The sequence below is a fragment of the Clostridium lentum genome (assembly GCF_014287815.1).
Classification (GTDB): Bacteria; Bacillota; Clostridia; order Clostridiales; family Clostridiaceae; genus Clostridium; species Clostridium lentum.
Window position 1 is genome coordinate 57,672 of record NZ_JACOOQ010000007.1, and the last position, 57,671, is coordinate 115,342.

The following is a 57,671-nucleotide window of genomic DNA, read 5'->3' on the forward strand; positions in this document are numbered from 1 at the left end:
CACATACACCTGAAGCCAAAGCTATTACATTCTTTATAGCTCCACCTATTTCAACACCAATAATATCATCATTAGTATATACTCTAAATTCTGTAGTCATAAATAAATCTTGTACTTCTTCGGCATATTTCATATCATGTGATGTAGTTAATACTGTTGTTGGAATTCCAAAAGCTACTTCTTCAGCATGACTTGGACCTGAAAGGATAACTACTGGATTTGATAGTTCTTCTTCAATAACTTCCGCTAAAGTTTTATTTGTTCCTTCCTCTATTCCTTTTGCTATACATATTACAGGAACAGATTCTGGTATCTTTCCCTTAAGGCTATTTGATACCACTCTTATAACATGAGAAGGAACAGCTAAAACTACATATTCACATCCATTTAATGCAGCATCTTCATCATTATAAGCAATGACATTTTTAGGTATCTTTAAACCTTTAATATATTTATCGTTTTTCCCACTATTTATATCATTTACAACATTAATATCTCTATCAAAAATAGAAACATCATTTCCTTTGTTTGCTAATAAAATAGCTAGGGCAGTTCCAAAACTACCTCCACCTAAAAAAGCCACTTTACTCATAATTATTTATCCTTTCTTTCTCTATATTCAATTTGAATTCCAGTTCCACTGAAATCAAAGCTATCTCTTAATCTATTTTCTAAATATCTTTCATAAGAGAAGTGTCTTGCATTTACATCGTTAACAAAGAATACAAACTTTGGTGGCTTTGTAGCTACTTGTGTAGCATAATAAACCTTAAGTCTCTTTAATGCAACTACCGGAGGCTCTTTCATTAAGATTGCCTTACTTACTACATCGTTTAATATACCAGTTCCTATTCTCTTATTGTAGTTATCGTAACATTCTTTAGCTACTTCTAATACCTTATGTGTTCTTTGACCAGTTTTAGCTGATATAAATAAGTATTTTGCATAGCTTAAGAATTTTAAACTACTTGCAAGGTCTTTCTTGTAGATATCCATAGTTTTATCATCTTTTTCAATAAGATCCCACTTATTTACTATAACCATTATTGCTTTTCCTAACTCATGAGCATAACCAATTATCTTTTCATCTTGCTCTGTAACACCTTCAGTTGCATCTATCATAAGTATACATACATCTGCTCTTTCTATGGCAGCATAAGTTCTAATAACTGAATATCTTTCAATTTCTTCTTTAACTTTGCTCTTTCTTCTAAGACCAGCAGTATCAATAAGAGTAAATTTACCAAATTCAGTTTCAAGCTTACTGTCTATGGCATCTCTTGTTGTGCCAGCAACATCTGAAACTATTAACCTTTCTTCACCTAATAATTTATTAATAAGAGAAGATTTTCCAACATTTGGTTTACCTATCATAGCAATTTTTATATCTTCTTCTTCCTCTTCACCAGTTGATTCCTCTTCAAAATTTTCAACTACTCTATCAAGCATATCTCCAAGTCCTAATCCTTGAGATGCTGATATAGTTATTGGATCACCTATACCTAAATTATAGAATTCCCATGCATTATCTTCCTCTTTCAAAGAATCAACTTTATTAACAACAAGAACTATCGGCTTCTTGCTTTTTCTAAGCATTGTTGCAACTTCATGATCTGCTGCTGTAAGCCCTTCTTTACCATCAACTATAAATACTATTACATCAGCTGTTTCAATGGCTATATTTGCCTGCCTTCTCATTTGAGTTAAGATGATATCTTGATTTTCTGGTTCAATCCCACCAGTATCAATCATTGTAAATGTATGACTTAGCCATTCTGCTTCTGCATACACTCTATCTCTTGTAACACCTGGTGTATCTTGTACTATTGAAATTCTCTTTCCTGCTAATTTATTAAATAATGTAGATTTACCTACATTAGGTCTACCTACTATAGCTACTATTTGTTTTGCCACTATTTTTCCTCCTGACAAGCTTTATTTATTATATCAACTAAATCTTCACCTGTATGATCACATACAAGAACTTTTACATTTAGCGCTTTTTCAATTTCTTCTAATCTAGTATCATCAAGCATTATAAAGTCAGCTGGCGCTAGTTCATATCCTTTTCTAAACATGTTACTAGACATTATTAAATAATCGCTGCTTATTTTATCTTTAATTTGGTTAATAATATCTCTACCAGTTAAAAGTCCTGTTACTGTAATAGATTCGCCAAAAAAATTATTAGTTATTTTATATGTATCTATCTTGATATTATTATTAGCTTCCATAATTTTTGCAACTCCACTAGAAACTTCATTGTAAGCTAGCTTTCCTGTTGCTATACTAAAAGTTCCCTTTATATCCTTCTTTAAGTGTCCTATACTGTTATTGATTGATTCTCTAAAGCATCTAATCATACCTATTCCATCTTCAATTTGAGCGTACCCCTTATAGAATTCTTCATCTGGTACATCTATTCCTGCAACCAAATAGAATTCATCAGAAAATCTTACAAAAGGATCACCTATATCCTCCATAAACTTTTCTTGGAATTCCATAACCATTTCTAGTTCCTTTTTGGCTGTTTCCTCTGTAAAAGTCTTAACCTGCACTAATCCTTCTCTGTATTTAGTTACACCTATAGGTACTACTGCAATATTTTCTACTGCCGGATATAACTTATATAAGTCTTCTATTGTCTTTCTAAGCTCTTCACCATTATTTACTTCTGGAATAAGTACTATCTGACAATGCATTTCAATACCAGCATCACTTAGACGTTTAAGTCTTTCATAAACTCGCCCTGCAAACCTATTTCCAAGCATCTTAACCCTTAGTTCTGGATTTGTTGTATGTACAGAAATATTTATAGGACTGATTCTATATCTTATTATTCTCTCTATATCTTCATCCTTCATATTTGTTAATGTAACAAAGTTACCTTGTAAGAATGAAAGACGTGAATCATCATCCTTAAAATATATACTTTCTCTCATTCCCTTTGGATTTTGATCTATGAAACAGAACATGCATTTATTACTACATCTTTTGGCTTTATCCATTATTCCTCCGCCAAATTCTAATCCTATTTCTTCACCATAATCTTTTTCTATCTCATATTCCCAAACTTCTCCATCTGGTTTTTGAATTTCTAAAACTATCTCTTCATCTGCAGTTAAAAACCTGTAGTCAATAATATCAACTATCTTTTCTCCATTAATTGATAATAGAATATCATTTACTTCAATGCCGACTTCTTCAGCAATACTATCAGGCATTACACTAGTTACTACATTTTTCATATATTTCACTCCTATAATTACCTTTCTACTCTATGATATATTAACTCAATTATTATATTCAGTCAACAAACAACTTATTTTATCATATATTTCTACTATCTTTACTGTATTTTTATGTTGAATATTAATATAAATAATAAGAGAAGAGGTTTTCCCCTTCTCTTATTATTTACTCATTTAAATCAACATAATCGCCTTCTTTTGAAAAAATAATCCACTCACATATATTAGTTATGTGATCTCCCATTCTTTCTAAATACTTTGAGGCAAAAAGTATCTGTGTTCCTTTATTAATGAGATTTTCATCCTTGCTCATCTTCTTAATGACATCATTAAATAATTTACGGTAAATTACATCCACTTCATCATCAAGCTTACAAATTCTATAAGCCTCTTCTACATCACTATTAACAAAAGCTTCCACAGACATATTAATCATCTTGCTCAATATTTCAACCATGTTCCATAAGGGAATTTCAGCTTCTCCTAACGGATCTATTTCTATTCTTTTATTAATCTTGCATATATCTACTGCATAATCTGCTATTCTCTCTAAATCCGTTACAATTTTTGAAGCTGCAAACATCTTTCTTAAATCAGATGCCATTGGTGATTGTGTTGCCATATATATTAAACATTTTTCTTCAATTCTCTTGTTTAATGCATCAACCTTATCATCATTTTTAATAACCTTTTCTGATAATTCTACATCATGATTTTTTAAAGCATTTATAGAATCATAAATCTGCTTTTCAACAAGACTTCCCATTTCAGCAAGTTCTGATATTAAGCTTTTAAGGCGCTTATCTAAAATATTTCTTGTCATATAGCATATCCTCCTAATATTTTATCCAAATCTTCCTGTTATATAATCTTCCGTTCTCTTATCCTTTGGTTTATAGAAGATATCGCTAGTATCTCCATACTCTACTACCTCTCCACTTAAGAAAAATGCTGTCTTATCAGCAATTCTTCCAGCTTGTTGCATATTATGAGTAACAATGACAACTGTATATTCTTTTTTAAGCTCATACATCAACTCTTCCATCTTTATAGTTGATATTGGATCTAAAGCTGATGTTGGTTCATCCATTAGTATTATTTCTGGTGAAACAGCAATAGTTCTTGCTATGCATAATCTTTGTTGCTGACCACCTGATAATCCTAATGCACTTTTCTTTAATCTGTCCTTAACTTCCTCCCAAAGTGCAGCACCCATTAAACTTTTTTCTACAATTTCATCTAAAGTCTCCTTATCTTTAACACCATGAATTCTTGACCCATAAGCTACATTATCATAAATTGACATTGGAAATGGATTTGGTTTTTGAAAGACCATACCAACCTTTTTTCTTAAATCTATTTCATCAATGTCTTTATATATATTTTTACCACCAATAATTATTTCACCAGTAATCTTAACATTATCAATTAAATCATTCATTCTATTTAAAGTTCTTAAAAATGTTGATTTTCCACATCCTGATGGTCCAATCAAAGCTGTAACTTTTTTTGATTCTATATCTAAATTTATATTTTTAAGAGCTTTATTATCTCCATAAAATAATTCTAAATTTTTTACCTGTATTTCAGGCACTTTACCACTTGTCATACTTTCACCTCTAAAAACTACTAATAATTAGCCTGGTTAAACTTCTTTGTTATAATCTTAGCTATACTATTTAACAATAATATAATAACAATTAATACAATTCCTACTGCTGCAGCTTCTGCAATATCTCCAGCTTCTTGTTCTACTAAAAATGAGTGGACAGTAAGAGTTCTTCCACTTGAAAAAATTCCTTTAGGCATTTTCGCAACACTTCCTGCTGTAAGTAATATAGCTGCTGATTCTCCAACTACACGCCCTATGGAAAGTATTATCCCTGATAATATCCCAGGAATAGCACTTGGAAGAATTACTTTGTAAAGTGTTTGAAATTTTGTAGCTCCAAGTCCTAGCGAAGCTTCTCTATACGATGTTGATACTACTTTTAAAGCCTCTTCTGTAGTACGTATTATTACAGGTAAAATAATAATTGAAACAGTAAGTGCACCTGATAATAATGAATAACCAAATTTTAAAAAACCTACAAAAAATATTGCTCCAAAAAGGCCATATACTATTGAAGGTATTCCTGAAAGCGATTCTGTACAGAATCTTATTATTTTAACCACTTTTCCTTGTTTTGCATACTCTTGTAAATAAACTGCTGCTAGTACTCCAATTGGTGTTGCTACTAAAATTGATATTCCAACTACATATAATGTGGAAACTATCATCGGCATGATTCCTCCATCACCGGAAGCAGAATATTCACTTAAAATAAATGTAGGAGTAATTTCCTTATATCCTTTAATAAAGATAAAACCTAATATAAACACTAAAATTCCAACTGTAAAAATAGCTGATAAATATAATAATATTTTTAATATATTTTCTTTAAATTTCCTCATAGTTATTTACCTTCCTTATTAGAAAGCTTTGCTATTACTAAGTTTAATATCAAGATAAATATAAATAACACAACTCCTGTAGCAAAAAGCATTTCTTGATGTGTTCCATAAGCATATCCCATCTCTAAAGCTATATTACTTGTTAAAGGCCTTACTCCGTCAAATATTGACGTTGGAATATTAGCTGAATTTCCTGCCACTAAAATTATTGCCATTGTTTCTCCTACAGCTCTACCAACCCCTAGGATAACCGCTGCTAAAATACCTGATTTAGCTGCTGGAACTACAACCTTAAATGTAGTTTCAATATGTGATGCTCCTAAAGCTAATGATCCTTCCTTATAGCTTTTTGGTACAGCTCTTATAGCTGTAGTAGCCACTGAAATTATTGTAGGTAACATCATTATTGCTAAAACAATTATTACTGCTAATAAACTCTGACCTTTAGGTAAGTTAAATGTATTCTTAATCCAAGGTACAATTATTGCAAGTCCAAAAACTCCATACAATACTGAAGGTATTCCAGCTAATAATTCTACAGCTGGTACAATTATACTAGCTACTTTCTTAGGTGCAATTTCAGAAATAAAAATTGATGTTAATAAACCAATAGGTACACCAATAAGCAAAGCTCCTATTGTTCCTAATATAGTTGCAATAATCATTGGTAATATGCCAAATTTACTGGAACTTGGATACCAATCTATTCCTGTAATAAATCCAACAAAGGAATACCCTTCTGCAAAAAATGGTCTTAACCCTTTGTAAAATACAAATCCCATTATTAACAGCAAACTAAATACCGCAATTAACGCACTTAGTAAAAATATCCACTTTGAACCTTTGTCAACAGCTTTTTTCATATTAAAAGTTTTAACAGATTCAACTTTTCTATCTACTATATATTCTTCACTATTCTTTTTATTTATATTTTGCATTTTACTCCTCCAAAGCTAGTGGCTAAAAACAAAATTAAGTCACCTAGGATTTATTTTTTCTAATAAAGATGCTTATCTTAAGCATCTTTATTTACATCCCCATTTTAGTTATTATTAATCAATTGTTATTAATTTGTTATCTTCAACGATTTGTTGCCCTTCTTCACTAGTAATATAATCTATTAATTTTTGAGAATCTTCTGTAATATACTGCTCATTTGTGACAGCTAGGAAAGGTCTTGATAGTGCATATGAACCTGCTTTAACATTTGCTGCCGTTGGCTCTATCCCATTAACATTTATTGATGATATTGCGTCATCTACGTATTCAAATGAAACAAATCCAATGGCATTTTCGTTAGTAGAAACAGTTGTCTTAACGTCACCATTTCCTTTAGATATAATAGCATCTTTTACTAGTTCTTCTTCGCTATATTCAACACCTTCTTCAAATGCTGTTCTAGTTCCTGAACCTGCTTCTCTTGAAACTACAACTATTGGTGCATTGCTTCCTCCTACTTCGCTCCAATTAGTAATCTTCCCTGTAAATATATCTCTTATTTGACCTATAGTTAATTCTTTTACTGAATTACCAGTGTTAGTAATTACAGCAACTCCATCATATGCTAACACTGTAGCTTTAACCTTTGCAGCTTCTTCATCTTTTAAATCTCTTGAAGACATCCCTATTTGAGAAATTCCATCCATAGCATCCTTAATACCAGCAGATGATCCTGTTTGATTAATCTCAATTGATATGTTGGAATTTTCTTCTTCGTATTTTTCTGCTATTTTTTCCATTAGTGGCCCCACTGAAGTTGATCCTGAAACTGTAATTGTAACTGTTCCGTCATTTGAAGTTGAATTATTTCCACAACCTGTGAAAACCGCTCCTATCATTGCTATTATCATTGCTCCTGCTAATAATTTAATCTTTTTTCTTTTCATCTCTATATCCTCCATAAATACAAGTTATATATATTATTGATTTCTTTCCTTGAATTACTTTATACATTAATATTATTATTTAAAAGTTAACTCAATATTATGCAATTGTTAAAAGAACATCTTATTTTGTTAAAAACATATTAAATTTAATAAAAAAGGAATATTGAAAATATTCAAGATTCCTTTTTTATTTATTCACAATATACATTTTTACTAATCACTGTAAATTTGCTTCCTTTACCAACTTCTGATTCAACAAATATTTCACCATTAAATAATTTAACAATATGTTTTACTATAGCTAGTCCTAAACCTGTACTCTTTGATGTTCTAGATTTATCAACAATATAAAATCTTTCAAATATTCTAGGTAGGTCTTCTTTAGGTATTCCAATCCCATCATCCTTAACCATTAAAACAAATTTATCCTTACTTTTATTAGTAAATATTTTTACATTTCCATTTTCATTAGAATACTTTATACTGTTAGTTGTTAAATTTAACACCACTTGATAAAACTTATCTTTATCTCCCACAAGTAATCCATTAAACTTTTTTTCAACCTCAATAGATATATTCTTCTTAGCAGCTTCTTTCTTTATCATGTTTATAACATCCTCAACCACTTCATTAGGATTGAATTTTTCATTAGAAAGCTTATTCATATTTTCAATATTAGATAAAATTAATATATCATCAATCAGCAGTGTCAATCTATCAGTTTCTTTATCTATTATATCTAAGAATTTATTTTTAGTATTTTCGTCATCAACTATCCTCAGTGTCTCTGAAAATCCCTTAATAGATGTAAGAGGTGTTTTTAACTCATGTGATACATTTGCTACAAATTGACTTCTCATATTTTCTAGCCTCTTTATATCAGTAATATCTTGTATGGAAATAACAATACCAATTTCACTTCCTCGTTGACCAATAATTGGTGCCTTCTTCACCTTTATTTCTCTTTCAAATGGATGGAATAACTTAATTTCCTTTGCATCAATATCCATTACATCTCTTATAAAGCTTAAAAAATCATGATCAATAATATAATTAGAAATATTTTTACCAATAATATCTTCACCAATACCGAAAAGACTCTTTGCATATGGATTAATTAGCATAACTTTACCAGCTGCCGTAATGGCTATAACACCACTTTCCATACTTTCAAGTATAGCTTCTAATTTATTTTGTTTATCTAAAGAATCACTAATCTTAATCTCTAACATATCAGCCATTTCATTAAAGGTCTTAGCCAGTGAACCTATTTCGTCATTATAATATATGACAGCTCGCTTATTTAAATCTCCATTAGCTATCTTTTGGGTTACTTCCTCCAGTTCCCTAACAGGTTGTACAATTATCTTCACCAGTTTTTCACAAAGTACTATTGATATAACTACTACTCCTATGATAATAAGAAGAAAATACTTACTACTTTTACTTGTAATTAATTTGGTATCGCTCATTTGTGCCGAAGTCCTTATAACCGTATTATCATCAATCCTAGTAGCGTAATAGACCAAATCCTTACCTACCGTATCACTAAACCTTACTAATGAGCTTACCCCTTTATCAAATGCTTCTACTACCTCTTCTCTATTAACATGATTATCTATTATTTCACCAAGGCTGTCATATAGTACCTGTCCTTCTTTATCTATGATACTTACTCTTATTTCTTGGTTATTTATTTTATATTCACTAAAATCATCATTTCCTTTTTGCAAATCATAGGTTATAAGCTTATTATAAAGTGATAAAATCTCCTTTGTTCTATCCACTTCCTTAATATTAACTACTGCAAAAAAAACACTACTTAATATGGCAATTGCAAATACTACTGTTATTAAAATAGATGCTATTATCCTCTTCTTCATTGTTATACATGAGGGTTAAATCTATACCCAACCCCCCTTATAGTCTCAATAAATTTTGGATTTTTATCATCTTTTTCAACCTTCTTACGCAAATACCTTATATGAACATCTACCGTCCTGCTTTCTCCAATGTATTCGTATCCCCATATCTTATCTAATAGCATTTCTCTAGTTAATATCTTCCCTCTATTTTTAACTAATACTTCTAAGAGTTCAAATTCCTTTAATGTCAATTCTATTTTTTCACCAGCACATATTACCGAGTGATTTTCAAAATCTGCTTCAATATCACCAAAAACAAACTTTTCACTGCTCTCATCACTCTTTGTATATCTACGCAGTACAGCTTTTACTCTTGCCATTAGCTCTCTAACAGAAAAAGGTTTTGTTATATAATCATCTGCTCCCAACTCTAACCCTAATATTTTGTCTATTTCTTCACTTTTAGCCGTAAGCATAATTATAGGTACTGCTTTAGTCTTGCCATTACTCCTTAGATCTCTGCAAACATCATAACCATCCTTACCAGGAAGCATCAAATCAAGCAAAATTAAATCTGGCACTTCATTAATTGCATTCTTTACTGCATCATCACCATCACTTGCTTCTATAACATCATATCCTGCTGCATCAAGGTTATATCTAATAAGCTCTAATATATGCTCTTCATCATCTACCACTAATATTTTCCCCTTAGCCATCTCTCTTCCCTCACTTACTCTTTAATATATACAAATGAAAACAGTCGTCCATAAGCTCCATTGCTTTTCCTATAAGAGTGTAGCTTGATTTCTTTTTCACAGTTTGTACAAATTCCTAGCGAATTTATATTTTCTTCTAATACTCCACTATTTATTAAATCATTATTAATACATTCTTCCAAACTTAAATTTCTTCCATCAAAGAGTTTACCATCTTCTATACCAAACCTCTCACTAAACTGTTCTTTTAGTTCTTCTGATACTTCATAACAGCACTTTCTAATATGAGGTCCTATATATACAACTAATTTTTCTACTTTACTATTATACTCTTCTTTCATTCTTAAAATAGTTTCACTTACTATAGATAAAAATGTACCTTTCCACCCACTGTGAATAGCTGCAATAGCCTTATTTTCTTCATCTACAAGTATTATAGGCACACAATCAGCTGTAAATACCCCTATGATTGTTTTTTCTTCATTAGTAATAAGTGCATCACCTTCATTTTCTTTAAAGTCCTTATCTCCTTTTCTATATGTATATACCTTATTACTATGAATTTGTTTTAAGTATTCTACATTTTCACTATGAAACTTAGCAATTAGTGATTCTAATTCCCTTACACCATCTTCTGTATTCCTATTAAAGTTTTTATTATTTTCTGCTGTAGAAAATACTATTTCAATTTTTCCTTGCTGGAACTTTATAAAATCATTTCCTTTTTCAAAGTAATTTAAATGCAAATAATTCATTGTACACCTCATGCTTAATACTAATTTTATTAACTAATAGTATAATTTTAAACTTATCATTACAATCCTACAACTTATTTTAACTTTACACAGCAAAAAATTGCCTTAAAAAAACCAAAGGCAACTTCTAAATATATATTTATTTTATCATAAGCCTAGTTATCTCTTCTAAGAAAGTATTTATATCTTTAAACTGCCTGTAAACTGATGCGAATCTTACATACGATATCTCATCAATTTCTTTCAATCTCTTCATAACCATTTCGCCAATCTTTTCTGATTCTATTTCAGTTAACATATTATTTGATATCTTCTTTTCAATTTCTTCAGCAATTTCTTCAATTTGCTTTCTTGAAACTGGTCTTTTCTGGCATGCAATAATAAGACCATTAACTATCTTTTCCTTATTGAAGTTTTCCCTTGTTAAATCTCTCTTAACAACTAATATAGGAATATCCTCTATCTTTTCATATGTAGTATACCTTTTGTTACATTTAGTACACTCTCTTCTTCTTCTTATTGTTGTATTATCATCTGTTGATCTGGAATCTACTACTTTGCTTTCATCATTAAAACAAAAAGGACACTTCATATTCTCTCCGCCTTTCACTTTTGTAATATACTCTCTTAATTATATAATTTTTCACAGCAATTTACTAGACATTATTTTCTTTAAACTCTTCTATGATACTCGATGCATCTACTATTAATACATCTACTCCAATCTTCACAATCTTATCCCATGCAAGCTCTATATCATCTGTTTTATTGAACCATGATTTCACAGGTGATGGTAAAAAAATAGAAACTATCTTTTTAGTGTTTATATCAACTTTAAAATCCTTAACATAACCAATTTTACTGCCTGTACTTATATCAATTACCTCCATATTTCTAATGGCATTTAAAGAATATAATACTTCATCTTCCAAAATCTAATACACACCCCTTTTACAATCTATATATTTAATTAATATGTATATTTACTATTTAATATACTTGATAGAGGTTCTTTGCTACAAATTTGCTTTTTTTCATAAAAAAAGGACTCTTACGAGTCCTAAACATATTTACGCATGTGCTTTAGAGCTGTTTTCTCCAATCTTGAAACTTGTGCTTGTGAAATACCTATTTCATCTGCTACTTCCATCTGAGTCTTGCCATTAAAAAAACGTAAGGTTAAAATTAATTTTTCCCTATTATTTAACTTTTTCATTGCCTCTCTTATGGATATATTCTCTAGCCAGCTATCATCACTATTCTTAGAATCACTAATTTGATCCATTACATATATAGCATCTCCACCATCATGATAAATAGGTTCAAACAAAGATACTGGATCTTGAATTGCATCTAATGCAAAAACAACTTCCTCTCTAGGAATATTGAGCTCCTTAGCAATTTGCGACATAGTAGGTTCTTGATTATTATCCTTCACTAAACGATCTCTTACTAATAATGCTTTATAAGCAATATCTCTTAATGATCTGCTTACTCTTATAGCATTATTATCTCTAAGATATCTTCTGATTTCACCTATTATCATTGGAACTGCATATGTAGAAAATTTTACATTTTGCTCTAAATCAAAATTATCTATAGCCTTCATTAAGCCTATACATCCCACTTGAAATAAGTCATCTACATTTTCTCCCCTGTTATTAAATCTTTGAATAACACTTAATACTAATCGTAGGTTTCCTTGGATAAAAGTTTCTCTTGCCTTTTTGTCGCCTTCTCTCATCTTAATAATTAACTCTTTTTTTTCCTTTATTACAGGTAATTTTGAAGTATTAACTCCACAAATTTCGACTTTGTTAATGATCAAAATCATCAACTCCTTATGAAGTAATAACATACTGCATTTAAAATTATTCCCTGCATAAAGTTCTTTTATACTAAATTTATTTTAAATCATCTTATTTATTTCTTTTTTAAGTCTACTTATTATCTTTTTTTCTAATCTAGAAATATATGATTGAGAAATACCTAACATATCCGCCACTTCTTTTTGTGTCTTTTCTCGCTTGCCATTAAGTCCAAATCTTAAGCGAACAATTTCCTTTTCTCTCTCATTTAAATTTTTAAGAGCTAAAAATAATAACTGCTTATCTACTTCATCTTCAATTAAATTGTATACAGTATCATTATCTGTTCCTAATATATCTGATAATAATAGTTCATTACCATCCCAATCTATATTTAAAGGTTCATAAAATGATACCTCAGCTTTAATTTTACTATTTCTTCTTAAATACATCAAAATTTCATTTTCAATACATCTTGAAGCATATGTGGCAAGCTTTATCTTTTTTTCAGGATTAAAGGTATTTACAGCCTTTATTAGTCCAATTGTTCCTACAGAAATTAAATCCTCCACGCCAACTCCTGTATTTTCAAACTTTCTAGCTATATATACTACAAGTCTAAGATTTCTTTCTATAAGTATATCTCTTACACCTTCTTTTCCATTTATAAGTTCCTGTACTAATTCTTCTTCCTCGTCCTTTTTTAATGGTGGAGGTAAGGAATCATTTCCTCCTACATAATATACCTTCTTTGAAAATATATTCAACTTAGCAAATATCCTATTTATAAATAAAATCAGTTTTCTCATAAACCCTCCTAAATAATTCCTCTTGATAGTAATACTTGATAATCATTTTCTTTACTTAATGTAGTTTTACAACCACAAACTATCGCATCTATTTCTCTCCAAGCAGAATCATCTTTTCCCTTAATCTTGATAAAGTCACTTCTAAATCCATGTAAGATATCACTACTATCTATGGTCTTATATCTTATAAAATACTCATCTTCTTTCTTTAATTCAAGCTGTAATAAGTATTCATCTTCAATTAAAATGCATGGTAAATTAGTAATTGGTTCTCTTAATTCATTTCCTGTATCTAAAAATCCTTTAAGCATTAATATTTTTTCATCATTTTTAATATAAATATCATAAATAAAGTTATCTATCACTGCACGTTCTTTAATAGTGTCATAAACCCTTATAGCTATAACCCCTACAAATAAAAGAGAAATCATGACCCATCTAATAGAATAATTTGATGTATTCATCCCTCCAGATATTGTATATGTACTGGATGATAATAAACTTATAAACATTACTCCGCACATTGTAAATGATAGCATAAAAAACATTACTGTAGCTTTAAATATATTTCTTAAAACTTTTTCTTTAAGCGATAATACTATCATAACTATAGCAAAAATCACCTTTAAAAAAGCATTACTCAAAACTACTGAATCTACAATAGGTGTCAAACCATATATTCCTCCAATAATGGCCGCAATATAAATTCCACCTTTTCTATATTTTAATCGTAACAATCGTAAAGTAACTAGTATTAGGAATAAGTCAATAATAGCATTTTCTATAAACACAACATCTAAATATACTTCCATATAACCTCCTCCTATGCATTAAATTATACATTCATACCAAAAATTTTTTTGTCATAAATGATACGATAATTCAAAATTTTACTCAACCTTTTTTTACATATACTCCATAAAAAAATCATAATATTTTAAAGCAATAAAAAAACTGCCACTTTTGTGACAGTTTCTCTTATTATACTACTTTCTTGATCTTAAGAAGCTTGGTATATTAACGCTTTCTCTATCTAAATCAAGTAATGGATCAATTTTTTCAGTATTTACTTCTTCTTTAAGCTTTACAGTTTGCTCAATCTTATGTTCTATCTTTTGTTCTGGTGTTGATAAAACACTCTTGTCGCTATCATCTTCAAAACCAGTGGCAATTACTGTTAATCTAATTTCATCATTTAAAGTTTCATCAATAACAGCACCAAAAATTATGTTTGCATCCATATCTGCTGCTTCTCTAACAATTTCTGCAGCTTCATATACTTCGATAGCTCCTAAATCAACTCCACCTGTAAAGTTAATAATAACGCCTGTTGCACCATCTATTGATGTTTCTAGAAGTGGTGATGATATAGCTTGTCTAACTGCATCTTGTGCTTTGTTATCACCTTTACCATATCCAACTCCCATATGAGCTAAACCTTTGTTTTTCATTACCGTTTCAATATCCGCAAAATCGGCATTTACTACCCCAGGAATAGTAATTAAGTCAGAAATAGCTTGAACACCTTGTCTTAAAACATCATCAGCTAATCTAAATGAATCTAAAAGAGTAGTTTTCTTATCAGCCATAGATAATAATCTTTCATTAGGAATTATAACTAAGGTATCAACTTTTTGCTTTAAATTTTCAATTCCCATTTCAGCATGTCTCATTCTTCTCTTTCCTTCAAATGGGAAAGGTTTAGTTACTACACCTACTGTTAATATGTTCATTGATTTTGCTACTTCAGCTACTACTGGTGCTGCACCTGTGCCTGTTCCACCGCCCATTCCAGCAGTTATGAATACCATGTTTGCACCTTTAATTGCTTCAGAAATTTCATCTCTACTTTCTTCAGCTGCTTTCTTACCTATTTCTGGATTAGCACCAGCTCCTAATCCTCTTGTTAATTTTTCTCCAATTTGAATCTTCGTATTAGCTTGAGATAATAATAAAGCTTGCTTATCTGTATTCACCACAATAAATTCTACATTCTTTAAGCCTTCTAAAATCATTCTATTAACGGCATTACCACCGCCACCACCGCAACCAATAACTTTTATATTAGTTAACTCTTGCATATCTAATTCAAAATCTAACAAAATAAACTCCTCCTTTAAAATCTCTCTATTTGTAACTTTAATATTCTCATATTACTCTCTTGATTATCTCACAATCCCTCAATTTTCATATAATACATAACAATATAAAATATAGTATATTCTATATTTTACAACATTTTCGCCTTATTTAACAATAGCAAAAATACTAATTATATTAGAATTTTGTAATCAAATCGAAACTTTTGTAAAATATAGGTAAAATATATTATTTTTATAACTTATTAAACTTTACATAATTACTACTATATTGTCGTAATTATGTAGTATCGCTTTATACCTAATATATAATACCATAAATAAATTAAAAATTTAATACTATAATGCCTTTGACTATATTTTTTTATTATAAATAATTATTCCACAAAAATCAAAATTTTCCTTTCTATATATATTTGCTGATTAATTTAAAAGACCAAAATGGCTATGGACATGGCCACTTCGTAGTATTAATTTGACAGTTTTAAATCTTGAAATCCATTGATATACTTAAATTTACAACTAAAAAATTTTATACTTTTCTAAGCGTTAAAAAAAGATGCACGAAATGCATCTTTCATATGTTATAACATTAATAATCTTTTTAAAGTTTCTCCATCAACTGCATATGTCATTGCTGTATCTTGAGAAATAACACCTCTCTTACATAGTTCAGCAAGAGACATATCCATGGTTCTCATACCATATTTATTTCCTGTTTGTACAGCTGATTCTATTTGTTGAGTTTTACCTTCTCTAATTAAATTTTGTATTCCTGGAGTAGTAACCATTATCTCCATAGAAGGTACACGTCCATTTCCATCAATAGTTTCCACTAACTGTTGGGATACTACTGCCTTAAGTACAGAAGCTAATTGTATTTTAATTTGTTGTTGTTGATGTGGTGGAAAAACATCAATTATCCTATCAATTGTCTTTGCTGCTCCAATTGTATGCAATGTTGAAAATACTAAATGTCCTGTTTCTGCTGCTGTAATTGCTACAGATATAGTTTCAAAATCTCTCATCTCTCCAACTAAAATTACATCAGGATCCTCTCTTAAAACTGCTCTTAAAGCACTTTGATAGCTTTTTGTATCTTTACCTATTTCTCTTTGATTTACTATACACTTATTGTGCTTATGAAGATATTCTATTGGATCTTCTAAAGTTACTATATGACCTTGTCTTGTATTATTGATTTCATTTATCATAGCAGCTAAAGTAGTACTCTTCCCTGATCCTGTTGGTCCAGTTACTAAAACTAATCCTCTTTGTTCCTTCACAATTTCTTTTAATGTGCCAGGAAGTTTTAATTCATCTATTGTAGGAGCTTTTGGTGCTATTACTCTTATAGCTATGGCGTCACTATTCCTTTGCTTAAATACATTTACTCTGAATCTTCCTATACCTGGTAATGAATAAGAAGTATCAAACTCTCCATTTGCTACATATTCATCATAGCTATCATTTAATATTTCCTTAGCAAATATCTCTATATAATCAGGCAATAATTTCTCGCTACCTATTTGATTAAATTTACCATTAACCCTAATTGTAGGAGGTAACGCAACAGTTAAATGTAAATCTGATGCACCTAGCTCGATTGTTTTTATTAATAAATCTTTTAATAAGTACATTATTATTCCTCCTAATGTAAAAAACATATTCTATTCTATTATTTTATTTCATTCATCTTATAAATTCAACATATTTTAGCAAAAATATACAAAAATGCTATTTAGGGTATAACTCTTTCTTTAACTTTTTTAAAGCTTTCTTCTCTATTCTAGAAACATATGATCTAGAAATTCCTAACATTCCTGCAATCTCTCTTTGTGTTTTACATTTACCATCCTTTAAACCATATCTCATTTTTAAAATTTCACCTTCTCGTTCAGTAAGAGCACTATTTATCTTATTGTAAAGAGCTTTTATCTGTAGCTTCATTTCAACTTTATCTATAACTGAATCCTTTTCACTACTTAATACATCTATTAAACTAATTTCATTACCTTCCTTATCCACACCTATAGGATCCTGCAGGAAAGTTTCACTTTTCTGCTTCTTATTATTTCTAAAAAGCATTAAAATCTCATTTTCTATACACCTTGATGCGTAAGTTGCTAGTCTAGTTCCTTTTGATACATCAAATGAATCAATTGCCTTTATAAGTCCCACAGTACCTATAGAAATCAACTCATCTATATCTTTATTTGGAATTTGATATTTTTTCACAATATGTGCCACTAATCTAAGATTTCTTTCAATCAATATACTCTTAGCTTTCTTATCCCCTGTTTTTAAAAGCTGTAAATATTTTTCCTCTTCTTTTTCATCTAAAGGTTTTGGAAAGGTATTGTTTCCAGATATATATCCTGTTAAGAATATATTACTGCATAAAAACTCCATGAAATTTGATAATAATATCACTTAGAGTTCCTCCTAATAGTGCTTATTATATCATATGAAGCTATACTAAAATATTGCTTATAATAACTAAATTATTTTATCAAAGAATTAATTATATCCCTAAATATAGGAGCTCCTGTATTTCCTCCTCCCAGCTCTCTACCATCAGGATGAGTTTCTCCTATATTAGGTGCCACAACAACTAAAGTATACTTCTCTCCATTATATTCAAAATATCCTGCAAACCATCCATGATTAGTACCTCCTCCTTCTCCTGTTGATGTTCCTGTTTTACCACCTTCATTTATACCTTCCACCCTAGCCTCATAACCTGTTCCTAACCATATGACATCACTCATACTTTTTTGTACTATTTCACTGGTTGTTGTACTAAAAACCCGTCTACTTTCACTTTCTTCCTCAGAAATTAAATTGCCATCATTATCAACAATACTTTCTATTATATATGGCTTAATATATACTCCATCATTTATCACAGCATTAATGGCACCAGCTATTTGTAGTGGTGTAACTGTAACACATTGTCCTATTGAGAAATTGGAAACTCCTTCTTCTAAAGTTGGTTTTGTACCTACTGCCTCATCTTTATTTTTACCACTTAACCCTAATACTTTTTGATATAATCCTAGTTTTTCAGTATATCTAACCATATTATCATATCCCACCATGGTACCTAATTGTGCAAAAATATCATTACAAGATATCTGCAATGCTTCATCAACACTCAATGGTCCATGAGCATATGATTCTCCATTTTTACTGCATATTAAACCAATACAAGAATAAACATCATTGCTATCAGTAAGCCCCATATCAAGAACTATAGCTTCTGTTAAGATCTTAAATATTGAACCTGGCTCGTAACCTATGCTACCTATAGCTAAATCAACATTAGCCATTTTATCATCCTTTTGCACCAATGCTCTTATTTTTCCTGTATCACTCTCTAGAAGCACCACACCTACATTTTCTAAAAAACTATAACTTTCATCATTTAATACATCCTTGATTTTTTCACTCCACTCTTTGTTTATTGTAAGCTGAATATTCTTATTGCCAGAGGTATCACTTTTATTGGTAAGTTCATAGATAGATTTATCATTTAATGAATATTCACCTTCTTCATATTTATTATCCTTTATACAGTTATAAACTTTTTCTTGTAATGAACCTTCAGAAATTTCACTTTCTTCAACTGTTGCCATTATATCCTCTATCTTACCTGCTTCACTAGCCTTTCTTTCAGTATATACATAAGTATAAATTCCTTTAATGCTTTTTAATTTATTAATTTTTTCATAGCTTTCGTAAGTAAGATAATAATACAACTTTCCACTTGAACTCATAACATCTGTATAGGAAAAGTCCCCATATTCTGATTTCATTATAAAATTTAAAGCTAGTAAATCTTCAATAGTATCCTCATAGTTATTTAATCTAAAGGGTTTGGAATCAATAACTAAAACATATTTTTCACTATCATTCACTAAGCTTTCGCCATTGGTATCAAATACCGAATATCTACTTCCATTAAATATTTCTGTTTGATAGTTTTTAAGTTCTCCTTGCACTAACTTTGTAGGATGTACTTGAATATAATATAGTCTTAAAATAAGCATAAAAAGTAAAGCAAAAAATACTATAGCTATAATCTTGCTTCTATATATTATACTTTTCTTAAAAAACAAAAAACCATCTCCTTCAGCTAAATTCTAGCCTTTGGAAATGGTTTCTATACAATTATTTTAATATATCTCTAATTTTAGCCATTAAAATATCTATTGCCACATAATTATGTCCACCTTCTGGAATAATTATATCTGCATATCTTTTAGTTGGTTCTGTAAACTCCATATGCATTGGTCTAACCATAGTTAAATATTGATCTATAACTGATTCAACTGTTCTTCCTCTTTCATCAATATCCCTTACTAATCTTCGTAATATTCTTATATCTGCATCAGTATCCACATATACCTTAATATCTAAAAGGTTTCTTATTCTTTCATCTTCTAAGATTAAGATACCTTCAACAATTATTATTTCCCTTGGTTCTACAGTTGTAGTATCTTTTGCTCTATTATGAACAGTAAAATCATATCTTGGCTTTTCTATTGATTTGCCCTTAATTAGTTTTTGTAAGTGTTCTACTAAGAGATCATTATCAAAAGCCATTGGATGATCATAATTAGTTTTAACTCTTTCTTCCATTGATAAATTACTTTGATCTTTATAGTACATATCCTGTTGTATCATTGTGATACGCTCATTTGAAAAATTAGAATATAATGCATCTGCAATGGTACTCTTGCCTGAACCTGTCCCTCCAGTAATACCAATTAAAATAGGCTTTTTCATTTATATGATCCTCCTTAGTTATTGTTTATATTAATTGTATTATTTGCTTTTACAAGCATATCATTTACTTTTAATGGCTCACTTACCTTTACCTTAAACATCATATGTGCTCTATTAGCTACGTCCGTTTTCTTATTTTTATCTAAATCATACATATCTTCTAACTTGATTTTGAAATAAGGTACATCTGGTCTAAGTACTTCCACCTCATCACCTTCAAACACTCTATTTTTTTGAAGTATTGTAGCAGTTTTAGTTTCAGCATCATACTCTTTAACCATTCCCACTATTTCATAATCTCTAACATATGATGAATCTTCATAGTTTTGTTCACCGTTTATACCTAAGTAGAATCCTGTATGATATGGTCTATGGCTTACTTTTTTAAGCATATCCATCCATTCTTCTTTAAATCTATAAGCACTTGGGTTGTCCCAATAACTATCTAATGCTTCCCTATAAGCCTTAACTACAGAAGCAACATAAAACTCACTCTTCATTCTTCCTTCTATTTTAAATGAATATATTCCACTTTTAACTAGCTCAGGAATATAGTGAATCATACATAAATCCTTTGCATTCATTATATATGTACCATTATCATCTTCTACCACTGGATAATATTCACCTGGTCTTGTTTCTTCAACTAAATGATACTTATATCTACATACATTCCCACAAATTCCTTTGTTAGCATCTCTTTTAATCATATAATTAGATATTAAACATCTTCCTGAATAAGCTACACACATTGATCCATGTACGAATGCTTCAATATCACATTCTTTTGGAATCTTAGATGTAATTTCATTTATTTCTTTAAAAGTTAACTCTCTAGCTAATACTATTCTTTTTATCCCTAAGTCATACCAAAACTTTGTTGCTTTCCAGTTTACTGTATTTGCTTGAGTACTTAAATGTATTTCAAGATCTGGTGCTGCTTCTTTACAAATTGCAATTAATGCTGGATCTGCTACAAGAACTGCATCTACACCAATTTCATATAATCCTTTTATGTATTCTTCTGCACCATTTAAGTCATGATTTCTTGCAAAAACATTTAAAGTAACATATACTTTTCTTCCTCTATCATGACAATACTTGATTCCTTCAAGCATTTCTTCATTGCTAAAGTTATTAGAAAATGCTCTTAAATTTAGCTTTGCTCCACCTAAATATACAGCATCTGCACCATAATCGATTGCTATCTTTAATTTTTCTAAATTACCAGCTGGAGCTAGTATTTCCGGTTTTCTCATTAAGTTACCTCCTCTTTGTTACAGCTATGCCATCTCCCATAGGAATAACTGATGTAATTAGATTTTCATCTTCTGAAACTAATTCTAAATATTTTCTCATTCTCTTCACAATTGTAATTTTTCTTCTCTTCACAAGTTCATCACTTGCAACCATCCCTCTAAATAACACATTATCTGCTATTATTATTCCATCTTCCTTTAATAATCTTAAGCAATGGGGTAAAAAGTGATTATAATGTCCTTTTCCAGCATCCATGAATATTAAATCATATGGTTCATCTAAAGATTCTAAAATTTCTAAACAATCTCCTTCTTTAATTTCTATCTTACTTTCTAAATTAAAGCTCTTGATATTTTCCTTTGCTAACTTAATCATTTCTTCACTTCTCTCCACAGTTGTAATATGTGGAGAAGTACCTGCTGCTTTATACATCTTTATGGCAGAATAACCTATAGCAGTTCCTAATTCAAGAATTCTTATGGGCTTTTTCATACTCACCATAAATTCTAAAAACTTTATTGTCTCTTTTTGAGCTATAGGAACGCCTTTTTCCTTAGCAAACTCTTCCAACTCATTGAACTTACCTGTACTATCTGGTATTAAACTTCTAATATATTCTTCCATATAATCATATGTTATTCCACTCATCATATTCCTCCATTAATATCCTAATTCTTCTTTCCTTCTTAGGAAATCATCATAATTATCAGTAAAATAGTGTGTATTTTCACTCTCTAAAAGATAATAAAGATAATCAGTTTCCTTTGGCTTTAAAGCTGCCATTAATGATGCTCTGCCCGGATTTGAAATAGGACCTATAGGAAGCCCATAATACATGTATGTGTTATAAGGAGAATCAATCTCTAAATACTTTTCATACATCTTTTCAATGTGATATCCATACGAATATATCACTGTTGCATCTATTTGAAGAGGCATTCCTATTGCAATTCTGTTATATATTACCGAAGAAATAAAACTTCTTTCACTATCAACTACTGCTTCTTTTTCAATTATAGAAGCAACATTAACTTTTTTTTCAATTTCCTCTTCTGGTATTGATATATTTAAATCTTCAACAATTTCGTGCCAAACTTTCTCAAATCTATTAAGCATTGTCTTTATTATAAAATCTGCATTTTCATTTTTATTAAAACTATATGTATCTGGAAATAAAAATCCTTCAAGGTTATATCTTTTATTAGGATTATTGCTTATATACTTAGGCAACTCATAATTTTTTACTGAATCAATAAATTCTTTGCTATTGCATATATTATTTTCCTCTAATTTTTCTGCAATATCATCAATTGTATATCCTTCTGGAATAGTTATGTATACTTTATCTTTATTTGAATCTGTTAAAAGGTTGACAAATTCATTTAATGTCATACTTTTATTTAATTTATATGTTCCTTCCAAAACCTCTGGTTTTATTCCACATATCTTCAAATATAATTTTACTAAAAACTTATTTTTTATTTTACCTTCTTCTGATAATTTATCAAGAATTCCATAAAAACTATCACCTTCAGCTACCTCAACAATTTCTTCATTGTTTATTTTAAGTGGTGTATCTACTATCTTAAAACATTGCCAAATGGTAATTATGATTATCATTATTACAAAAATTCTTGCAACTCTGATAATTCTTTTATTTTTTTTCATAAATACCCCCTATATATAATTAGTGAATAGCCTTATGACTATTCACTATTATAAACCTTATTGATGAATTTTAAAAGTTTTTTAGCTGATTTTCGATATTATTTTTTTCCTCTACTAATCATTCTCTTTCTTTCAGCAGCATCTAAGTATCTCTTTCTTATTCTGATGCTTTCTGGAGTTACTTCCACTAATTCATCATTTCCTATAAATTCTATTGATTGCTCTAAAGTCATTGGAGTAATTGGAACTAACTTAACTGCATCATCTGATCCTGAAGCTCTAGTATTTGTAAGTTTCTTTCCTTTACAAACATTTATATCTAAATCATCAGCTCTTGAACATTCACCAACAACCATACCTTGGTATACTGGAGTTCCTGGAGTTATGAATAATCTTCCTCTTTCTTGTGCATTGAACAATCCATAAGCAATTGCATCCCCTTGTTCAAATGATACTATTGAACCTCTACTTCTAGATTCTATCTCTCCTTTATATGGAGCATATCCTTCAAACACATGGTTCATGATCCCATTACCTTTTGTATCAGTCATAAATTCATTTCTAAATCCTATAAGTCCTCTTGCTGGAATACTAAATTCAAGTCTTGTATATCCATTAACAGCTGATGTCATATTAACCATCTCACCTTTTCTAGGACCCATTTTTTCCATTACAGCTCCCATGAATTCTTCTGGTACATCAATTGTTAAGTGTTCTATTGGTTCAACCTTCTTACCATTTTCTTCTTTAAAAATAACAGATGGTTTAGAAACTTGTAATTCAAATCCTTCTCTTCTCATTGTTTCAATAAGTACTGATAAGTGAAGTTCCCCTCTTCCTGAAACTTCGAAACAGTCTGGAGTTATTTCTTTAACTCTTAAACTTACATTAGTTTCTAATTCCTTCATTAATCTATCTCTTAAGTGTCTTGAAGTTACAAATTCACCTTCTTTACCAGCGAAAGGTGAGTCATTAACCATGAAGTTCATGCTCAGAGTTGGCTCATCAATCTTGATGAATGGTAAAGCTTCTGGATTTTGAGCATCTGCTATAGTTTCACCTATGTTAGCATCTAAAACACCACTTACAGCTATGATATCTCCAAGTCCTGCTTCTTCAACTTCTTCTCTCTTTAATCCATTATATCCAAATACAGCTGTAATTCTATAATTTGATTTAGTCCCATCTTGTCTTACCAATGCAACACTTTGGTTTTTCTTTACCGTACCTCTATGTATCTTACCTATAGCTATCTTTCCAACATATTCACTGCTATCTAATGTTGTAACTAACATTTGGAAAGGTCCATCTATTTCACCTTTAGGTGGTTCAACATGGTCTACTATTGTTTTAAATAGTGGTTCCATATCTTCATTCGTATCTTCAACATTAAATCTTGCAAATCCTTCTCTAGCTGATGCATATATTATTGGGAAGTCTAATTGTTCATCATCTGCTCCTAATTCTAAGAATAAATCAAATACTTCATCAATAACATTTTCAGGTCTTGCATTTGGCTTATCAATTTTGTTTATTACAACTATTGGTTTTAATTTTAATTCTAATGCCTTCTTAAGAACGAATTTAGTTTGTGGCATTGGGCCTTCATATGAATCAACAACTAATAAAACTGAGTCAACCATTTTAAGTACACGTTCAACTTCTCCACCGAAATCAGCATGTCCTGGTGTATCAACAATGTTAATCTTTATGTCATTGTACATAACTGCTGTATTTTTAGAAAGTATTGTTATTCCTCTTTCCTTTTCTAAGTCGTTAGAGTCCATTACTCTCTCATCCATCTTTTCGTTTGTTCTGAAAACATGACTTGCCTTAAACATAGCATCAACTAAAGTAGTCTTACCATGGTCAACGTGGGCTATTATTGCTATATTTCTAATATCATTTCTAGTAACTAATTCCATTTACTTTCCTCCAATTAATTTAAATCAGTAATTTTATTCTTACTATGTAAACCTATAAATATTTTACCCAAAAATAAAATTGGATACACAAGTACCCAATTTAAAATCTCTTAGATATTTTACTATCATATAGTATTCTTGTCAACTAAGTGTTAAATTTCCATGATTATTGGTAAAATCATAGGCTTTCTCTTAGTTTTTTCATATAGGAATGATCTTAGTTCATCCCTAACTGTTGATTTTAAAGTAGACCAGTCAGTTATTTTTTGCTCTTCACATTTAGCAAAGACATTTCTAACTATATCTCTTGCTTCATCCATTAATTTTTCTGATTCTCTTACATATACAAAACCTCTTGAAATAATATCTGGACCTGCAATTATAGCTTTATTTTCTTTTGATAACGTCACAACAACTGTCAATATCCCATCTTGAGATAAATGTTTTCTATCTCGAATAACTATATTTCCAACATCTCCAACACCAAGACCATCTACAAATATTTGTCCCGAAATTACAGAACCACTCTTCTTAATGCTATTTCTTGTAACTTCAATAACATCACCAATTTCAGGTATTAATATATTTGACTTTGGCACTCCAATACTATTAGCTAATTCACCATGTTGTTTAAGATGTCTATATTCTCCATGAACCGGAATAAAATACTTTGGTCTAACTAAAGTTTGCATTAATTTTAATTCTTCTTGACAAGCATGCCCTGATACATGTACCGCTTCTGAAGAACCATAAACAACTTCAGCACCTTTCTTAAATAACTGGTCAATAACTCTAGATACTAATTTTTCATTTCCTGGAATAGGAGTAGCTGAAATAATAATTGTATCTCCTGAAACTATATTGACTTTTCTATGCTCAGAAGTAGCCATTCTCGCTAATGCTGACATAGGCTCTCCTTGACTTCCTGTTGTAATAATAACTATCTCATCATTATTATATTTGTTAATTTGATCAATACTTACTAAGTTTTCTTTTTCGATTTTAATATAACCAAGCTCTATAGCTACTTGTACTATATTCTCCATACTTCTGCCTGAAACAGCTACCTTTCTTCCATACATAGCTGCAGCATCAATTATTTGTTGTATTCTATGAATATTAGATGCAAATGTTGCAACAATAATTCTTCCTTTACTCTTACCAAAAATACGACAAAGACTTTCTCCAACTATTTTTTCAGACATAGTATATCCTGGCCTTTCTACATTAGTAGAATCTGCCATCATTAATAATACTCCTTTTTTGCCTAACTCTGCAAATCTTGCAAAATCCATTGGTTCACCGTCAATTGGTGTATAATCTACTTTAAAATCTCCTGTATGCAGAACAGCACCTAATGGAGTATGAATTGCTATAGCAACAGAATCCGCAATTGAGTGGTTAGTTTTAATGAATTCTACTGATACAGAATTCAATCTTACTACATCTCTTGGTTTTACTGTAATAAGCTCAGTTGTACTTAATAAATTATGTTCTTTTAATTTACTTTGTACAATTCCTAAAGTTAATTTTGTACCATATACCGGTACATTAAGTTGTTTTAAAACATATGGTAACGCACCTATATGATCTTCATGGCCATGAGTTAAGAATATACCTGAAACCTTATCTTTATGCTTTAATAAATATGTTATATCTGGTATAACAACATCTATTCCAAACATATCTTCATCTGGAAATTTCAAACCGCAATCTATGATAACTATATCATTCTTATATTCAATAGCAGTCATGTTCTTTCCTATTTCATTTAGTCCTCCTAATGGAATAATCTTAACCTTGGCTTTTTCTCCTTTCATATGTCCCCTCCTTTTTCTTCTTTAATATGTATATAAAAGGGTTTTTCTCAACACTTTTGAGTTATACCTTTCTTCTTACTTTTCTTCTTTATTTTTACATTCAGAACATATTCCAAAAAATTTCACACTGTGATCTAATATGTCAAAGCCATAGGTATTTCGAATTCTTTCTTCCAATTCCTCTAGAAGATCATCTTGCACTTCAATAACTTTTTTACATTTATTACATATTAAATGATGATGCCTATGTTCTTCATCTTCATGAACTAATTCATATCTGCTACATCCATCATTTAAATCTAATTTGTAAATAACATTTAGTTCCTCAAACAATAAAACAGTTCTATATACTGTTGCTAAACCAATTTCAGGACATACTTTCTTAACTTCGTCATATATTTCTTCAACTGTTAAATGCATTCCTTCTTTTTCAATTATGATATCTAAAATTGATCTTCTTTGAGGCGTTAACTTGTAACCTTTTTGCTTTAAACTTTCCTTTAATGCTTCTATATCAATATTGATAGCACTCACACTAACACCTCTTTCTATTTTAATTATTCTTCATCTATAAAAATAGTGTTATAAGCTTCTTGTACCGCTGCTAACTCTACTTCATTATCTATTGCTTCTAATAATTCTTCGCCATCTTCTCCATTAATAACTTTTAATGCAAATGTATCATCTTCGCTGTATCCTTCTTCATATACAATTACATATTCATTTTTTTCATCTGTTTCTGGATTTACTATATCAAAGAAAGCTACTACGTTAAAACTTACTTCATTTCCTTCCTCATCAAATAATTTAATAATTTTATCGTCTTTTTTCATATTAAATTCTCCTTAGATTTTATTTTATATACAAAACATTATTTACTTAGTCTTAATTTATCAAGATATCCTTGTAATATATACGTTGCTGCTACCTTATCAACAATCTTCTTTCTCTTTCCTCTCGAAAGGTCAGCTTCAAGCATTGCTCTATGTGCTGCAACTGTAGTTAATCTTTCATCCCACATTTCTATAGGCAGATTAGTTTTTTCCTTGATAAGTTCCGCTAATGCTAAAACTCTCTCTCCAGATTCTCCTATAGTTCCATTCATATTTTTAGGAAGCCCTATAACTATCGTTTCAACGCCATAATCCTTACATATCTTATGGACTAATTCTATATCCTGCTCTTTATTCTTTCTTCTTATGGTATCTATACCTTGAGCAGTCCATCCTAAAGGATCGCTTATTGCTACTCCTATTGTCTTAGACCCTACATCTAGCCCTAATATTCTCATATGGTACTCCTTAAACTAAAAGTGCCCGATAAATACGGGCACTTTTCTACTTTATCTCTAAATAAGATTTTATTACTTCTTCAATAATTTCATCTCTCTCAAGCTTTCTTAATAAAGCTCTTGCTCCGTTATAACTAGTAATGTAAGAAGGATCTCCGGAAATTAGATAACCTACTAATTGATTTATAGGATTATATCCTTTCTCCTTTAATGCATTATATACATCATTTAAGATGGCTTTTGTCATATCCTCTTTATTAACATTCAAGTCGAACTGCATAGTTTTATCAATGTTATTATCCATATTCTTTGCTGCCAAAGCAGCTCACCCCCTTACGAAGTTTAATACCTATACTTAATTATCAACATTTATTATATTTTGTATTCACTTATCTTATAATAATTATAACCTATTTTCCTTCAAATGTATACTACTTAACTAATTTTTCTATTATTTCATATGCATTTTCTACAGCTTCATTAATTTTTTCCGGATTCTTACCACCAGCTTGTGCCATGTCTGGTCTTCCTCCTCCGCCACCGCCTACTACAGCTGCAACTTCTTTAATGATTTTTCCGCAGTGAACACCTTTATCAAGAACATCCTTAGTTGACATTGCCACAAGATTTACTTTATCGTTCATCTTGCTTACAAGTACCACTACACCGCTTCCCATCTTATTTCTAATCTTATCTGCTAAATCTCTTAGTGCATTTCCATCAACATCTTCTAAAGCATATGCTACAGCTTTTACACCATTTATATCTTTTGCAGAATTTAAGATATCATCTTCAGCTCCTGAAGTTAATTTTGATTTAAGTTCTGATATTTCTTTATCTTTTTCTTTTAATTCAGCATTTTGTGATGAAATTTTCTTTAATATGTCTTTTTCTGTACATTTTAATCCAGCACAAGCGTCTCTTAAAAGTCTTTGCTTATCTTCCATGAATTTAATAGCTTGTATTCCTGTTACAGCTTCAATTCTTCTTATACCAGCAGCAACTCCTGTTTCAGCTACAATTTTAAATAATCCTATTTCTCCTACATTTGAAACGTGAGTTCCACCACAAAGTTCTTTTGAAAATTCTCCTGCAGCTACAACTCTTACCTTATCACCATACTTTTCATCGAATAAAGCTGTTGCTCCACTTTCCTTAGCTTCTTCAATAGTCATAAGGTTAGTTTCAACATTTGCAACTTCCATGATTTTTTCATTTACTAAATCTTCAACTTTTTGAAGTTCTTCAGAACTTAAAGCTTGGAAATGAGTAAAGTCAAATCTTAATCTTTCATTATCTACATATGAACCTGATTGATGAACATGTGAACCTACTATTTCTTTTAAGGCAGCTTGTAACATATGTGTTGCTGTATGGTTCTTAGCTATAAAGCTTCTTCTTTGTTTTTCAACAAATAAATTAACTTCTTCACCAGCACTAAAGCTTCCTTCTTTAACTTCAACATAGTGAATAATTTTTCCAGAAACATTTTTCTTTGTGTTTACAACATAAGCTTTACCATTTCTTCCTTCAATTATACCCTTATCACCGATTTGTCCACCCATTTCAGGATAGAATACAGTCTTATCAATTACTATATAACCCTTGTCTCCTGATTTTAATTCATCTACAAAAGCATCATCTGTTGCAAGTACTAGTATATTACCTTTTCCTTCAGTAGAACCATATCCTACAAACTCTGTTTCAACATCTGCCTTTATTTTATTGATTGGAGTTTCTTCACTTCCCATATAAGAAGTTTCTCCTCTTGCACTTCTTGCTCTTTCTCTTTGTGCTTCCATTTCTTTTTTGAATTCGTCATTATCAACAGACATTCCCTTTTCTTCTAGGATTTCTTCTGTTAATTCAATAGGGAACCCATATGTGTCATATAATTTAAATGCTTTTTCACCAGATAATACTTTTGATTTTTCTGCCTCTAATTCTTCAATATAACCATTTAATATGTTCATTCCACTGTCTATAGTTTCATTGAATCTTTCTTCTTCTAAAGTGATTATCTTAGTGATGTAATCTTTATTTTCAACTAATACAGGATAGTTTCCACCATAGTTTTCAACAACAGCATCAACAACTTCCTTTAAGAATAATCCTTTTATTCCAAGTAATCTTCCATGTCTTGCAGCTCTTCTTAGAAGTCTTCTTAAAACATATCCTCTTCCTTCATTACTTGGTTGTACTCCATCAGATATTAGCATAGTTACAGCTTTAACATGGTCTGTTACTATTCTTAATGAAATATCTGAGTTGCTATCTTTTCCGTATTCAACACCAGAAAGACTTGATACCTTATTTAATATGTTCTTAACTGTATCTATTTCAAATATGTTATCAACACCTTGCATTATAGTTGCAATTCTTTCTAATCCCATACCTGTATCTATATTTTTGTTCTTTAATGGACTATAGCTTCCATCTTCTTCTTTATTGAATTGGATAAATACTAAGTTCCAGAACTCAACTATTCTATCAGCATCTGATGCAGCAACAAACTCATCAACATTAATAACTGGAGCTAAACCTTCGCCTCTATCAAAATGTATTTCAGTACATGGACCACATGGACCAACTGTTCCAACTTCCCAAAAGTTATCATCTTTACCTAATCTAAATATTCTATTTGGATCTATATCAGTTTTAGAAGTCCATATATCATACGCTTCATCATCTTCTAGATATATAGTTACATATAATTTTTCCTTTGGAAGTTTTAATACTTCTGTCACAAATTCCCATGACCATGGAATTATATCATCTTTAAAATAATCTCCAAATGAGAAGTTACCTAACATTTCAAAGAATGTACCATGTCTTGAAGTTTTACCTACATTTTCAATATCACCTGTTCTTATACACTTTTGACATGTAGTAACTCTAGTTCTTGGTGGTTTTTGTAAACCTGTGAAATATGGTTTTAATGGTGCCATACCTGCATTTATTAATAATAAACTATTGTCATTCTTAGGCACTAGTGGAAAACTTTCCATTTTTAAGTGACCTTTTTCTTCAAAGAAACCTGTAAATGTGTCTCTTAATTCATTTGCTCCCATGAATTTCATGTAATATTACCTCCAGTATTAATTGATAATTAATAATTTAAGATAAAACCATTTGAAGATTTTTGTCTAAACTATCAATTTCGACTTTTATTTTTTAACTATATTTTATTTTATATAATAAAAAAAGTCTTCATCTCTCACTATATAAACAGCAAGGGACGAAAACAATATTTCCGCGGTACCACCCTAATTATGCATAAATAATATGCATCACTTAAAGTAAAATAAGCTCCAAGGTAGCTTCAATATGAAAAATAAGAAGTTTTCACCATCCACTTCCTCTCTAATATATTCAAGTCATATCTACTCATCCTTATCATAGCTTTAATATATTTTGAACTTTATAAACATTTTCCAAACAATTTATACAATTATTTTATAGGAAAATTATATTGCATTTCTAGAATTATGTCAATTATATGATTAAAATAAATAATAATTAATATCATCATATATGACTTTAATTATTACAGCTATAGGCACGCATAAAACCATACCTGCTACTCCAGCAAGCTTTTCTCCTAAAATCAAAAGCAATATAATAGTTACTGGATGCATACTTATACAATCCCCAGTAATCTTAGGTGCTAAAAAATCTCCTTCTACTTGTTGAATGATAAATACTCCTACTAATGCAATTATCCCTTTTGTTACAGAAGAAGTCATAGCAATAAATACAATAGGCACCCCACCTATTATAGGTCCGAAATAAGGTATTATGTTAACTAGTCCATTAACAACTGATAAAACTAATGGCATTTTCAATCTAAGGCTTATCATTAAAATAAATGTAAGTACCCCTATTATTAATGATAATATTATCTGACTTATTATATATCTACTTAAAACTCTATCTATGTGGGAATTAATTTTTCTAACAATTATTCGTTTTTCCGTAGAGAAAATAAGCAATACTTTATTATACAAAACGTTACCATCAGCAAGAAAATAATATGCAGCTACAGGTACTATTGCAAGTCCTATTAAATTTTCTAATATGGCGATAATATTATCAAATAGACTTGTTGCTTCCTTTGAAAGTATTGTATTAATCTTATCACCAATTTGAATATAAACTGTTTCAAATAAAGGTATTTGATCAAGATCAAATTTTTCTGCCGCTAAAATAGCATATGCCTCTAAATTATCCAACATCCCCCCTATATTTCTACTTTCACTTAGCAATGATGGAACCATAAAATACATTATTCCTATAAAAGACGCTATGCAAAACAACACTATAATCATTGCTGCCTTTCTTATAGAAAGCCTATACTTTTCCACAATATAATCTCTTATAGGCTTCAAAGTATACGAAACAATAAATGATATAACCACCAAATTTACCACATCTCTTATCCCTTCTACATATAAATAGCTTAAAAATAATATTAAAAGTATTACTATAATTACTATATTCTTTATTATTTTTTTTCTTTTTTCTCGTCTCATTTATCTACACTCCTAAATATATGAGGTAAAGTGTTAAATACTACACCTTCATTTTCTTTATAAAGAATATATGATTCACATAAGATACAATGTTTTATAAGCAAAATCTCTTTTCCCCTAAACATTCGATCAAATATGCCTGAACACATTATAATACCTTTTATTTCAAAGTTTCTCTCATCAATTATCAAATCTTCTAGTATACCTTTTAGTACATTTTTCTCATTGACAATGTCTATTGCTTGAATTTCCTTTAATCTCATTCCAGAAAAATCACTTACCCTTTTAGCTATTATTACATTTTCTAAAGAAATAATATCTGATATGGCTATATAATTTTTTTTCTTATTTATGCTAAAGCTATTTATAATAACTCCCGTAACCATTCCACTATAAAAATCTATTGCAATGTCCTGCACTGAACCTAGATATTTTCCAGTGACATCATATACCTTCATTAAATTGAAATATCGTGTTTTTATCATCATAAACACCTCTACATTCTTTAAGGTAAAATATAATAACCATAGTATTTGCCAATACTATGGTTATTATTACTATTTTTAGACATATTTATTTCCTTGGAAATAAATATATTTTCAAACTTACCTATTATATCAAATCAGCTACTTGAACTCTAATTACTTTACTTAATGAATCTAAAGTCATTTCCACTTGATATCCTATTTTCCCTGCACTAAAAATAAAAGTCTCAAGACCTTCCACAGACTTATCTATAGTGGTCTTAAAATATTTCTTCATACCAATAGGAGAACATACACCTATTTTTATTTAAACCAAAATAATTTTCGAAGATTATTTATACCTTTATAGTTTTGTAATGATTTTTCTTTTCACTTACAACTTTATCATACTATACATTATTTTCTAGAGTTTCATTGCAATATATGGTAAAATTTATATATTACTTTACTAAAAGGAGAAAATTATGTCATCTATATCTAATAACCGTGATGAGAAAATATACTATTATACTAGCAATGAAGTATTATGTAGCTGGTTAACAAATGAACAGTTATGGGCTACTAGAAGTATAACTTCAAATGATAATGAAGATACTACATATGCATTGAAACATTTTGATAAAATCAATACTAAAACTAATAAAAGATTTGAAAAAAAATTACAAGAAGTAGATTTAATTTTAAGTTTAAGCCAAAAGATTTCTTTAAAATTCTATAAAGATCTTTTACATTATTGTATGAAATACCATTTTAATGACTTTTCTAAAATTATAAATACCGTGGAAAAAAGAAAAGAATATTTCTATTATGGAGATAACTATGATTTATTTACAATAGATAAATTTCATGAACACTGTGGAACATTTCACATTCCCCATCTCCAAAATCCTAATAGAGATCAATGGATTTACAACCAGTTATTATCAATATTAACACCTGATGAATATAAATATTTTTTTAATATTAATACTAATACAATAGATGATTATAAAAAAATTATACCCAAACTTCCTTTTATGCGACACCCTTTTGTTATTTGCTTTACAAGTGAAAAGGATAATCGATTCTTTTGGGATTCATACACCAATAACAAAGGCGTTGCATTAGAATTTTCACGTAATGAATTATCTGAATATTTTCAAGTTCCTAAAACTCATTCAAATTATTCAGCAAACCTAGTAAATATTATTTATAATAAAGACAAACAACTATCTGAAATAACTAATTTTTTAAACTCAAATATTGGTGAATTATTAATGGTCGGAGTTGAAAATCTTTATATAGATATGGCAAAATATAAACATCCTTATTGGAAGGATGAAAAAGAAATACGAGCAGTTATAGAAGCTAAATATTACGATGAAAAATCAAACCTTATTAAAGAAAATTATAATCTAAAATATAAAACTAAATACGATACTCAAGACTATATTGAAGTAGTAATTCCTAAAAATCTATTAAAAAAAATAATTATCGGCCCTCAAAATTCAGTTGAAAATATCAAGCAAATATTAGATATTGGAAATTTCAATTATATAAAAGATAAATTTGAAGAATCATCAGGTACAGGAGTTATAAATTTAAAATAATACTTGTATCAGTAGATATTAAATAAATCTACTGATACTCCAATGTCATTAAGATAAGATTTTTTCTTATCAAAGTCAGCTAAGAATATAAAAAATATTCTTAGCTGACTTTTAATTTTAGTATATTGAGAGCCTAAATCGCTATGAAATAATTATCTACATCCTAAATATAATAATTATTTCTATCTTCCAACTGTTAAAAGTAGTATTTTTTAATAATGTAATATAAAAAAAGATATGCTTAAAATCATAGCTTCACCCTATTTAATCAAAAAATCAAATTTTCCTGATACTATATTCATTAAATCATTAGGATTAATCTTTATCTGATATCCAATCTTTCCTGCACTAACAATCACAAATTCTAAATTCTTAGCACTATCATGTATAAATGTTTTATATAACTTCTTTTGTCCAATTGGTGAGCATCCACCACGAATATATCCAGTATACTTCATAATATCATTAACATGAATCATTTCTATTTTTTTCTCACCAGTTATTATGGCAACTTCCTTTAAATTTAATTCCTTAGCTACAGGGATAACGAAAACATATACTTCTTTACTACTTCCATGTGCTACTAATGTTTTAAATACATACTTTTCATGTATCCCTATCTTAGCTGCTACAGATACACCATCTATCTTCCCATCCTTACTTTCATACATAAGAATCTCATAATTTATTTTATTAGAATCCAAAATCCTCATTGCATTTGTTTTTAACATTTTTTCTTTAGCCATGCTACACCTCACTCTTAATATAAATCATTATATATTATACACATATTAATTATTATAGTAATTTTAAAAATACTGATACTTTTAATATAATTCTAATAGAAGTTCATCTGAATTGTTAAAAAAGATTAATCGAAAAATTTCAATTAATCTTTTATAATTACTTAATTTTATTGTGTATTCTCTCCATATAGAAAGTAATAATTAAAGTCATTGCATAATCATATAAATAATATACAACTGCTCCAATAGCCCAATACAACACTCCGCTAAGCAGCCTTCCATTAACTGCAATATATTTAGAAATAATCTTTTCAGCAGCTAACAATACATCTATTCCTAAAATAGCTTTTGCTAATATTACTGCCAAAATAAATATTACATTATAATAAATAAACTTTAAAATAATTTCAACTTTCTCTTTTCTTAATCTTTCAATAAAGTATTTTACAATACCATATCCTCCAAAAATAAGAGTATATAAAAGCCATATATTTAATGGAATAAAAAATACTGATATAATACTAGATGCTAAATAAACCATCACTGCAGTCTTAATATCACTCCTGATTATGCATACAGGAACTATTGCTGATGCAATAGTCAACACCGAAATTGTGCTTACAGGCAATATAGATGCTGAATATAATATTATTATAGTTAGTGCTATAAGAATTCCACCTAATGTTATATTTCCCGACTTCATTTTATTCCCCCTATTTTTTTCTAACAACAACCAATTAAATCGCCACCCATACATTCACATATGCTATCTAAACACCATAAGTTTATACAGCAATCAAATGCATTGGCATTTCCACCAGTAGTTCTATATGTATTAGTATAACTCCTAGCCCTCATTCTTAGATTGTTTAAATTTTGTCTGTACTCAAAATTATTTGGATCCATTCTACAAGCAGTTTCCAAATTATTTATAGCTGCATCAAACCAACCCTTGTTTAACATCACCATTCCATATAGAAAATGCCATTCTGCATTTCTATTACTTATGCTATTTAATCTAGTTTCTGCAGCGATATTATTACCGCTTTGTATCATTCTTCTTATTTCAGCATATTGTGCTGTATCAGAACTATAGCTTTCTCCATTAGTATAGGAATTATTACTACTGCTATTATAAGAACTACTGCTGGTTCCTGAATTGTTCTTAAGCATTTCATAAGCTTGATTTACTTCTGCAAGCTTTTTCTCTGCCAAATCCTTTAATGGATTATCAACGTATTGATCTGGATGATATTGTTTTACTAATTTTCTATATGCCGATTTTATTTCATCCTGGCTGGCTCCAGGTTTAATACCAAGCACTTCATATGGATTCATTTTTACCACTCCTCTTATTACATTCGCATTCATTAGTTATTTTCGTGTACTTGTCCATCATACCTAAGCTTATAATATTTTCTAATATCTCTTTATTACGTTTAATTGGAAGCTTTTCTAAGGCATTTCTACATGTATATCCACAATTAAAAATTGTAAACTCCATTCTATCCCTTATTTCTCCCATTAGCTCTTCATACGTTTTATTATTGGTATTATACAAGTAATTAATAGGATTAAATTTATTTTTTTCCATATCCTCTTTCAAGTCATCTAGCGCATCAATAATATATATCCACTTTCCTAGTGAATATCCTAATTCATATAAATTACCTCTTATTTCTTCACTGTCACCTTCAAACTCCTCAGGATATAAATTTAATATTTTACCTACTATTTCACTAAAAGGATGAGCTATTTCATCGATAGACGAAAATCTCTTTTCAACCTCCAAATATGATAATTTTTTCAAATTTTCTTCTATTATATCATTTATTATTGTAACATTTCTGTTAAATTTACTTTTATATGGTGATAATATTATTGAACTTACTTTACTTTTCATGCTCCTATCATCAGCAACATCATCTAATAATTTATAATATACAAGGGAAACATTCATTGCTGCCGCATAAGCTAAAGCCTTATTATTAACTATCATAGGTTTCTTCTTCAATGGATGTGCTATACATCGCTGTATCTTAAAGCTTCTTTCCTCTTCATGCAATCCATCTAGTAACAACCCAAGAAAAGTCATGTCATAATTTAATGACATTCTTGGTATATTTCCAAAACCATCTTTTATATGCATACATACTCCACAATAATAACTTTTAAAAGATTCATATTCCCTTATCTTTAACTCTGGTTTAAGCGGAGTAACATAACCAAACAAAAAACCACTCCTTACTTTTTATAATATACATTAAATATCCTTAACATATTTTAGATATATTATATACTAAAGAGCCATTTAATAAAATATTTTTATTGTTTATTTACCTCAACGCTTTACAAACAAATCACCACTTTTACTTTTTTACTACAATTATATATTTATTGCTACCAAGCTTCAATATTCTTTAAATATTTTCTACAAAAAATGCTTATCACTCATAACTTTTTTCTAAGTAGGACAATAATATTTCCATTACATATACTATAAATATAAAGAACTCTTATATTTATAGATAAAGGAGTAAAATATATGGAAATTACTTTAAATGATAAAATTTATAATGTAAATCCTGAAGACTACTCCATAGAAAGTATTATAGTTTTTGGATCATTTATTCGTGGTGATAATAATATCCATAGCGACATTGATTTTTTGATAGTAATCGATAACTGTTCCTATAGTGAAAAATTAATAACTAAACTTAATATTGCTGAAGAAATGCAAATTCCTCCTTCATGGATATCAATTTATACTACCGATGAAATTTATGATTTATGCTTATATGGCGATAGTTTTCTCTGGAGTGTCAAGCTAGAAGGTTTAATCCTTTATTCTCGTAGCGGTTTTTTCGAATACTGCCTATATAATCTTAGACTATATACCAACATGACTAATGATATTGCTTCAAATTATAAGAAGTTAAGAAACATATCTTATGACTTTAATACTAAGACTGTTTCAAATGCTACCTTAATTAAGCGAGTTGGCTATATAATCCGTAATACCCTAACAATCTTAGCCTATACTGCAGGAGTAATAAACTACAATAAATATGAGGTATATGATATATGTAAAAGCATACCTGGCTTCTATATTCCATTTTCCAAAGAAAGCTACATTAAATTACTTGATATAAAATCATATATTAAAGATAATAGTCTTGATGCTGATTCAATTCCTAATTTCCATCAGTATATCAAATTATGGATAAAAAAAGCTTTCTTACTTGTAAGGTCTTCATATTATAAAATTATTGCGCTGACATCTAGAGGTTTTTCCAGCCCATTTATCGATTACCTATAATATAAAATATAATTATGAACAAAATATATAAATATTTTCAATTGAAAATTAATAAAAAAAGACTATCTCAAAAGAAATAGTCTTTTTCATTAATTCATCTTCAATTAAACTGCTTCAACATCATTTTCATATGTTAAAGATTTTTCAGATGATTTCATTATTATCTTTCTTAACATATCTACCGGTATCATTGTCAATGACATAACTATAATAATTAACCATCCTTTAATTCCAAAAGGTGTACATGAGAATATTTCCCCACCTACAAATGTTAAAATTATTTGAACTAAAACAATCGCTAACATTACCTTTATAAAACCTTTATTTTCTTTGATATGATCAAATATATTAATACCTTCACTACGTACATTAAATCCATTGGCTACAGCAGAAAAAACAAACATTGAAAAATATGCTGTTAAATGTTGTCCTTCATTTTCAAAGAACTCTTTAAAGAATGGAAGCTTTAAGAATGCAAAACTTATTACCCCAAGCCATGCCCCTGCACATAAAACTTGAGACATCATGTTTTTATTCACTAAACTTTGAGTTCTTGATTTAGGTTTTTCACTCATATACTTCTTTAAAGCTGGCTCAGCTCCTAAAGCTAAAGCACCTAATCCATCCATAACTAAGTTTATCCATAAGATATGTGTAATCTTTAATGGCTCTTCAACACCAAAGAAAGGCGAAATAGCCGATACTGCAACAGCTGCTACATTTATAGTTAATTGGAATTTAATAAACTTCAATATGTTATTATAAATAGTTCTACCATATAAAATAGCATTTTCTATAGATTTAAAATTATCATCTAAGATAACTATTGAACCAGCTTCTTTTGCAACATCAGTACCTGATCCCATTGCAAAACCAACGTCTGCTCTCTTTAATGCTGGTGCATCATTAACACCATCACCAGTCATACCACAAACTAGATTTAGCTCTTGTGCAATTCTTACCATTCTTGATTTATCTGTTGGTAATGCTCTTGCAATAACTCTTATCTTTGTAATAACAGCTTTTATCTCGTCATCAGTCATTTTATTTAATTCTTCAGAAGTAAATGCTAACTCATCATCTGATTTAATTAACCCACTATCTTTTGCTATAGCTACAGCTGTTTCTTTTCTATCACCTGTAATCATAACAACTTGTACACCAGCGTTTTGTACTTCTTTAATTGCTTGCTTTGCTTCTGGTCTTACATCATCCCTTATACCAACAAAACCTACAATAACTAAATCATCTGGTAATGCATCTTCAATTAATTCACTCTCAGAGTAAGCAAATGATAAAACTCTCATTGCTTTATCAGCTAATGAATCTATTTTAGCATTTAATTTATCTTTATCTATTGGAAGTACTTGTCCATTTTGATTGATATACTTAGTGGCCTTACCAAGCAATCTTTCTGGTGCCCCTTTATATACTGTAACATTTTCAAGCTCAGCAGCTGAATATTTGTTAGCAGAGTTAAAACCTTGACTCTTAACAACTTTTATATCATTTAAAGAGTTCATTTCATTTTTACCTAAGAAATTTAATAAAGCTTTATCTGTAGCATTTCCACCGATAACTTTATCATTATTATCAAACATAGCACCTGTATTTTTTCCAATACAAAGTCCCATATATTCTTTTGTATACTTACTAGATTGATAGCTATCTTTTAAATCTCCATCAAAAAATTCAACTACTTCCAGCTCACCTTTAGTAATTGTTCCTGTCTTATCAGAAAATAATATGTTTAATGAACCAGCTGTTTCAATCCCTATAGGCTTTCTTACCAATACATTATTTTGTAGCATCTTAGATGTATTTTGCATTAAAACTATGGCAATCATTAAAGGAAGTCCTTCTGGAACAGCCATAACTATTATAACAACTGCTAACATTAAAACTTCTAATAAATCTTTAAATACATACATCATACCAAGATCAAAATATGGAGATACTCCACCAGCTACTATAACTTTATGAATCATTAAAGTTATTGCAATAACCACTGCTCCTATATATCCAAACTTTGATATACTATCAGCTAATTTAGAAAGCTTAACTTTTAATGGGCTTTCTACATCATCATCTTGCATGTCCTTAGCCATTTCACCCATCATAGTCATCATGCCCACTTTTTTAACTTCTAGTACACCTTCACCATTTACCACAACAGCACCTCTAAATAAAGAATGCTTGTCTACAAATGTATCTCCAGTAATAGCAACTTCCCTGTAAATAAAATCATTAGGTATAGCATACTTCTTACACTCTTCTGATTCTCCGTTAAGGGCTGAATTATCTACTGCAATTGCTCCTGAACACAATACTCCATCTGCTGGAATTTTATCTCCACTTTGTATGATAATTCTATCACCTACTACAACATCATCTACTTCTATTTCAACTATTTTGCCATTTCTATAAACTTTACAAAGCTCTTTCTTAGCTCCATCTTTTAATTTTCTGTACTCATTATCACTGGACATTTCAGTTTTAGCTGATATAACTGTAACTAATAATACAGAAATAACTATTCCTATAAGCTCTCCCCATTCAGCATAGCCTAAAAAAGCCATAATAGCCATTATACACGCAATGGCTATTAGTAATTTTATCATTGGATCTCCAAAAGCATCTTTAAACTTATCTAAGAATGTTTCTGGCTCTGCTTCAATTATTTTATTATCACCAAATTTCTGCCTATTGTCTAAAACTTCTTGATCATTTAATCCCTGTAACAATTTTCTTCCCCCTAGTTACTAAAAATATATGAAATTTTTTATTATTTTCTTAACTATTTAATAATTATAGTTATCTATAGCTATTATATAGCTCTTGTATAGATGCTTCTATAGCTTCACTTACAACTTTAAATTGCCATTCACCATTTTCTTTACGAAGCTCTGCAAATTTCACACAAGTATTATTACCAGCATCTTCAGTTAAATTATATCTACATATTTCTTGGCATGATTTATCTTCATTTAATAATCTAACATAAGCATTTTTTACTTTTGAAAAAGACTGCTTTCTTGCTTTTCCTTCATATATTGTAATAGCAAACATTATTCTACAACATCTTGTTGGAAGATTATTTAATGAAACTGAAATTCTTTCATCATCGCCATCTCCATGACCTGTTAAGTTATCTCCATGCAGAAATATTCCATTATTTCTTTTATTACCAAAATAGACCATTCCATCTTTAGCTATTAGCTTTCCACTTTCATCTAAAAGTAACGCAACTAAATCTAAATCGAAATCTTTACCTAATCCAAAAAAACCTTTTTTTGCTACATCCCAACCTGCTGCTAAAATCACATTTTTTAAAGAAGGATCCTTTTTAGTTAAATCTAATATATCATTTTTTTGTAAATTTAATAACATCCTCAATTCTCCTTTATCTATTATGCATATAATGCTAAAATACCATTTAAATCAGCTATACGTCCTTCACCAACAGCTTTAAATTCCCATTCTGAACCTGCTTTATACAGCTCAGCAAATATAACTGAAGTACTAGTAGAACCATCTTCCTTTAAATTGAATCTACAAAGTTCTTTTTCATTATTTTCTGCATCCAATAGTCTTACATATGAATTGTCTATCATTCCAAATGTTTGTCTCTTAGCTTGTGCATTATGTATAGTAACTACAAATGCTATCTTTGCTATATTAGAGTCAATTGCTTGTAAGTCTATTAATATTCTTTCATCATCACCATCACCAGCACCTGTTCTATTATCTCCACCTAGTGTAATTCCTTGTCCATTTGGATTGTTAAAGAAAATTACATTAGATACAGTGTTGAACTTATTATTACTATCTAACAAAAATGCTGCAATATCTAAATCAAAATCTGCTCCATTTCTTGATATATCCCAACCAGCACCTAAAATTACTTTCTTTAATCCTGGATTTTTCTTAGTTAAATCTAATATATCATTTTTTTGTAAATTTAAAACTGGCATTGAATCATTATTTGACATACCAAAATTTCCACCTAAATTAATTCCCATAATTTTTTCTCCTATATATATATTTTTTTTACTTATTTATTTACATGTAAAGCGATAAAATACCATTTAAATCTGCCATTTTCCCTTCGCCTACAGCCTTAAACTGCCATTCAAAACCCTCTCTAAATAGTTCGGCAAATATTACTGACGTACTAGTAGAACCATCTTCTTTCAAATTAAACCTACATACTTCTTTTTCATTATTTTTAGCATCTAATAATCTTATATATGAGTTTTCTACCATACCAAATGTTTGTCTCTTAGCTTGCGCTTCATGAATTGTAGTTACAAAAACTATTTTTGCTATATCACTTCTAATTTGTGATAAATCTATAGTTATTCTTTCATCATCACCATCACCTGCACCAGTTCTGTTATCTCCTTCAAGGACAATACCTGGAGCTTCCATATTATTAAAAAATATAACATCTTGCGGTATATTCTGTACTTTACCATTGCTATTTAATAAGAAAGCAGCAATATCTAAATCAAAATCATAACCATTCTTTGCTATATCCCAACCTGCTCCTAAAACTACTTTTTCTAAGCCTGGATTTTTCTTAGTTAAATCTAAAATTTGATTTTTTTGCAAATTCAACGCATTAACTACTTCTCCACTTCTGTTTCCCATCATAGATCCTAAATTAATTGCCATATTCAATGCACCTCTTTTCTTTCTCCTCTTTATATAGTATATATTACCGCTTTAAGAATTAATTTTCAACCCTTATAAGGAAATACTTTTTTTCATTGTCATTTTTATACTTTCAAGCTTAGTTGTATTTTCTTTTCTTGCTAATGCATTGCTTTGTTGTATAGCTTTTGTTTCTTCAATACCTCTCATTATTGTTTCATATGATTTTTCTAAAGTTTCAATGGCAACAGAGCTACTTGAAGCCATTTTAGCTATTTCTACTGATTGTCTAGAAGTATTAGCTGCATTTCTCATGATAAGTTCATTTGTTTTATCATCTAACTGCTTTAATGACTTAGCTTGAATTTCTTGTCGCTTTAATAAAACTGCTTGTGCAAGGCATTGTTTAAAAATAGGAAGTGTTACAATAAATGAAGAATTTATTTTTCTCATTAAATTAAAATTAGACATTTGCATGCTTTGTAACATTGGAGCGGCTTGTATTGCTACATTTTCAGCAATTCTTAAATCATATATACGTTGGTTTAACATCTCTTTACACATTTCAAGCTTTTGTACCATCATATTCTTTTCCTCTTCACTGATAGTATTATTTAGAGGAATTTGATAAATGTATTGTTCAACTTCTTCTAAAGCTAATTCTCCTGCCACTATATATTTTTCCAATTCTTGATAATAAGCCATGTTGCCATCATATAATCTCTTCAATTTATTATTTGATTCCTTAATATCGCTTTCATATTTCTTTAATAATACATAAACCTTTTCCACTTCATATCCCATGGTGTCATATTTTTGGAATAATCTAGCTATAGTATTTCCTGCACTTTTGAAAATCTTAGAAACAAAACTTTCTTGTTTTATATTTTTAATTTCTTTAACATCAAACTTATCCATTATTTTTGTTAAGTTAACTAACATTTCTGTTGTTTCCTCAGCTTTTATTTCCTTCATAGAATTTAAAAGTTCATCAGAAATTTTTGATATATTTTCACTAGCTTTTTGACCAAATTGAACAATTGAATTTGGATTTTGTACTTCTATTTCACTTGTAAGATCTTGTACTTCCTTAAGAGACCTTAATCTTTCTTTATATTCTTCTAAATTATTAGTGATCTCCGCCATGCTATTTTCAGTAGCAAACATAGTGTTATCAGTCATATTCATCATGCTATTAAAATTATTTCCATTCACTATTATTCTCTCCTTACTTTCTTTTATTAATTACTTATTCATAATCCTTGAAAAAAAGCTTTGCTTATAATTTATTATCTCATCAAATTTACAATCATAGCGTATTTCTTCTAATCTATTAATAACAATCTTATTCTCCTTAATATATTTATTTATATTGAAAGATCCTGATGGATTAAAAATAACTATATCAATACCTATATTATGTAAATAGCATAATAAGATAACCATCCATTCATTAATAGTATCTTCACCATTTAAATAAATAACTATCTTAGGTATAGAAAAAACAAAATCGAAATTATCTATTATTCTTATTATGCTTTCATTTAGATATAAAATTAATGCTAAAAGCTTTAAAGATAGCTTTTTATCAAAACTCATCTTTAATATCTTATTTTCTTTAATAAACTGATTAAACTTATTTAATAGTAAATCTTGCAACTCTTCATTATACTTTCCTAACGTATAAACTCTACTCTTTTTTATTTCTTCCACATCAAATGTACCATCACTTAACTGACAAAACATTAATTCGAACATATCATTAGATACTGATATATCTCTAGAAATATTTCCTCCATTAAAAAACAATGTATTTGGTGCATTTAAACAATGTTTTAGTATTTTCTGATTTTCAGCAATACTGCAATACTGTCCATCAATTTTATAAAAAATGCTTGGAACTGTAACTACCATATCTTCAACTTTAAATCCTGGTCTAAGCTTAGCTGGTTCATTCCAATAAATATATATATCCTCTAAAATAGTATCTAATAATACACTTTTAGTAAATCCTTTTCTAAACTTCCATGGTTTATACATTCCTGTATTAGAAAATAATTCTTCATGAATACTTTTTTCAATTTGCTTTGTTACTGTTTCAACAACTTCTATTTCATGACCTCTATGAGTCTTAATATTAAAACTTTCAAGATCAGTAATGCTACTTTCCACATAACATTTACTTAAATTATCAGTATCAACCTCATTCCAGTATTCTTCTTTTAAAGGATTTAAATATAAAACATCAAATCCCATCTTATAAAGCATTATTAAAAAATATATTTCATGTTTATTTATCTTTCCATAATATATACATTTAGTATTAATGGAATTTTTATAATCAAGATTTTTAATCCATGAATATGCCCATACTATAAGTTTAGTTATAAAATTATTTCTTATAGATTCATTAAAAAAACTTTCATTTTTTACTGATAATTCAATTGTATACTGTAAAGCCTCTAAAAAAGCTGTATTTATTGCTAAATCATCAAAAATAACTATATCTTCATTAACTATATTAAATATATTCATAGAGTTAAGTTCATTATAAATGTATTCAATAAGCTCAATTTCACCGTTTAAAGGTATCTCACCATCAAAAATTAATGATACATTACTATTCTCATAACATTTTTTATTTAATGTACTAAGAATATCATCATAATTTTCCTTATTACTTACACCTATAATCCTGTTAAAATATGAAGCAAACTGGCCATTTATATCTTTTCTACTGTATTTATCCATAAACATATTCTGAATTATTCTTAATAAATCAACAGTCATAATTCACCACCTCATAATATTATTTATGCATAATTTTTCATTTATCACTTTTATTATACATTCTTTAACAAACAAAAAAAACAATAATTTACTCTATAAAAGAATTAATTATTGCTTTTTTATTTTAAGCTTCTTTTTCACATTTTTTATCATTTTTTTCATACATCATCATATCGATTATTAACTTCATTTTATTTTGAGATTTGGTGAATTCATCTTCAATCTTGTTAATCGTTTCCATCTTCTTGTAATATTTCTCTATAACCTTTTTATTACTAATCATATCAATCACCTTCTTTAATTATATCTATTATATATTATTATCAAAAGTTTAATTATATGAATTAATTTATGTATTTAATCAAAAATTTTTACCACAACTATAATTATTTAATTCTTCACCATAACCATATATCCTTCCAAAATATTATCTAAATTTTTTATTGTTTAATTTTTATCTAATTCATTAATTATATCTGCCATTAATTTTAATTTTAAATGCACTCTTGTGTCCTCATCATCTATTTTATTTATTTTATCTATCTTGGTCATATACTTTTCCTTCATTCTCTCACTATATTCCATAATAACCTTCCTCTCTTTTTAAGCATTTACGAATATTATTTGCCATTTGCACTAAAATTTATACACAAAAAATAAAACATACACTATGTATGCTTTATCACTAACTACGTATTTCTTTTAAGAATTTATAACTCTACCAATCAACAGATGTTTTATTTTTACTATTCCTACAAGGAAGCTTAAATTCAAAAAACTTAAGATTTTTTCCTCTTGGCGAAAATCTATCACATACAATATGTAATATATAACCTGTTGTAAAACCGAGAGCCAAATATTTATTACCTATTAAAAATACACTCCAGCAAAAGGATGTTGTACCTAATATTTTATGAGTAAACATTCTATGGGGAGAAAGCTTTCCAAGAACAGTATTGACACAGAAAAAAACTAATCCCAAATAATTTTCACTAGTATATTTAAAAATATTTAATATATCATCCACACTAAGAGCTAAGCCAAAACTATATCCTACTACTAAAGCAACCATTAATATCATAATTATCTTATTAAATACCTGACTTGCTTTAGATTTATGAGAATCTATATCTGGCATATATGAGCCTATAAAGCCACCGGCTATTAAAGGAACTAAATGTACTACATCGCCAATATTATTGTTCATTAAAAAACCAATACCCATGGTAGCTGTAGCGGTAGTCCCTATCATCATGTGTTCCTTACCTTTCATTTAACAACTCCATACTTTTTCTTTTTTATTTTAATTATACTATATTTTTTTCTTACTCGAAAGTATGTTCTTAATGATTTTAAAAAAAACATGCCTTTGATATGCTCCCTTTCAGGAAATTGCCTATAAACTTAATGCTATTCTTATTGATAGTAAATATCTTATGGAATATGATAAATATAATACTCTAGTATTCTCTAAAAAAATCTCTAATTTGATTACTAGAAAAGCTTTAGTTGCTATCTTAAATTCGCATTCTTTAATTAATCTTCTAATCTTTTTAAGATTTTTACTGGCATTGGAGTCAACCATTGACCCTCTAATACTTCTGAGTATGGAGTTTTTGCTACCATACTCATGCCTTTCTAATCATTTACTACTTCATAAATTATACCTGAAAAAGGCTTTAAATTAATACTCAAATTATATAAATAATTATCTTCTTTTGTTGTAGTAACATCACTTCTCATTCCCCATGTGCTTCCACCATAAATGTCACTATCGCTATTTACTATTTCTCTCAACCTCAGCTCCTCTTCAACTTTAAATGTAAATGGAGCATATTCATTATCTGAAAAATTAAGTGCTACTATGATTCTATGATCACTACGCCCACGTTCGTATATATATACTGACTTTTCTGGTGCATTTACTTCTAGCCATTTAAAATAACTGCTATCATATTCATTTTTATATAGAGCTTCATAATTATCATAAACTTCATTTAATCTCTTTATATATTTATTAAAAGCATAATGTAACGGCATCTTAATTAATTGCCAATCCTGCTCTCTCTTTTCATCCCATTCTCTAAATTGTGCTATTTCATTACCCATAAAGTTAAGCTTCTTTCCTGGATGAGTATACATATACATATATAGTGCTCTGCATTGTTTAAATTTATCTTCATAGTCTCCCCACATCTTTTGAATGATAGTAGCTTTTCCATGAACCACCTCATCATGTGAAAAAGGTAATAAAAATAACTCATTATAAAAATATTCCATTGAAAAAGTTAACTTGTAATAATGATTTGGTCTCTCTTTCGGTGATATCTTAAAATATTCCAATGTATCGTTCATCCAACCTAAATCCCATTTATAGTCAAAGCCTAATCCGTTATATTCTACAGGTGCAGTTACTTTAGGATATGCAGTAGAATCCTCTGCTATTATCATAGCAGTAGGATGAAGTTTATGAAGTCCAACATTCATATTTCTAATAAAATTAATTGCACAAGAGTTTACCCCCCTTGCAGGATTTCCTTGCCAATATATAGCTCTACTTATAGCATCCATTCTTAAACCATCAAAATGATATTCCTTAAGCCAATAATTTGCTGCTGATTGAAGAAATGAGCATACTTCTCCTCTAGAATGAATAAAATTGCAAGTTCCCCACTCACTAGCGCCTACATCTTTATGTGGATATTCATAAAGTTCCGTACCATCAAATTTTGCTAATCCATAATCATCTACTGCAAAATGTATTGGAACAAAATCTAATATTACGCCTACATTGGCCTTATGACATTTATCTATAAGCTCTTTAAGTTCCTTATTGGTACCATACCTTGATGTTGGACTAAAGAATCCCGTATTTTGATATCCCCAAGAACAATCTACAGGATGTTCACATAAAGGCATTATCTCTATATGAGTAAAACCATTTTCCTTTACATAATTTATAAGTCTATCAGCAATTTCATTATAACGATACCATCCATTATTATAAGTTTCGTCATTTTTTTTCATCCATGATCCCATATGAATCTCATAAATATTTAATGGCTTATTATAACACTTATCTCTTTTATTCATCCACTCATCATCACTAAACTTATATTCTTCTAAATCCACTATATATGAAGCACTATTAGGTCTTAATTCCATAGCAAATCCATAAGGATCACAATGATAAACCACTTGTCCATCTCGTGTATGAATACAATACTTATACATCATACCTACACGTGCATTTTCAGAGGTAATACTATATATTCCACTTTGATACTGTTGTTCCATTTCTTCTTCTTGCCAATCATTGAATTCGCCTACTAATGATACTTTTGCTGCATTTGGTGCATATACTCTAAATAAAATTTTATTACCTATTTTATGTGCTCCAAAAAATTCATATGCATCAAAAGACTTACCTATATAGAAATCTTGAATATTCATATTGATTCCTCCCAATTATTAAACATACTCCTTTTAACCTACTAATATCCTTCACTGGTATCTTTTTAAACTTTTCTGAAGTTATATTACTGACCTTATAAGTCTTCTCTTATAAATCTTATTTCTACATTAAAAAAAGAGGCCTTTGTCCTCTATTCTTGCTTTCTCCTATGTATATCCATATGTACAATTCCTATGATAAATCTTATATATTAGTTTTCCTTTCTATTATCTGAATCATTTCCACCTTTCAATTTTACCATAAAATGTATATGCATTCAATAAGCCTGTTCTATATATATTTCTAAATTATAAATTTTAAATTTCTTTTGAAATATCGGACTTGTATAATGAGCTCCTTGATCTAAATGTATAAATGAATCATCTCTAAGAAGACTAATATTATTTTTAGTTAATATATCCACTACTTTATACTAACACAAATCCTTTAACAAACCTCACTTTGTTATTATTTCATACCTGTTTCTTTATGAATAATATCCCAAAATTCATCTTCAGTAACTATTTCTATACTAAGCTGCTTAGCTTTTTCTAATTTACTTTTTCCTGCCTCTTCCCCTATAACAAGAATATTTGTTTTTCCACTTATGCTTGTTGGAGAATCTGCCCCATATCTTATAGTTGTAGCTCTCATCTCAGCTCTACTTTTAGACATATCACCAGTAAAAACTATTTTCTTTTTATTAAATATATCCTTTATTAAATTATTTTTAGCAAACTCAATCATTTCTTTTTCTTCTGCAACTTTTTCCTTATCCTTTGCAAACTTTCTAAAACTATTAGACTTTGCTGAGCTTTTAGTACCATCTTTTCCTTGTTTATTATCATTCTTTGAAACTGATCTTGATATACTTAAAGCACACCATCTTTCTGGCTTTATAACTTTTAATAAATCTAATAGATCCAAAACATCTTGTAATGCATTGTGTGATTGTCCTTTTTTGATATTATAATGCTCTAATAACATGTATATGAATCTTTGTAATATAATTCCTTAATTTCATTTGCTTTTGGACTTATCATAAATTTATACCTCTATTTCAACTTTATAAAATATTAATACACTTTTGTATATTCCCATTTATCTCTACAAACACTTTTCTGATAAATAGTATTATATTAAGCTTTTTTTATATTTTAACATAGTTTAAGGGTATATAGTGATTTTCTGTGAACTATTCTCCACTTATAGAAGTGGGGGCTTCTTGGTCAATATACCTAACGGTACAAGTTCACCCAAGCTTATAAGGTAGTTCCTACCTCAAGATAATACTAAAATTATATTACTAATTTTAATAAGTTTTTACTTGCATTTATATCTCTATCGTGTTTTGTACCACATTCTGGACAAGTCCACTCTCTCAATGCTAAGTTTTTTACATCAATGTTCTTATATCCACATTCTGAACATAATTGACTACTTGCATAATTAGCTGGAGCAACTACAATATTTCTTCCATACCAATCAGCCTTGTATTCTAACATTGTTCTAAATTCACTCCATGCTACTTCGCTAATCACTTTTGATAATTTATTATTTTTAAGCATATTTTTTACTTTCAAATCTTCTATAGCTATAGATTGGTTTTCTCTTATTAGCTTAGTAGATAATTTGTGTAAAAAATTTTTACGTTGATTAGTTATCTTCTCATGTAATTTAGCAACCTTCAATCTTGCTTTGTATCTATTGTTACTTCCCTTTTGTTTTCTTGACAAATCCTTTTGTAGTTTAATTAATCTCTTTTCTGACTTTCTTAGATATTTTGGATTTGATACCCTGTACCCATCACTACATATTGCAAACTCTTTAAGTCCAACATCTACACCTATTTTCTTATCAACTTTAGGTAATGTTTTATTTTCAGTATCTACTAATATAGATATAAAATATTTATTACTTGGAGTTTTAGATACTGTGCAACTTTTTATAGTCCCAGTAAATTCTCTATGATATTTTATTTTTATCATAGTTTTTAGTTTTGGTATTTTTACATGATTATTTTCAATATATACAGTTCCTTTTTGATTATTAGTAGTATAACTATAGTAATTAGTTTTCTTGGATTTAAATTTAGGAAATCCTATAGACTTATCTCTAAAAAAATTTTTATAAGCTTTTTCTAAGTTTTGTTGAGCATTTGCTAGTGCTAATGAATCAATTTCTTTTAGCCATTCAAATTCTTTTTTATATTGTGCAGGTGTATTTTTTAACATTTCGCCAGTTTCTTTATAATACTCAATTTTATCAGCTAACATTTTATTATATATAAATCTAGTACACCCAAATGTTTTAACTAAATATTCTCTTTGTTCTAAATTAGGATATAATCTATATTTATAAGCTTTAAGCATTATTTTACCCCTTGATTCTCAATGTATTTTCTCACCACTTCAATAGTTGCTCCACCAGTAGTTAATTACTATTGATTACAACATACTACTCTTGTTGACTATCGTCAAGTGCTATCCATCTCCAACTTATAGAAGATGGGAGAATTTCGCACATTAAGGTTAAAAATCATTATATACCCATTTTTATAACTTTAATTTATTTTCAACAATACATTTAGCCACTGTAAGTTATTTCTTCCACCAATTGTATCTTCTGATTTATATATCTTAATTATTTCTAATTTTGGAACTGCTAATATCATTTCTTTAAATGCTTTTTCTGTATAGCAATTAAAATATCTTCCCTTTTTATCAATATATTCACCTTTTCCATATTTAAATGACATATAAAATACTCCATTGTCTTCTAAATTAGATGATATATTTTTTATTACATTAATTAGATATCTTTTGTTTATATGAAGCAATGAAGCACATGCCCATATTCCATGAAATTTTTCTGTTAATTGTAAGTCTTCAAATTTATTGCAAATTACTTTTTGTCCTATAACTTTACTTGCAGCAATTGATAATTCTTTTGATCCATCAACTGCTGTAATATTGTATCCTCTTTTTATAAATTCAAGACTATCTCTTCCTGAACCACATCCTAAGTCAAGTATATGACCATCTTTAGGTATGTTTTTTAGGAAATCTTTATATAAATGGCTCATATCTATTGATAGTGTACTTTCTATATATGATTTTGAATTGTTATTGTAAAAATCTAATGTGTTATTTATCATTTGGCTTATTTCCTTTAAACTAATTTAAATAATTCTTCTTTACTTTTTTCATAACTTTCTAAGCTAATTTCAGAAATTAAAATTTTCTTATCTCCTATATTCTGATTTAATTTCCAGTATGAATGACTAATATCTTCAAACTTAGGATATAACAAAATACACTCTTCACATTCTGCATATGTTGTAATATAAGCATACATTTGATAAATATCACTTTGAGAATAAATCTCTATATTATTAATAGATGAGCTCTTCCACTTTGTATCAATTATAACCTTAGGTTTATTATCTTTATATATAACAATATCAGGCTTTAATGCTATTTCATTTCTTTCTTTTAAAGTATTCCATAATAAATATCTAGACTTTTCCTGAGTATTTATACTTATATTAGTATCATTAAAAACTTCCTTTAATAAAACTCCAATGTATTCCTCATATAAATAATTCATTTCAAATAAAATTGAAAATCCATTTTCCTTACCTAATGATTTATCCATACTAGAATTTAATAATATTAATTTTGCTAATGTAAAACACTCTAAAAATCTATTGTTCATTCTATTTAATTTATAATTTAAAATAATATTATTAGGAATATAAATATCTGAAATATCATTTAAAACATTATTTATGATATTTAATTCCTTCTTTACGTCATCATTCTTTATTGAAAATAAAATAACACTAATAGCCCTTTTTAAAATAGCATTGAATAAATTGTCCTCAGTGAATTCATCATATTTACAATTCATTTTATTTTTATTAATGGTATTTTCTTTTATACTTTTAGATATTAGAATTTTTCCTTTTATCGTGCTTAAAGCTTCTTCTTTAGAAACATATTCTCTATATAATCCCTTTTGTAATTCATTTAAAAGCTTTTTTGAAAACACTTTTGCCAAAATATCTAGCAATGAATTATTTAAAATATTGCTATTTAATAATTCATTTATATCTACAGATAATTTATTACATTTAGAAAGCATAAACACAAGAATTTCCCTATCTTTGATTATGTCATTGCTTAAAGATATCTTAGGCAATATCTCAATAATTAAATTATTTATCTTTATTATTCCAACATAATTAATAAATTTAATTTTATTATAATCATATACTATTGATTTATTACCTATATTTTTCTTTAAATATACACAAAGATTTTTATATTCAGAAATCGATATTTCATTTTTTCCTTCACCTATATTTAACCAGTCATATCCTTCCCTTAAGACAATATATTTACTATTCATAAATATTTTTAAGCTCCTCTATTCCGATTTCTGTTTTTACTCTGAAAACCTCTTCAGAACCTAAATCACTAATATTTTTAAAGCCTTTAAATATTTTTTCTGCTGATTTTTCCTCTCTATAAACAATAGATTTATCATTTTTAGATAGTCCTATTCCCCCTAGAATCATTCCTACTCTTTCGTTGTCTCCATAAAAATATTCTTGTAATAAAGGAATTATTTTATTAATAACTACATTGATAATATCTAAATATGAATTACAGTTAACAAAATATGCATGACCTATTAAATGATCTCTATCCAATAAGAATTCTATCCTTTCATTAATTTCAATTAATAATTTATCTAGCTCTATGCCATCAATTTCATCTAATACATCATAATCTGGCATCATTTCTTCAAATATAAATCTTCTTCTTAATGCAATATCAATTTGAGCTATAGATTTATCAGATGTATTCATTGTTCCTATAATATATAAATTATTTGGAAAGCTAAACTTTTCTTTTGTATATGGTAAGTTAGCGACAATTTGATTACTTGTACCTATTCTTTTATCCTCTTCTAATAAGGTAATAAGCTCACCAAATATTTTTGATATATTACCTCTGTTAATCTCATCAATAATAAGTACAAACTTCTTTGCTTCTTTAAAAGCTCTTTCCTTATTAATATAATTATTAACTTTAACCTTCTTATCATCATAACTTACTTCATCTTCTTTATATTCATCTTTTAATCCTTCATAAGCTGCATTATAAGCTATTCTTTTTAAAATACCATCTTCTGTTACAAAATTACCTTTTCCATCTGACTTTAAACCTTCTATAAATTCCTCATATCCATAACTTTGATGGAATGTACAAAAATCAATTTGACCTTTATCAACAAGCTCCTTATATTTATTTAGTATAGCCTCTCTATTATTCTCCTCAGCTATTTCTGAATATCCTTCAGGGTCAATTATTTCTAATGCTTCATTTATAACATTATAAGTCTTTCCTGTTCCTGGAGGGCCATATAAGATAAAGTTTTTATTATCTTCATTTAATTCATCTTCTTCATTAGATATACTTTCGTGTAACTCATCTGATAAATTAGTATTATTTAAAATTATATTTAAATTTTTATCATTTTTTATTTTAGTAAGTGTACCTAAATAATTTATCCCCTCAAATTCTCTAACTTCTTTTGATATCCATTCCACAGGAAGAGTATGATGTAACTTTTCATCATATTCGTACCCACTAGTAACATCTTCAAGTACCTCAGCTATTGCTGATACTTTAAACACAGAAATATTTCTTTTTTCGCCTTTAGTGTAAGAACTTTTTAATATAACAATATCACCTTTTTTTATTTCACTAAAATTAGTTAAGGTTTTAATTGTATTATTATCATAATTATGTTCCTTTAAATACTCTTTCAAAGCTCTTTTATTTATAATTACATCACTTAAATCTTCTTCAAAATATCCTACTGCTATTTTATTCTTCTCTATTAAATCTGGAAGTATATTATTTCCATCATAATTATGACCTAAAGCCCAATAAGTTATTTTTCTTGGAACTTTCCTAATGGTTTCCCACACAAAATTTGATAGCTTAAACATCTCCCATTCTTTAAACTCATCCATTGCCTTAAGTTTTTTAGTAGCTAAATAATTTATTGCTATAATATTTTCTGGTGATTTATCTGTATCTAAATTTAATATTTCTGCTAATGGAACTAATACTGCTGATGAATAAATATCTATAAACTTATCTGGCATATAAATTGATAATATTTTAAGTAATACCATATTCCATAATGGTGGATTTAACTCTTTTATTTCTTCTATATTATCTTCCTTTGCAAACTCTATTGATTTTACTATTTTAGAGATAAGCTCATGATATTCATACTTTAACTCATCACCTTCAATATATCTTTTTTTACTTCCATATCCTATACAATATTTTCCAGAGGTATCCATATAAATATAAAACTTAGAAGAATTACCTCCACCAATAGCTCCACCTATTTCCTCTTTTCTCTCTAGCCAATAAGTAAATGTATCATTATATGTCTCTGGATAATTGGCCTTTAAAACTATATATTCCTCTATAGGTATATCTAATAGCTTATCTAAAGGAAATCTTTTAACAAATTTACTCTTATTTTCTGCTAAAGTTTGAAAAAATTTATCTTTACTAATGTAATCCTTTGATGCCCCTATAAAATTTTTTAACTTTTCATCTATTATTGTTTCTTGTATTTCATGATTTTTCACTACTGATTCCATATTCATTTCTGATCTATCTCCATATCTAAAATTTTCTACTCTCCAATAATACCCTCTACTTGGCTTTCCACTTTCACTTGCTCTTTCTAAACTATCTCCAACAGCTTGTACATTTAAAAACTTTCTTACCTCTGGAAAACTTTTAAATTCTGCTACTAAATCAGTTCTTTCTTTATCCCTATAACACTTTATATCAGCTAGTGCTACTGTTCCAGCATTCTTTCCCATTTATACCTTTCCCCTCTCATCATATATTAAATTAACTTTTATTCTGATTCTATTTTTATAATAATATTTAGTCTTACATCTATTATTGATGCTTTTACAATATCTTTTTTATTTATATCAAATAAATAATTATTTATCTAACTCCTCAGCTTCCTTCTCTATTTCTTCTAATCTTTTATATATCTCTTCACATCTATATTCAGCATATTTTAAATTTCCAACATACTCTTTAAACTCTTCTTTAGAATATTTCTTAAAATTATGTTCTAAATCGTCTAATGCTAATCCCATACCTTCATAGAACCCAGCAGGACATGGTCCCCATCCTCTCATTTCAAGTGAAAAAACTGAACTTATCTCTGTAAGTGAATATTCTATTACACCATCAAATTCATCATCAACTTCGATTATTTCTCCATCTTCTTTTATAGACACCGATTGTAAAGGATTGTGTCCTAATATTCCAGCTTCTCCTCTAAATTCCTCAATTAATTCTACAGCTTCATTTGCTAATTTCATTCTTTGCTCTAATTTACTCATTTTATTTCTTCTTCTTATTAATTAATTTATTCTATTCCTATATAATAAATCATAATAGTGACATATATCATCTCTTTAAAAATTTTTAAAATAAAAATTGAAATACTTTCTATAAAAGATAATTACTATTCTTATAATTAATTTAATAAGAAATTATAGATCAATTATTGTATTTAATAAAAGCTACATAAGATATTTTTTCAATTCTTATGTAGCTTTATTAATTATTATTTA

The 57,671-nt window shown here is 28.7% G+C and carries 55 protein-coding genes, 1 pseudogene and 1 other annotated feature (2 of these 57 cut by a window edge); of the genes and pseudogenes, 2 read left to right on the forward strand and 54 right to left on the reverse strand.

Going from position 1 to position 57,671, the window contains the following annotated elements; genetic code table 11:
* The 34 genes from H8R92_RS05705 to H8R92_RS05870 form a co-directional block, all read right to left on the reverse strand.
* Window positions 1-592: the 5' portion of an NAD(P)H-dependent glycerol-3-phosphate dehydrogenase gene (locus H8R92_RS05705; RefSeq protein WP_186834938.1), read on the reverse strand. Its footprint begins 398 nt before the window's first position; the window shows 592 of its 990 coding nt (coding positions 1-592); it begins with the start codon at window positions 590-592; the stop codon falls past the left edge of the window.
* A 2-nt stretch (window positions 593-594) separates the two neighbouring features.
* A complete protein-coding gene (gene der, locus H8R92_RS05710; RefSeq protein WP_186834939.1) occupies window positions 595-1,914 on the reverse strand; it encodes a ribosome biogenesis GTPase Der in 1,320 nt (439 codons plus the stop codon).
* Window positions 1,914-3,248, reverse strand: coding sequence for a DUF512 domain-containing protein (locus tag H8R92_RS05715; RefSeq protein ID WP_022212280.1), 1,335 nt, complete (start codon window positions 3,246-3,248; stop codon window positions 1,914-1,916). The genes der and H8R92_RS05715 overlap by 1 nt, the downstream gene beginning before the upstream one ends.
* Before the next feature lie 169 nt (window positions 3,249-3,417).
* Window positions 3,418-4,074, reverse strand: coding sequence for a phosphate signaling complex protein PhoU (gene phoU / locus H8R92_RS05720; protein ID WP_022212279.1), 657 nt, complete (start codon window positions 4,072-4,074; stop codon window positions 3,418-3,420).
* A 21-nt stretch (window positions 4,075-4,095) separates the two neighbouring features.
* Window positions 4,096-4,860, reverse strand: coding sequence for a phosphate ABC transporter ATP-binding protein PstB (gene pstB / locus H8R92_RS05725; RefSeq protein WP_022212278.1), 765 nt, complete (start codon window positions 4,858-4,860; stop codon window positions 4,096-4,098).
* Between the two features lie 20 nt (window positions 4,861-4,880).
* Entirely contained in the window at window positions 4,881-5,705 is an 825-nt protein-coding gene (gene pstA, locus H8R92_RS05730; RefSeq protein ID WP_022212277.1) for a phosphate ABC transporter permease PstA, read from the reverse strand.
* Window positions 5,706-5,707: 2 nt separating this feature from the next.
* Window positions 5,708-6,568 (reverse strand): phosphate ABC transporter permease subunit PstC, encoded by an 861-nt coding sequence (gene pstC / locus H8R92_RS05735; RefSeq protein WP_243166588.1) that lies wholly within the window; start codon window positions 6,566-6,568, stop codon window positions 5,708-5,710.
* 189 nt (window positions 6,569-6,757) lie between these two features.
* Window positions 6,758-7,591, reverse strand: coding sequence for a phosphate ABC transporter substrate-binding protein (locus tag H8R92_RS05740; RefSeq protein WP_186834941.1), 834 nt, complete (start codon window positions 7,589-7,591; stop codon window positions 6,758-6,760).
* 191 nt (window positions 7,592-7,782) lie between these two features.
* Window positions 7,783-9,474, reverse strand: a complete 1,692-nt coding sequence (locus H8R92_RS05745; protein WP_186834942.1) for a sensor histidine kinase — start codon at window positions 9,472-9,474, stop codon at window positions 7,783-7,785.
* Window positions 9,475-9,476: 2 nt separating this feature from the next.
* A complete protein-coding gene (locus tag H8R92_RS05750; protein WP_022212273.1) occupies window positions 9,477-10,175 on the reverse strand; it encodes a winged helix-turn-helix domain-containing protein in 699 nt (232 codons plus the stop codon).
* A 14-nt stretch (window positions 10,176-10,189) separates the two neighbouring features.
* Window positions 10,190-10,930, reverse strand: coding sequence for a peptidoglycan editing factor PgeF (pgeF, locus tag H8R92_RS05755; protein ID WP_022212272.1), 741 nt, complete (start codon window positions 10,928-10,930; stop codon window positions 10,190-10,192).
* Between the two features lie 139 nt (window positions 10,931-11,069).
* Window positions 11,070-11,522 (reverse strand): transcriptional regulator NrdR, encoded by a 453-nt coding sequence (gene nrdR, locus H8R92_RS05760; RefSeq protein WP_022212271.1) that lies wholly within the window; start codon window positions 11,520-11,522, stop codon window positions 11,070-11,072.
* Window positions 11,523-11,586: 64 nt separating this feature from the next.
* Window positions 11,587-11,862 (reverse strand): YlmC/YmxH family sporulation protein, encoded by a 276-nt coding sequence (locus H8R92_RS05765; RefSeq protein ID WP_186834943.1) that lies wholly within the window; start codon window positions 11,860-11,862, stop codon window positions 11,587-11,589.
* A 128-nt stretch (window positions 11,863-11,990) separates the two neighbouring features.
* A complete protein-coding gene (gene sigG, locus H8R92_RS05770; protein ID WP_022167998.1) occupies window positions 11,991-12,758 on the reverse strand; it encodes an RNA polymerase sporulation sigma factor SigG in 768 nt (255 codons plus the stop codon).
* Between the two features lie 81 nt (window positions 12,759-12,839).
* A complete protein-coding gene (sigE, locus tag H8R92_RS05775; RefSeq protein WP_022211569.1) occupies window positions 12,840-13,547 on the reverse strand; it encodes an RNA polymerase sporulation sigma factor SigE in 708 nt (235 codons plus the stop codon).
* Between the two features lie 8 nt (window positions 13,548-13,555).
* Window positions 13,556-14,359, reverse strand: coding sequence for a sigma-E processing peptidase SpoIIGA (locus H8R92_RS05780; RefSeq protein ID WP_022211570.1), 804 nt, complete (start codon window positions 14,357-14,359; stop codon window positions 13,556-13,558).
* 174 nt (window positions 14,360-14,533) lie between these two features.
* The gene (gene ftsZ, locus H8R92_RS05785; protein ID WP_022211571.1) at window positions 14,534-15,649 is read right to left on the reverse strand and encodes a cell division protein FtsZ; all 1,116 of its coding nucleotides are present in this window, start codon (window positions 15,647-15,649) and stop codon (window positions 14,534-14,536) included.
* 581 nt (window positions 15,650-16,230) lie between these two features.
* Window positions 16,231-17,286 carry a type IV pilus twitching motility protein PilT gene (locus H8R92_RS05790; protein ID WP_186834944.1) on the reverse strand — a complete coding sequence of 352 codons (1,056 nt, stop codon included), beginning with the start codon at window positions 17,284-17,286 and terminating at the stop codon, window positions 16,231-16,233.
* 97 nt (window positions 17,287-17,383) lie between these two features.
* Window positions 17,384-18,079 carry an RNA polymerase sporulation sigma factor SigK gene (gene sigK / locus H8R92_RS05795; protein WP_022211573.1) on the reverse strand — a complete coding sequence of 232 codons (696 nt, stop codon included), beginning with the start codon at window positions 18,077-18,079 and terminating at the stop codon, window positions 17,384-17,386.
* A 71-nt stretch (window positions 18,080-18,150) separates the two neighbouring features.
* Window positions 18,151-19,767 (reverse strand): penicillin-binding transpeptidase domain-containing protein, encoded by a 1,617-nt coding sequence (locus H8R92_RS05800; RefSeq protein WP_022211574.1) that lies wholly within the window; start codon window positions 19,765-19,767, stop codon window positions 18,151-18,153.
* Between the two features lie 52 nt (window positions 19,768-19,819).
* Window positions 19,820-20,437, reverse strand: a complete 618-nt coding sequence (gene udk / locus H8R92_RS05805) for a uridine kinase (RefSeq protein WP_022211575.1) — start codon at window positions 20,435-20,437, stop codon at window positions 19,820-19,822.
* A 14-nt stretch (window positions 20,438-20,451) separates the two neighbouring features.
* Window positions 20,452-21,696: a peptidase U32 family protein gene (locus H8R92_RS05810; RefSeq protein WP_022211576.1), complete on the reverse strand. Its 1,245-nt coding sequence runs from the start codon at window positions 21,694-21,696 to the stop codon at window positions 20,452-20,454.
* A 4-nt stretch (window positions 21,697-21,700) separates the two neighbouring features.
* The gene (locus tag H8R92_RS05815) at window positions 21,701-22,345 is read right to left on the reverse strand and encodes an O-methyltransferase (protein ID WP_022211577.1); all 645 of its coding nucleotides are present in this window, start codon (window positions 22,343-22,345) and stop codon (window positions 21,701-21,703) included.
* A 12-nt stretch (window positions 22,346-22,357) separates the two neighbouring features.
* The gene (gene mltG / locus H8R92_RS05820; RefSeq protein ID WP_186834945.1) at window positions 22,358-23,365 is read right to left on the reverse strand and encodes an endolytic transglycosylase MltG; all 1,008 of its coding nucleotides are present in this window, start codon (window positions 23,363-23,365) and stop codon (window positions 22,358-22,360) included.
* 98 nt (window positions 23,366-23,463) lie between these two features.
* Entirely contained in the window at window positions 23,464-25,290 is a 1,827-nt protein-coding gene (gene typA / locus H8R92_RS05825; protein ID WP_022211579.1) for a translational GTPase TypA, read from the reverse strand.
* A gap of 152 nt (window positions 25,291-25,442) precedes the next feature.
* Window positions 25,443-27,110, reverse strand: coding sequence for a ribonuclease J (locus tag H8R92_RS05830; protein ID WP_022211580.1), 1,668 nt, complete (start codon window positions 27,108-27,110; stop codon window positions 25,443-25,445).
* A 75-nt stretch (window positions 27,111-27,185) separates the two neighbouring features.
* A complete protein-coding gene (locus tag H8R92_RS05835) occupies window positions 27,186-27,644 on the reverse strand; it encodes a Fur family transcriptional regulator (RefSeq protein ID WP_022211581.1) in 459 nt (152 codons plus the stop codon).
* Window positions 27,645-27,667: 23 nt separating this feature from the next.
* A complete protein-coding gene (locus tag H8R92_RS05840) occupies window positions 27,668-27,943 on the reverse strand; it encodes a DUF1292 domain-containing protein (RefSeq protein WP_022211582.1) in 276 nt (91 codons plus the stop codon).
* Between the two features lie 38 nt (window positions 27,944-27,981).
* Window positions 27,982-28,401: a Holliday junction resolvase RuvX gene (gene ruvX / locus H8R92_RS05845; RefSeq protein WP_022167983.1), complete on the reverse strand. Its 420-nt coding sequence runs from the start codon at window positions 28,399-28,401 to the stop codon at window positions 27,982-27,984.
* 46 nt (window positions 28,402-28,447) lie between these two features.
* Window positions 28,448-28,705 (reverse strand): IreB family regulatory phosphoprotein, encoded by a 258-nt coding sequence (locus tag H8R92_RS05850; RefSeq protein ID WP_022167982.1) that lies wholly within the window; start codon window positions 28,703-28,705, stop codon window positions 28,448-28,450.
* 127 nt (window positions 28,706-28,832) lie between these two features.
* Window positions 28,833-31,481, reverse strand: coding sequence for an alanine--tRNA ligase (gene alaS / locus H8R92_RS05855; RefSeq protein WP_186834946.1), 2,649 nt, complete (start codon window positions 31,479-31,481; stop codon window positions 28,833-28,835).
* Window positions 31,482-31,632: 151 nt separating this feature from the next.
* Window positions 31,633-31,810 (reverse strand) — a binding site (T-box leader).
* 94 nt (window positions 31,811-31,904) lie between these two features.
* The gene (locus H8R92_RS05860; RefSeq protein WP_186834947.1) at window positions 31,905-32,933 is read right to left on the reverse strand and encodes an AI-2E family transporter; all 1,029 of its coding nucleotides are present in this window, start codon (window positions 32,931-32,933) and stop codon (window positions 31,905-31,907) included.
* Window positions 32,930-33,421: a PRC-barrel domain-containing protein gene (locus H8R92_RS05865; RefSeq protein WP_243166583.1), complete on the reverse strand. Its 492-nt coding sequence runs from the start codon at window positions 33,419-33,421 to the stop codon at window positions 32,930-32,932. Before H8R92_RS05865 ends, H8R92_RS05860 begins: the two co-directional genes overlap by 4 nt.
* Before the next feature lie 124 nt (window positions 33,422-33,545).
* Window positions 33,546-33,695: a YbaK/EbsC family protein gene (locus H8R92_RS05870; RefSeq protein ID WP_330606872.1), complete on the reverse strand. Its 150-nt coding sequence runs from the start codon at window positions 33,693-33,695 to the stop codon at window positions 33,546-33,548.
* A 187-nt stretch (window positions 33,696-33,882) separates the two neighbouring features.
* On the opposite strand from H8R92_RS05870, the gene H8R92_RS05875 reads away from it, so the two are divergent.
* Window positions 33,883-35,007 carry a DUF2971 domain-containing protein gene (locus tag H8R92_RS05875; protein ID WP_186834948.1) on the forward strand — a complete coding sequence of 375 codons (1,125 nt, stop codon included), beginning with the start codon at window positions 33,883-33,885 and terminating at the stop codon, window positions 35,005-35,007.
* Window positions 35,008-35,267: 260 nt separating this feature from the next.
* Here H8R92_RS05875 and ybaK read toward each other — a convergent pair whose 3' ends face one another.
* From ybaK to H8R92_RS05895, 4 genes are all read right to left on the reverse strand, one after another.
* Window positions 35,268-35,753 carry a Cys-tRNA(Pro) deacylase gene (gene ybaK / locus H8R92_RS05880; RefSeq protein ID WP_186834949.1) on the reverse strand — a complete coding sequence of 162 codons (486 nt, stop codon included), beginning with the start codon at window positions 35,751-35,753 and terminating at the stop codon, window positions 35,268-35,270.
* Window positions 35,754-35,910: 157 nt separating this feature from the next.
* Complete coding sequence (locus H8R92_RS05885; protein ID WP_186834950.1) at window positions 35,911-36,456, reverse strand: hypothetical protein; 546 nt, start codon at window positions 36,454-36,456, stop codon at window positions 35,911-35,913.
* A gap of 20 nt (window positions 36,457-36,476) precedes the next feature.
* Entirely contained in the window at window positions 36,477-37,091 is a 615-nt protein-coding gene (locus tag H8R92_RS05890; protein WP_022211590.1) for a J domain-containing protein, read from the reverse strand.
* The gene (locus H8R92_RS05895) at window positions 37,078-37,986 is read right to left on the reverse strand and encodes a DUF5685 family protein (RefSeq protein WP_022211591.1); all 909 of its coding nucleotides are present in this window, start codon (window positions 37,984-37,986) and stop codon (window positions 37,078-37,080) included. Before H8R92_RS05895 ends, H8R92_RS05890 begins: the two co-directional genes overlap by 14 nt.
* Before the next feature lie 312 nt (window positions 37,987-38,298).
* Between H8R92_RS05895 and H8R92_RS05900 the strand changes: the two genes are divergently transcribed.
* Window positions 38,299-39,072, forward strand: coding sequence for a nucleotidyltransferase domain-containing protein (locus H8R92_RS05900; RefSeq protein WP_186834951.1), 774 nt, complete (start codon window positions 38,299-38,301; stop codon window positions 39,070-39,072).
* Window positions 39,073-39,176: 104 nt separating this feature from the next.
* Here H8R92_RS05900 and H8R92_RS05905 read toward each other — a convergent pair whose 3' ends face one another.
* From H8R92_RS05905 to H8R92_RS05980, 16 genes and pseudogenes are all read right to left on the reverse strand, one after another.
* Window positions 39,177-41,816, reverse strand: coding sequence for a calcium-translocating P-type ATPase, PMCA-type (locus H8R92_RS05905; RefSeq protein ID WP_022211593.1), 2,640 nt, complete (start codon window positions 41,814-41,816; stop codon window positions 39,177-39,179).
* 70 nt (window positions 41,817-41,886) lie between these two features.
* Window positions 41,887-42,462 carry a TerD family protein gene (locus tag H8R92_RS05910; RefSeq protein WP_243166581.1) on the reverse strand — a complete coding sequence of 192 codons (576 nt, stop codon included), beginning with the start codon at window positions 42,460-42,462 and terminating at the stop codon, window positions 41,887-41,889.
* 20 nt (window positions 42,463-42,482) lie between these two features.
* On the reverse strand, window positions 42,483-43,094 hold the full coding sequence (locus H8R92_RS05915) for a TerD family protein (protein ID WP_022167968.1): 612 nt from the start codon (window positions 43,092-43,094) through the stop codon (window positions 42,483-42,485).
* 40 nt (window positions 43,095-43,134) lie between these two features.
* The gene (locus tag H8R92_RS05920; RefSeq protein ID WP_186834953.1) at window positions 43,135-43,749 is read right to left on the reverse strand and encodes a TerD family protein; all 615 of its coding nucleotides are present in this window, start codon (window positions 43,747-43,749) and stop codon (window positions 43,135-43,137) included.
* Between the two features lie 72 nt (window positions 43,750-43,821).
* Complete coding sequence (locus tag H8R92_RS05925; protein WP_291661245.1) at window positions 43,822-44,943, reverse strand: toxic anion resistance protein; 1,122 nt, start codon at window positions 44,941-44,943, stop codon at window positions 43,822-43,824.
* 30 nt (window positions 44,944-44,973) lie between these two features.
* Window positions 44,974-46,518, reverse strand: coding sequence for a YceG family protein (locus H8R92_RS05930; RefSeq protein WP_186834954.1), 1,545 nt, complete (start codon window positions 46,516-46,518; stop codon window positions 44,974-44,976).
* A 447-nt stretch (window positions 46,519-46,965) separates the two neighbouring features.
* Window positions 46,966-47,103 carry a hypothetical protein gene (locus tag H8R92_RS05935; protein WP_022211600.1) on the reverse strand — a complete coding sequence of 46 codons (138 nt, stop codon included), beginning with the start codon at window positions 47,101-47,103 and terminating at the stop codon, window positions 46,966-46,968.
* A gap of 133 nt (window positions 47,104-47,236) precedes the next feature.
* Window positions 47,237-47,791 (reverse strand): metal-dependent hydrolase, encoded by a 555-nt coding sequence (locus tag H8R92_RS05940; protein ID WP_022211601.1) that lies wholly within the window; start codon window positions 47,789-47,791, stop codon window positions 47,237-47,239.
* Window positions 47,792-48,156: 365 nt separating this feature from the next.
* Entirely contained in the window at window positions 48,157-49,971 is a 1,815-nt protein-coding gene (gene glgB, locus H8R92_RS05945) for a 1,4-alpha-glucan branching protein GlgB (protein ID WP_186834955.1), read from the reverse strand.
* A 469-nt stretch (window positions 49,972-50,440) separates the two neighbouring features.
* Window positions 50,441-50,899, reverse strand: coding sequence for a BRCT domain-containing protein (locus H8R92_RS05950; protein ID WP_022211604.1), 459 nt, complete (start codon window positions 50,897-50,899; stop codon window positions 50,441-50,443).
* Between the two features lie 371 nt (window positions 50,900-51,270).
* Complete coding sequence (tnpB, locus tag H8R92_RS05955; protein WP_186834956.1) at window positions 51,271-52,344, reverse strand: IS200/IS605 family element RNA-guided endonuclease TnpB; 1,074 nt, start codon at window positions 52,342-52,344, stop codon at window positions 51,271-51,273.
* 191 nt (window positions 52,345-52,535) lie between these two features.
* Window positions 52,536-53,129 (reverse strand): class I SAM-dependent DNA methyltransferase, encoded by a 594-nt coding sequence (locus H8R92_RS05960; RefSeq protein WP_186834957.1) that lies wholly within the window; start codon window positions 53,127-53,129, stop codon window positions 52,536-52,538.
* A 14-nt stretch (window positions 53,130-53,143) separates the two neighbouring features.
* Window positions 53,144-54,385, reverse strand: a complete 1,242-nt coding sequence (locus tag H8R92_RS05965; protein ID WP_186834958.1) for an McrC family protein — start codon at window positions 54,383-54,385, stop codon at window positions 53,144-53,146.
* Entirely contained in the window at window positions 54,378-56,897 is a 2,520-nt protein-coding gene (locus H8R92_RS05970; protein ID WP_186834959.1) for an McrB family protein, read from the reverse strand. The genes H8R92_RS05965 and H8R92_RS05970 overlap by 8 nt, the downstream gene beginning before the upstream one ends.
* Window positions 56,898-57,026: 129 nt before the next feature.
* Window positions 57,027-57,437 (reverse strand): hypothetical protein, encoded by a 411-nt coding sequence (locus H8R92_RS05975; protein WP_186834960.1) that lies wholly within the window; start codon window positions 57,435-57,437, stop codon window positions 57,027-57,029.
* Window positions 57,438-57,668: 231 nt separating this feature from the next.
* Window positions 57,669-57,671 (reverse strand): annotated as a pseudogene (locus H8R92_RS05980) (coiled-coil domain-containing protein) (its annotated part continues 1,797 nt past the right edge of the window); the annotation flags it as partial.

Coding starts and splice junctions, on each gene's coding strand:
- H8R92_RS05715 (WP_022212280.1), bottom strand. CDS start 3,248: ATGAAAAATGTAGTAACTAGTGTAATGCCTGATAGTATTGCTGAAGAA.
- phoU (WP_022212279.1), bottom strand. CDS start 4,074: ATGACAAGAAATATTTTAGATAAGCGCCTTAAAAGCTTAATATCAGAA.
- pstB (WP_022212278.1), bottom strand. CDS start 4,860: ATGACAAGTGGTAAAGTGCCTGAAATACAGGTAAAAAATTTAGAATTA.
- pstA (WP_022212277.1), bottom strand. CDS start 5,705: ATGAGGAAATTTAAAGAAAATATATTAAAAATATTATTATATTTATCA.
- pstC (WP_243166588.1), bottom strand. CDS start 6,568: ATGAAAAAAGCTGTTGACAAAGGTTCAAAGTGGATATTTTTACTAAGT.
- H8R92_RS05740 (WP_186834941.1), bottom strand. CDS start 7,591: ATGAAAAGAAAAAAGATTAAATTATTAGCAGGAGCAATGATAATAGCA.
- H8R92_RS05745 (WP_186834942.1), bottom strand. CDS start 9,474: ATGAAGAAGAGGATAATAGCATCTATTTTAATAACAGTAGTATTTGCA.
- H8R92_RS05750 (WP_022212273.1), bottom strand. CDS start 10,175: ATGGCTAAGGGGAAAATATTAGTGGTAGATGATGAAGAGCATATATTA.
- pgeF (WP_022212272.1), bottom strand. CDS start 10,930: ATGAATTATTTGCATTTAAATTACTTTGAAAAAGGAAATGATTTTATA.
- nrdR (WP_022212271.1), bottom strand. CDS start 11,522: ATGAAGTGTCCTTTTTGTTTTAATGATGAAAGCAAAGTAGTAGATTCC.
- sigE (WP_022211569.1), bottom strand. CDS start 13,547: ATGAGAAAACTGATTTTATTTATAAATAGGATATTTGCTAAGTTGAAT.
- H8R92_RS05780 (WP_022211570.1), bottom strand. CDS start 14,359: ATGGAAGTATATTTAGATGTTGTGTTTATAGAAAATGCTATTATTGAC.
- H8R92_RS05790 (WP_186834944.1), bottom strand. CDS start 17,286: ATGTACTTATTAAAAGATTTATTAATAAAAACAATCGAGCTAGGTGCA.
- udk (WP_022211575.1), bottom strand. CDS start 20,437: ATGAAAAAGCCTATTTTAATTGGTATTACTGGAGGGACAGGTTCAGGC.
- H8R92_RS05810 (WP_022211576.1), bottom strand. CDS start 21,696: ATGAGAAAACCGGAAATACTAGCTCCAGCTGGTAATTTAGAAAAATTA.
- H8R92_RS05815 (WP_022211577.1), bottom strand. CDS start 22,345: ATGAGTGGAATAACATATGATTATATGGAAGAATATATTAGAAGTTTA.
- mltG (WP_186834945.1), bottom strand. CDS start 23,365: ATGAAAAAAAATAAAAGAATTATCAGAGTTGCAAGAATTTTTGTAATA.
- typA (WP_022211579.1), bottom strand. CDS start 25,290: ATGGAATTAGTTACTAGAAATGATATTAGAAATATAGCAATAATAGCC.
- H8R92_RS05830 (WP_022211580.1), bottom strand. CDS start 27,110: ATGAAAGGAGAAAAAGCCAAGGTTAAGATTATTCCATTAGGAGGACTA.
- H8R92_RS05840 (WP_022211582.1), bottom strand. CDS start 27,943: ATGAAAAAAGACGATAAAATTATTAAATTATTTGATGAGGAAGGAAAT.
- ruvX (WP_022167983.1), bottom strand. CDS start 28,401: ATGAGAATATTAGGGCTAGATGTAGGGTCTAAGACAATAGGAGTAGCA.
- H8R92_RS05850 (WP_022167982.1), bottom strand. CDS start 28,705: ATGGATAATAACATTGATAAAACTATGCAGTTCGACTTGAATGTTAAT.
- alaS (WP_186834946.1), bottom strand. CDS start 31,481: ATGAAATTCATGGGAGCAAATGAATTAAGAGACACATTTACAGGTTTC.
- H8R92_RS05860 (WP_186834947.1), bottom strand. CDS start 32,933: ATGAGACGAGAAAAAAGAAAAAAAATAATAAAGAATATAGTAATTATA.
- H8R92_RS05865 (WP_243166583.1), bottom strand. CDS start 33,421: ATGATGATAAAAACACGATATTTCAATTTAATGAAGGTATATGATGTC.
- H8R92_RS05870 (WP_330606872.1), bottom strand. CDS start 33,695: ATGAAGAAATATTTTAAGACCACTATAGATAAGTCTGTGGAAGGTCTT.
- H8R92_RS05875 (WP_186834948.1), top strand. CDS start 33,883: ATGTCATCTATATCTAATAACCGTGATGAGAAAATATACTATTATACT.
- ybaK (WP_186834949.1), bottom strand. CDS start 35,753: ATGGCTAAAGAAAAAATGTTAAAAACAAATGCAATGAGGATTTTGGAT.
- H8R92_RS05885 (WP_186834950.1), bottom strand. CDS start 36,456: ATGAAGTCGGGAAATATAACATTAGGTGGAATTCTTATAGCACTAACT.
- H8R92_RS05890 (WP_022211590.1), bottom strand. CDS start 37,091: ATGAATCCATATGAAGTGCTTGGTATTAAACCTGGAGCCAGCCAGGAT.
- H8R92_RS05900 (WP_186834951.1), top strand. CDS start 38,299: ATGGAAATTACTTTAAATGATAAAATTTATAATGTAAATCCTGAAGAC.
- H8R92_RS05910 (WP_243166581.1), bottom strand. CDS start 42,462: ATGTTATTAAATTTACAAAAAAATGATATATTAGATTTAACTAAAAAG.
- H8R92_RS05915 (WP_022167968.1), bottom strand. CDS start 43,094: ATGGGAATTAATTTAGGTGGAAATTTTGGTATGTCAAATAATGATTCA.
- H8R92_RS05920 (WP_186834953.1), bottom strand. CDS start 43,749: ATGGCAATTAATTTAGGATCTATGATGGGAAACAGAAGTGGAGAAGTA.
- H8R92_RS05930 (WP_186834954.1), bottom strand. CDS start 46,518: ATGACTGTTGATTTATTAAGAATAATTCAGAATATGTTTATGGATAAA.
- H8R92_RS05935 (WP_022211600.1), bottom strand. CDS start 47,103: ATGGAATATAGTGAGAGAATGAAGGAAAAGTATATGACCAAGATAGAT.
- H8R92_RS05940 (WP_022211601.1), bottom strand. CDS start 47,791: ATGAAAGGTAAGGAACACATGATGATAGGGACTACCGCTACAGCTACC.
- glgB (WP_186834955.1), bottom strand. CDS start 49,971: ATGAATATTCAAGATTTCTATATAGGTAAGTCTTTTGATGCATATGAA.
- tnpB (WP_186834956.1), bottom strand. CDS start 52,344: ATGCTTAAAGCTTATAAATATAGATTATATCCTAATTTAGAACAAAGA.
- H8R92_RS05960 (WP_186834957.1), bottom strand. CDS start 53,129: ATGATAAATAACACATTAGATTTTTACAATAACAATTCAAAATCATAT.
- H8R92_RS05965 (WP_186834958.1), bottom strand. CDS start 54,385: ATGAATAGTAAATATATTGTCTTAAGGGAAGGATATGACTGGTTAAAT.
- H8R92_RS05970 (WP_186834959.1), bottom strand. CDS start 56,897: ATGGGAAAGAATGCTGGAACAGTAGCACTAGCTGATATAAAGTGTTAT.
- H8R92_RS05975 (WP_186834960.1), bottom strand. CDS start 57,437: ATGAGTAAATTAGAGCAAAGAATGAAATTAGCAAATGAAGCTGTAGAA.